The 57,671-nt window shown below is 63.6% G+C and carries 49 protein-coding genes and 1 pseudogene (2 of these 50 cut by a window edge); 19 read left to right on the plus strand and 31 right to left on the minus strand.

Annotated elements, in window-relative coordinates; genetic code table 11:
* On the plus strand, positions 1-197 hold the end of the coding sequence (locus ACPPVP_RS21595) for a hypothetical protein (protein WP_426524192.1). 499 nt of this gene lie to the left of the window's left edge; 197 of the gene's 696 nt are visible here — the last part of the coding sequence; its start codon lies beyond the left edge, outside the window; its stop codon occupies positions 195-197.
* A 338-nt stretch (positions 198-535) separates the two neighbouring features.
* Here the strand turns inward: ACPPVP_RS21595 and ACPPVP_RS21600 are convergent, their stop codons facing one another.
* Positions 536-1,141 carry a glutathione S-transferase family protein gene (locus tag ACPPVP_RS21600; RefSeq protein WP_426524194.1) on the minus strand — a complete coding sequence of 202 codons (606 nt, stop codon included), beginning with the start codon at positions 1,139-1,141 and terminating at the stop codon, positions 536-538.
* Positions 1,142-1,195: 54 nt separating this feature from the next.
* Positions 1,196-1,906, minus strand: a complete 711-nt coding sequence (locus ACPPVP_RS21605; protein WP_426524196.1) for a DJ-1/PfpI family protein — start codon at positions 1,904-1,906, stop codon at positions 1,196-1,198.
* 128 nt (positions 1,907-2,034) lie between these two features.
* Here ACPPVP_RS21605 and ACPPVP_RS21610 point away from each other — a divergent pair, with 128 nt between their 5' ends.
* Complete coding sequence (locus ACPPVP_RS21610) at positions 2,035-2,973, plus strand: GlxA family transcriptional regulator (RefSeq protein ID WP_426524198.1); 939 nt, start codon at positions 2,035-2,037, stop codon at positions 2,971-2,973.
* Positions 2,974-2,990: 17 nt separating this feature from the next.
* On the opposite strand, the gene ACPPVP_RS21615 is transcribed toward ACPPVP_RS21610, so the two are convergent.
* From ACPPVP_RS21615 to ACPPVP_RS21640, 6 genes are all read right to left on the minus strand, one after another.
* Positions 2,991-3,503 carry a hypothetical protein gene (locus tag ACPPVP_RS21615; protein ID WP_426524200.1) on the minus strand — a complete coding sequence of 171 codons (513 nt, stop codon included), beginning with the start codon at positions 3,501-3,503 and terminating at the stop codon, positions 2,991-2,993.
* 181 nt (positions 3,504-3,684) lie between these two features.
* Positions 3,685-4,581: a hypothetical protein gene (locus ACPPVP_RS21620; protein ID WP_426524202.1), complete on the minus strand. Its 897-nt coding sequence runs from the start codon at positions 4,579-4,581 to the stop codon at positions 3,685-3,687.
* Between the two features lie 183 nt (positions 4,582-4,764).
* Positions 4,765-5,049, minus strand: coding sequence for a hypothetical protein (locus tag ACPPVP_RS21625; protein WP_426524204.1), 285 nt, complete (start codon positions 5,047-5,049; stop codon positions 4,765-4,767).
* 181 nt (positions 5,050-5,230) lie between these two features.
* Entirely contained in the window at positions 5,231-6,448 is a 1,218-nt protein-coding gene (locus ACPPVP_RS21630; RefSeq protein WP_426537987.1) for a citrate transporter, read from the minus strand.
* A gap of 46 nt (positions 6,449-6,494) precedes the next feature.
* The gene (locus tag ACPPVP_RS21635; protein WP_426524206.1) at positions 6,495-7,442 is read right to left on the minus strand and encodes an alpha/beta hydrolase; all 948 of its coding nucleotides are present in this window, start codon (positions 7,440-7,442) and stop codon (positions 6,495-6,497) included.
* 32 nt (positions 7,443-7,474) lie between these two features.
* Complete coding sequence (locus ACPPVP_RS21640; RefSeq protein WP_426524208.1) at positions 7,475-8,254, minus strand: SDR family NAD(P)-dependent oxidoreductase; 780 nt, start codon at positions 8,252-8,254, stop codon at positions 7,475-7,477.
* A 292-nt stretch (positions 8,255-8,546) separates the two neighbouring features.
* On the opposite strand from ACPPVP_RS21640, the gene ACPPVP_RS21645 reads away from it, so the two are divergent.
* Positions 8,547-9,557, plus strand: a complete 1,011-nt coding sequence (locus tag ACPPVP_RS21645; protein ID WP_426524210.1) for a DUF2155 domain-containing protein — start codon at positions 8,547-8,549, stop codon at positions 9,555-9,557.
* Between the two features lie 90 nt (positions 9,558-9,647).
* Here the strand turns inward: ACPPVP_RS21645 and aat are convergent, their stop codons facing one another.
* Complete coding sequence (gene aat / locus ACPPVP_RS21650; RefSeq protein WP_426524212.1) at positions 9,648-10,322, minus strand: leucyl/phenylalanyl-tRNA--protein transferase; 675 nt, start codon at positions 10,320-10,322, stop codon at positions 9,648-9,650.
* Positions 10,323-10,419: 97 nt separating this feature from the next.
* Between aat and ACPPVP_RS21655 the strand changes: the two genes are divergently transcribed.
* Positions 10,420-11,862 carry a DASS family sodium-coupled anion symporter gene (locus ACPPVP_RS21655; RefSeq protein WP_426524214.1) on the plus strand — a complete coding sequence of 481 codons (1,443 nt, stop codon included), beginning with the start codon at positions 10,420-10,422 and terminating at the stop codon, positions 11,860-11,862.
* 7 nt (positions 11,863-11,869) lie between these two features.
* On the plus strand, positions 11,870-12,811 hold the full coding sequence (locus tag ACPPVP_RS21660) for an AEC family transporter (protein ID WP_426524216.1): 942 nt from the start codon (positions 11,870-11,872) through the stop codon (positions 12,809-12,811).
* 175 nt (positions 12,812-12,986) lie between these two features.
* Here the strand turns inward: ACPPVP_RS21660 and ACPPVP_RS21665 are convergent, their stop codons facing one another.
* Positions 12,987-13,430, minus strand: a complete 444-nt coding sequence (locus ACPPVP_RS21665; protein ID WP_426524218.1) for a CBS domain-containing protein — start codon at positions 13,428-13,430, stop codon at positions 12,987-12,989.
* 294 nt (positions 13,431-13,724) lie between these two features.
* A complete protein-coding gene (locus ACPPVP_RS21670; RefSeq protein ID WP_426524220.1) occupies positions 13,725-14,900 on the minus strand; it encodes an acyl-CoA dehydrogenase family protein in 1,176 nt (391 codons plus the stop codon).
* A 134-nt stretch (positions 14,901-15,034) separates the two neighbouring features.
* On the opposite strand from ACPPVP_RS21670, the gene ACPPVP_RS21675 reads away from it, so the two are divergent.
* Positions 15,035-15,997 (plus strand): Bug family tripartite tricarboxylate transporter substrate binding protein, encoded by a 963-nt coding sequence (locus ACPPVP_RS21675; protein WP_426524222.1) that lies wholly within the window; start codon positions 15,035-15,037, stop codon positions 15,995-15,997.
* Positions 15,998-16,144: 147 nt separating this feature from the next.
* On the opposite strand, the gene ACPPVP_RS21680 is transcribed toward ACPPVP_RS21675, so the two are convergent.
* The 6 genes from ACPPVP_RS21680 to ACPPVP_RS21705 form a co-directional block, all read right to left on the minus strand.
* Positions 16,145-17,020 carry an amidohydrolase family protein gene (locus tag ACPPVP_RS21680; RefSeq protein ID WP_426524224.1) on the minus strand — a complete coding sequence of 292 codons (876 nt, stop codon included), beginning with the start codon at positions 17,018-17,020 and terminating at the stop codon, positions 16,145-16,147.
* Between the two features lie 24 nt (positions 17,021-17,044).
* On the minus strand, positions 17,045-17,425 hold the full coding sequence (locus tag ACPPVP_RS21685) for a RidA family protein (protein WP_426524226.1): 381 nt from the start codon (positions 17,423-17,425) through the stop codon (positions 17,045-17,047).
* Positions 17,426-17,453: 28 nt separating this feature from the next.
* The gene (gene hpaH, locus ACPPVP_RS21690) at positions 17,454-18,257 is read right to left on the minus strand and encodes a 2-oxo-hept-4-ene-1,7-dioate hydratase (protein WP_426524228.1); all 804 of its coding nucleotides are present in this window, start codon (positions 18,255-18,257) and stop codon (positions 17,454-17,456) included.
* A 3-nt stretch (positions 18,258-18,260) separates the two neighbouring features.
* On the minus strand, positions 18,261-19,121 hold the full coding sequence (locus ACPPVP_RS21695) for a fumarylacetoacetate hydrolase family protein (protein ID WP_426524230.1): 861 nt from the start codon (positions 19,119-19,121) through the stop codon (positions 18,261-18,263).
* 73 nt (positions 19,122-19,194) lie between these two features.
* On the minus strand, positions 19,195-19,812 hold the full coding sequence (locus tag ACPPVP_RS21700; protein ID WP_426524232.1) for a flavin reductase family protein: 618 nt from the start codon (positions 19,810-19,812) through the stop codon (positions 19,195-19,197).
* 3 nt (positions 19,813-19,815) lie between these two features.
* A complete protein-coding gene (locus ACPPVP_RS21705; RefSeq protein ID WP_426524234.1) occupies positions 19,816-20,793 on the minus strand; it encodes a Bug family tripartite tricarboxylate transporter substrate binding protein in 978 nt (325 codons plus the stop codon).
* A 170-nt stretch (positions 20,794-20,963) separates the two neighbouring features.
* Here ACPPVP_RS21705 and ACPPVP_RS21710 point away from each other — a divergent pair, with 170 nt between their 5' ends.
* Entirely contained in the window at positions 20,964-21,758 is a 795-nt protein-coding gene (locus ACPPVP_RS21710; protein WP_426524236.1) for an IclR family transcriptional regulator, read from the plus strand.
* Between the two features lie 58 nt (positions 21,759-21,816).
* Here the strand turns inward: ACPPVP_RS21710 and ACPPVP_RS21715 are convergent, their stop codons facing one another.
* The 9 genes from ACPPVP_RS21715 to ACPPVP_RS21755 all read right to left on the minus strand — a co-directional run bounded on the left by ACPPVP_RS21715 (position 21,817) and on the right by ACPPVP_RS21755 (position 30,882).
* Complete coding sequence (locus ACPPVP_RS21715) at positions 21,817-22,908, minus strand: sensor histidine kinase (RefSeq protein WP_426524238.1); 1,092 nt, start codon at positions 22,906-22,908, stop codon at positions 21,817-21,819.
* Positions 22,905-23,345 (minus strand): response regulator, encoded by a 441-nt coding sequence (locus ACPPVP_RS21720; RefSeq protein WP_426524240.1) that lies wholly within the window; start codon positions 23,343-23,345, stop codon positions 22,905-22,907. The genes ACPPVP_RS21715 and ACPPVP_RS21720 overlap by 4 nt, the downstream gene beginning before the upstream one ends.
* Positions 23,342-24,874 carry a sensor histidine kinase gene (locus ACPPVP_RS21725; RefSeq protein ID WP_426524242.1) on the minus strand — a complete coding sequence of 511 codons (1,533 nt, stop codon included), beginning with the start codon at positions 24,872-24,874 and terminating at the stop codon, positions 23,342-23,344. Before ACPPVP_RS21725 ends, ACPPVP_RS21720 begins: the two co-directional genes overlap by 4 nt.
* Before the next feature lie 96 nt (positions 24,875-24,970).
* A complete protein-coding gene (gene accC, locus ACPPVP_RS21730; protein ID WP_426524244.1) occupies positions 24,971-26,332 on the minus strand; it encodes an acetyl-CoA carboxylase biotin carboxylase subunit in 1,362 nt (453 codons plus the stop codon).
* A 23-nt stretch (positions 26,333-26,355) separates the two neighbouring features.
* Positions 26,356-26,841 carry an acetyl-CoA carboxylase biotin carboxyl carrier protein gene (gene accB, locus ACPPVP_RS21735; RefSeq protein ID WP_426524246.1) on the minus strand — a complete coding sequence of 162 codons (486 nt, stop codon included), beginning with the start codon at positions 26,839-26,841 and terminating at the stop codon, positions 26,356-26,358.
* A gap of 77 nt (positions 26,842-26,918) precedes the next feature.
* A complete protein-coding gene (gene aroQ / locus ACPPVP_RS21740; RefSeq protein WP_426524248.1) occupies positions 26,919-27,398 on the minus strand; it encodes a type II 3-dehydroquinate dehydratase in 480 nt (159 codons plus the stop codon).
* 237 nt (positions 27,399-27,635) lie between these two features.
* A complete protein-coding gene (locus ACPPVP_RS21745) occupies positions 27,636-28,385 on the minus strand; it encodes a DUF1236 domain-containing protein (protein ID WP_426524250.1) in 750 nt (249 codons plus the stop codon).
* A 196-nt stretch (positions 28,386-28,581) separates the two neighbouring features.
* Positions 28,582-29,349 carry a DsbA family protein gene (locus ACPPVP_RS21750; protein WP_426524252.1) on the minus strand — a complete coding sequence of 256 codons (768 nt, stop codon included), beginning with the start codon at positions 29,347-29,349 and terminating at the stop codon, positions 28,582-28,584.
* 126 nt (positions 29,350-29,475) lie between these two features.
* Entirely contained in the window at positions 29,476-30,882 is a 1,407-nt protein-coding gene (locus tag ACPPVP_RS21755; protein WP_426524254.1) for a M48 family metalloprotease, read from the minus strand.
* 258 nt (positions 30,883-31,140) lie between these two features.
* On the opposite strand from ACPPVP_RS21755, the gene ACPPVP_RS21760 reads away from it, so the two are divergent.
* The 3 genes and pseudogenes from ACPPVP_RS21760 (at position 31,141) to ACPPVP_RS21770 (ending at position 34,445) form a co-directional block, all read left to right on the plus strand.
* Positions 31,141-32,328, plus strand: a complete 1,188-nt coding sequence (locus ACPPVP_RS21760; protein WP_426524256.1) for a pyridoxal phosphate-dependent aminotransferase — start codon at positions 31,141-31,143, stop codon at positions 32,326-32,328.
* A 73-nt stretch (positions 32,329-32,401) separates the two neighbouring features.
* Positions 32,402-33,002: pseudogene (locus ACPPVP_RS21765) on the plus strand (biotin transporter BioY).
* 114 nt (positions 33,003-33,116) lie between these two features.
* Positions 33,117-34,445 (plus strand): dicarboxylate/amino acid:cation symporter, encoded by a 1,329-nt coding sequence (locus tag ACPPVP_RS21770; protein WP_426524258.1) that lies wholly within the window; start codon positions 33,117-33,119, stop codon positions 34,443-34,445.
* 67 nt (positions 34,446-34,512) lie between these two features.
* On the opposite strand, the gene ACPPVP_RS21775 is transcribed toward ACPPVP_RS21770, so the two are convergent.
* Positions 34,513-36,933, minus strand: a complete 2,421-nt coding sequence (locus ACPPVP_RS21775; RefSeq protein WP_426524260.1) for an Rne/Rng family ribonuclease — start codon at positions 36,931-36,933, stop codon at positions 34,513-34,515.
* Here ACPPVP_RS21775 and ACPPVP_RS21780 point away from each other — a divergent pair.
* From ACPPVP_RS21780 to ACPPVP_RS21810, 7 genes are all read left to right on the plus strand, one after another.
* Positions 36,868-37,734: a hypothetical protein gene (locus ACPPVP_RS21780; protein WP_426524262.1), complete on the plus strand. Its 867-nt coding sequence runs from the start codon at positions 36,868-36,870 to the stop codon at positions 37,732-37,734. The two genes, ACPPVP_RS21775 and ACPPVP_RS21780, sit on opposite strands and share 66 nt — an antisense overlap.
* A 632-nt stretch (positions 37,735-38,366) precedes the next feature.
* Positions 38,367-39,719 carry an N-acetylmuramoyl-L-alanine amidase gene (locus ACPPVP_RS21785; protein WP_426524264.1) on the plus strand — a complete coding sequence of 451 codons (1,353 nt, stop codon included), beginning with the start codon at positions 38,367-38,369 and terminating at the stop codon, positions 39,717-39,719.
* 240 nt (positions 39,720-39,959) lie between these two features.
* Complete coding sequence (locus ACPPVP_RS21790) at positions 39,960-42,473, plus strand: penicillin-binding protein 1A (RefSeq protein ID WP_426524266.1); 2,514 nt, start codon at positions 39,960-39,962, stop codon at positions 42,471-42,473.
* Between the two features lie 163 nt (positions 42,474-42,636).
* Positions 42,637-45,159, plus strand: coding sequence for a penicillin-binding protein 1A (locus ACPPVP_RS21795; RefSeq protein ID WP_426524268.1), 2,523 nt, complete (start codon positions 42,637-42,639; stop codon positions 45,157-45,159).
* Between the two features lie 86 nt (positions 45,160-45,245).
* A protein-coding gene (gene prfB / locus ACPPVP_RS21800; RefSeq protein ID WP_426524270.1) for a peptide chain release factor 2 occupies positions 45,246-46,377 on the plus strand; the annotation gives its coding sequence in 2 pieces (ribosomal slippage) (positions 45,246-45,314 and positions 45,316-46,377; 1,131 coding nt in all).
* Positions 46,378-46,380: 3 nt separating this feature from the next.
* Positions 46,381-47,253, plus strand: coding sequence for an NAD(P)-dependent oxidoreductase (locus ACPPVP_RS21805; protein ID WP_426524272.1), 873 nt, complete (start codon positions 46,381-46,383; stop codon positions 47,251-47,253).
* Positions 47,254-47,336: 83 nt separating this feature from the next.
* Positions 47,337-48,242, plus strand: a complete 906-nt coding sequence (locus tag ACPPVP_RS21810) for a DMT family transporter (protein ID WP_426524274.1) — start codon at positions 47,337-47,339, stop codon at positions 48,240-48,242.
* Here ACPPVP_RS21810 and ACPPVP_RS21815 read toward each other — a convergent pair.
* Positions 48,233-50,395, minus strand: a complete 2,163-nt coding sequence (locus tag ACPPVP_RS21815; protein ID WP_426524276.1) for a carbamoyltransferase C-terminal domain-containing protein — start codon at positions 50,393-50,395, stop codon at positions 48,233-48,235. The genes ACPPVP_RS21810 and ACPPVP_RS21815 overlap by 10 nt on opposite strands.
* Positions 50,396-50,569: 174 nt before the next feature.
* On the opposite strand from ACPPVP_RS21815, the gene ACPPVP_RS21820 reads away from it, so the two are divergent.
* On the plus strand, positions 50,570-51,793 hold the full coding sequence (locus tag ACPPVP_RS21820; protein WP_426524278.1) for an ABC transporter substrate-binding protein: 1,224 nt from the start codon (positions 50,570-50,572) through the stop codon (positions 51,791-51,793).
* Between the two features lie 115 nt (positions 51,794-51,908).
* On the opposite strand, the gene ACPPVP_RS21825 is transcribed toward ACPPVP_RS21820, so the two are convergent.
* The 3 genes from ACPPVP_RS21825 to ACPPVP_RS21835 form a co-directional block, all read right to left on the minus strand.
* The gene (locus ACPPVP_RS21825) at positions 51,909-52,358 is read right to left on the minus strand and encodes an SRPBCC family protein (RefSeq protein WP_426524280.1); all 450 of its coding nucleotides are present in this window, start codon (positions 52,356-52,358) and stop codon (positions 51,909-51,911) included.
* 232 nt (positions 52,359-52,590) lie between these two features.
* On the minus strand, positions 52,591-53,946 hold the full coding sequence (locus ACPPVP_RS21830) for a M23 family metallopeptidase (RefSeq protein ID WP_426524282.1): 1,356 nt from the start codon (positions 53,944-53,946) through the stop codon (positions 52,591-52,593).
* 100 nt (positions 53,947-54,046) lie between these two features.
* Entirely contained in the window at positions 54,047-54,817 is a 771-nt protein-coding gene (locus tag ACPPVP_RS21835) for a peroxiredoxin (protein ID WP_426524284.1), read from the minus strand.
* 216 nt (positions 54,818-55,033) lie between these two features.
* Between ACPPVP_RS21835 and ACPPVP_RS21840 the strand changes: the two genes are divergently transcribed.
* A protein-coding gene (locus ACPPVP_RS21840) for a DUF3971 domain-containing protein (protein ID WP_426524286.1) crosses the window boundary here: on the plus strand, positions 55,034-57,671 show its 5' portion. The gene runs 1,034 nt beyond the window's last position; 2,638 of the gene's 3,672 nt are visible here — the first part of the coding sequence; the start codon lies at positions 55,034-55,036; its stop codon lies beyond the right edge, outside the window.

The following is a 57,671-nucleotide window of genomic DNA, read 5'->3' on the forward strand; positions in this document are numbered from 1 at the left end:
TCGTGGCCGCGCTTGCCTTCGGAATTATCTCCGCCAACGGCTCGCCGCTGCAGATCATTCACGCCGGGCAAGGTTCGGAAGCGGTGCAGATGCTGCCCTGGTCGCTGATTCCGACCGTGTTGGTGCCGATATATCTGATCGTGCATGGCGTCATTTTCGCGCAACTGGCCCGCGCCAGCAGGAAGCGCGACAGCTGAGAAATTTCTCGGATCTCGTTCTATCCTTACCCCCTGTGAATAACGGGATCAGCGGGGACGGCGGTCAGCGCTTGCTTGTGCTCAACCCGATTTCGCGGCTCAATAGGGACATCTTACGGAGATGGGAAACCATCGCGTCGGTGTCGGGCTCCAGTTCGCGACTGCCCCGACGAGCAGCGGCACCCGATCAGAATACGGCTGGGAGATAGGCCCCCGGTGCAGAGGTTCTGAAATCGCCCGTCAATGTGGTGCTGTCGTGAGACAGGAAAGGTCGTCTGGGAAACCAGGCGGCCTTTTTCTTGTGTGACGCCCTGCGCAGGCGCTCAGCGATTTAGGCATCAGGGTTGGGTCGATCGAAAAGCCGGCTCGTTGGCGAGCTTCTTCGTCAAGGCGCTCAGGCGAGGCATCGCCTTGTCCGTATCTATCCCCAGTCCGCGCGCGAGCCGTTCGGCTACAAATGCCGTCACGTCTGCCTGCGTCAGGCGACCGAGCAGCAAATAGGGCCTCTCCGATACGATCATCGCATCGACTGCGATCAGCGCGTTCGTGACCTGCGCCATGCAGTCGTCGATCCAGGGCTGGTGCAGCTTCTCCGGTGGGTGGTGGTTGCGCTCATAGGCGGCCTGAAGGCCTTTGTCGCATGCGCCCATCATGATCGCCGCCACCTTCAAGACGGCCCGCCGGTCCGGTCCAGCCGCTGGTGTCAGCGCGCGGTCGCGACCGAATGCCTCATCGAGATGGTCGATGATGGCACCGCTATCGACCAGGACTTCGCCATCGTCGAGTATCAGTGCCGGAATACGACCCAGCGGATTGGAGGCGCGCACCTCGGCTCGATCGTTGAAGCCGGAAAGCGGCAGCTGCTCGTATGGCATTCCATAAACCGCGAGCGTGATGGCCACGCGGCGCGTGAATGGCGAGCGATTTACGCCAACGAGCATCATTTCAACGACAGTCCTTCAAGCGTCCCAAGCCGACCGGCGGAGGCCCGTGCCCAGTCAGGCCTCCATCATCCGCGCAGCGGCGCGGTTGATCATCTCGCCGCGGCGGATTTGCGCCGGTGCAATCCTGTCCTTCATGAAGGCGAGGACTTCCGGCGGCGCGGTGTCGGGCGAGCCGGAATTGAACGGCGGCGCGGGATTGTATTCGAGGCGGAGCTGGATCGCCTCCGCCGTCTTCTGGTCGTGCAGCAGCGACACCAGCGTCAGCGCGAAATCGATGCCTGCGGTGACGCCGCCGCCGGTGACGCGGTTGCGGTCGACGCAGACCCGCGTCTTGGTCGGGATCGCGCCGAACGCGCTCAGAAAATCCATCGCCGTCCAGTGCGTTGCTGCGCGGTAGCCCTTGAGCAGGCCGGCGGCGCCGAGCACCAGCGAACCCGTGCAGACCGAGGTGACGTACTTCGCGCCGGGCGCCTGCTTGCGCAGGAAGGCCAGCATCTCCTCGTCATTGATCATGTCGTCGGTGCCAAACCCGCCGGGCACGCAGATGACGTCGAGCTGCGGGCAGTCCGCAAAGCTCGTGGTCGGCGTCAGCATCAGCACGGAATCGCTCGTGACCGGCTCGATCCGCTTCCAGATCAAATGCACCTTGGCGCTGGGCAGGCTGGAGAACACCTGCAACGGACCGGTGAAATCGAGCTGGGTGACTTTGGGGAACAGCACGAGACCGATTTGCAGCGGCGTTGGCGTGGGAGACGGCGCGGACATCGTGACCTCCGAAAAATTTGGCTCGACGCAAAATTGGCTTGACGGGAGGCATCCTGACATGGTCGCTTCATGTCCGAAATGGTATTTTTCCCTCATTTCAGGACATCGGCCAACAAGCGAGCTGCAATATGATCGGCATTCTCGTGTTTCCGGATTTCCAGTTGCTCGACGCCGCCGGCCCGATTTCGGTGTTCGAGATCGGGGCGCGCTTCGCCGAAAACGCCCCTGCGATCAGGGTTGTGGCGGTGACGCCGGGACCGGTGCGCTCATCCTCGGGCGTCGAGATGCTCGCGCGCGGGCTAAAGCCATCGGGCGCGATCACCACCCTGATCGTGGCGGGAGGCGAAGGCGTTCGGCAGGCGGCGACTTGCGAGCAAACGCTCAATTTCGTGCGCACCATTGCCAAGCGTGGTGTCCGCATCGCGAGCGTCTGCTCCGGCGCCTATATCCTCGCCGAGGCCGGCCTGCTCGACGGCCGCCGCGCCACCACGCATTGGCAGCGCACGCGGCATTTTGTGAAGGCCTATCCGCAGGTGAGGCTGGAGCCCGATCGCATCTTCGTGCGCGATGGCGACGTCTGGACCTCGGCCGGGATATCGGCCGGCATCGACCTGTCGCTGGCGATGATCGCGGAAGATTACGGCGACGAGATCGCGCAGAAGACCGCCAAGCAACTGGTGCTCTATCACCGCCGCAGCGGCGGCCAGTCGCAGTTCTCCTCGCTCTTGGAATTGAAGGCGCCGAATGGCCGGTTCGGGCCGCTGCTGGCCTGGGCGCGCGAGCATCTCGATGCGCCGCTCACCGTCGAGGATCTCGCCGAGCAGGCCGGCATGAGCTCGCGGCATTTCACCCGCGCCTTCATGGCGGAGACCGGCACCACGCCGTCAAAGGCGGTGGAACGGCTGCGCATCGAGGTGGCGCGGCAGCGCGTGCAGTCCTCCAGCGAGGCGATCGAGCGCGTTGCGCAGACCACCGGTTTCCGCGATCCGGAGCGGATGCGCCGCGCCTTCATCCGCGCCTTCGGCCAGCCGCCGCAATCGCTGCGCCGCGCGGCGAGGGCGGGGTAGGCGCACTGGAAAGGCCGTCACCTGCGGAAATCGACCCGGCCCAGCGAAAAGTAGCCGTCTATTCGCTGATCGCTCACCACCAGGCCGACCCAGGGGACTGATATCTCCGGGTTGTTCAGGTTGATGTACTTGCCTACCAGCCGGCGCCGACCTTCGCGCCTGGCGTCGATCAGTCCCCTGCGCTTGCCGGAGTCCCAATCGAATAACAGGTACACGCGGTCTCCGACGATTCTCGCTTCGCCCCGGCCCTGTTTCCATTTATCGGGGGTGTCGCCCGGAATGGTGGGATCCGCTGCACCGTTCCAGCGGCTCGACCACTCGCCTTCGAGCGTGCCGTGCGGGTCGCTTGCATCTCCAGCGCTCCACGGTTTTGCATTCTCGTCGGTGGCGGATTCTTCCGGCATCGTGTTGCGGGCAAACTGCGTCACGTCATCGTCGTTGGGATTTGGAACGTCCATGACGCCGAATGGATTTCGGGTCGCCGGATCGTTGTCGGATACGACGCTTCGCGTTGCGATTTCGGATGTCATTGGTGTCTCCAACTGCAATGGCCTGCTTCGCTCCGAACGGCATGGCCGGATTCGTGAGCGTTGCGATCGCAGAATGGATGCGTGGCGGCCACTCGATTTCCGGGAGAACCCTGCTGGCTATCTCGAACCTCTCCGGCGCCCGATGATCAGGCGTCGTCCGAAAGGCTTACGTAACGTCGGCTCAGGCAACGTCGGCTTGCGCGCTCGGCGTTTCCTCTCCGAGCAACGCATCGAGATCGACGAGCTGCGGATCGTCAGCCGCGGGTTCGCCGAGCCCTGCGCTGCCATGAAGATGCATCAGGGTCTGCACGCGCCGGGCGTTGAGATGATCCACATGCTGATGCTGCAGCGCTACCGGCAGCAGCGCCTTGGGCAGCCCGATCAGTGCAAAGGCCGGAACCCTGCGCACCTCGTCGCCCTCGCGCCAGAGCAGGGGATGGAGGGTGTAGATCAATTGCCGATTGACCTCTGCCGATGGCAGTTGCTCCGATTCGGATAGCGTGAGGCTGGCGAGGTTGGCGTTGCCCGCGCGTGTGCGTACCGCTGCGGATCGCAGCTCCCAGCATATCAAGTCTGCGGCTGCGAGAACCTCGCGGCGCACGGCATCCACGTTGCTCGAGAACCTGGTCGCTTCCGGTATCGACATGACGGCTTTGGTGACGGCTTCGACCAGCGCTGTGGCGCCGCCGTCAAATCCCGGCGCAGCCTGCTCGATCGCCGCAGCCATCGCCTCGATCTGGTCGGCCATCGTGTCGCGGTCGCGCTGTGCCTTGGCATCAGCCAGCGCGCGTTCTGCTGAAGCGACCTGCTCGTCGAATTCCAGCAGTTCGGCACGCATTGTCTTGGTGCGATCATCGACAGCGCGCATGGCGGCTTCGGCGCGATCGAGCCGGGCATTGGCGGCTCCGGCCACCGCCAGCCGTTCGGCGGCGGTGCGTTTCTCTCCGAGTTCCGCTTCAGCGACGCTCAACCGCTCGGCCAGCTTCTGCCGCGCCGCCAACTTTTCCTTCAGCGCGTTCTCGAAGCGCTCGATCGGGCCGAGCTCGCGCTTAAAAAGTTCGCGCTTAAAAAATGCCATGGCAATACCCCCGCGCGTCACGATCGTCGGCCGAATCAGCGGGCCGATTCGCTAGATGCAAAAACTAGCCTGAAACTTGGATGACATTGCGGCTTAAGTCTGTTGGGCGAAACCAGCCGGTGGATGATGGCCGGCGAGGGGCCGGCCATCACCCTCGGTGTGCGGATTGAAGCGCGCCTTCGCTCAGTTATGCTTCTTCAGGAAGATACGCGCGCTCTGGATATTTTGTGCGGCGTGGATGCGGGCGCGTTCGAGCGGTGTGACGACACCGTTCGCCTTCAGGTTCTGCACCCGCCCCTGGCCCTTCAGCAGCTTCTGGGTTTCGGGGAAGCTCAGGTCGCCATCCTGGACACCCTTGAAGATGCGGTGCTGCTGGGCGTTCTGGCGCGCGTCGATCAGGGGCGTGCCGGCGAAGCTGGTGGCCGACGTAACGGCCAGAACGAGCGAAGCAAGAATAAAAGTCCTCATCACAATTCTCCTTTCCGTTGCCGTCGCTGATGTGACGACCCTATGTCGGCACTTGGCCGGCGAACACGCACAGGATGCGTGATGCGCGGCCCGGAGGAATGTGCGCGCTGTCACGAAATTGCTTGAGATTACAAGCGTTTAACGGCCTAAAAGATGAATGGATTGTCAGAATTGAAAGCCGCTAAGGCGGCGCATCGGGACGCCATCCGAGCACCGCCAGCATCACAAAAAATCCGACCACATAGGCTGCAACCACCGGCCAGCCATGGCTGACCCAGCGGCCGACGGATTTGGCTTCCGGATACATGTTCGACAACGCGACGCCCGCCGACGAGCCGAACCAGATCATCGATCCGCCGAAGCCGACGGCATAGGCCAGATAGCCCCAGTCGTAGCCGCCCTGTTTCAGCGCGAGCGCCGTGAGGGGAATGTTGTCGAACACAGCGGAGACGAAACCCAGACCCAGCGCGGTCGGCCACGACGCGGCGGGCAGTTTCTCCACCGGCATCATCGAGGCGGCAGTCACCAGTGCGAGGAGGAATATCGTACCATTGAAGGTCTCGGGCATCACCTTCCAATCCGGTGCGCGCAGACCTGCCGTCAGCAGGATCACCGCCCACACCGCGACGCCGAGAACCGGGACGGCATCGAGCAGGGCAGGGAATTTCAGATTGGCGGTGACGTTCGCGGCCAGCGCGGCAATCAGAATGGTGGCGACGATGAAGACCCGCGCGGGGTCGATGTTCTGGCCCAGCGACGGATCCTTCTGGATCGGCGAGTAGCGCTGTTGCTGAATGGAGGCCGGCACCGCAAAGATCAGCATGGCAACGACGGCCGCGACATAGGCTTTCACCACGGCGAGCGGGCTGACGCCGGCGATCCACATCATGGTTGTTGTCGTGTCGCCGACGACGCTGCCGGATCCGCCGGCATTGGAGGCCGCGACGATCGCGGCAAGATAGCCGATGTGCACCTTGCCCTGGAACACGTGCCGCGCCACGGTGCCGCCGATCAGCGCGGCGGCGATATTGTCGAGGAAGCTCGAGAGCACGAACACCAGCACGAGCAGCACGACGCCACCCTTCCAGTCGTCCGGCAACAGCGCCGGCATCTTGTCCGGAACGCGGCTTTCCTCGAAATGCCGCGACAGCAGCGCAAACCCCATCAAGAGCAGGAACAGATTGGCGAGCGTGACCCACTCATGCGCCATATGATGGCCGAGGCCGACGAGGCCCGCACCGTGCTTGAATCCCGTGAACACCAGCTTGTAGACGATGATCGCGGCAAGGCCGCCAAGTGCGACCTGAAGCGTCTTGTGGTGGAACAGCGCGACCCCAAGCAGCGTCAGCGCGAACAGGATGAAGTCGACGGGTATTCCGAACACAAGAACAGGCTCGATCACCCTGACCTCGGCGACGCTTGATGGATGTGGCTTCTACTCTGCGTTATTTCAGCGCCTTCAACCAGCCGGCGATTTCACTGACGGCGACGTTGGCCTGCTGCAACAGCTTGCCCATGGTGAAGAAGCCGTGGAACTGGCCCGGGAAGTGGCGGTAGGTCGTGGGCACGCCGGCTTCTTTCAGGCGCGCGGCATATTCGGCGCCCTCATCGCGCAAGGGATCGGCGCCCGCCGTCAGCACATAGGAAGGCGGCAGCCCTGCGAGCGTTTTCGCGCGCGCGGGCGAGGCCTTCCAATGGTCGATGTCGGCTGCGCCGTTGAGATAATGATTGCAGAACCATTTGATCACGGAGTGCGTCAGCAAGACGCTGGTCTCGGGCTCGCTGTGCGAGGGATGCTTCATCGCAAAGTCGGTGGCGGGATAGATCAATACCTGGCCTGCGAGCTTTGGGCCGTCGCCGTCGCGCGCGGCGAGTGCCACGACGGCAGCGAGATTGCCGCCGGCGCTGTCGCCGCCGACCAGCAGGTGGCCGGCGTCGATGCCGAGTTGTTTGGCGTTGTCCGCAACCCATTTTGTAGCGGTGATGGCGTCATCGGCAGCGGCGGGGAATTTGTGTTCGGGCGCCAGCCGGTAATCGATGGAGATGACGATCAGCTCGCCCTCATGGGCGAGCTTCTGGCAGACCACTTCATGGGTATCGAGATCGCCGATCACCCAGCCGCCGCCGTGAAAGAACACCAGGCATGGTGCAAGGCCGTTGTTCTCGCGCAGCGTCTTCGGCGTGTAGATGCGCGCGGCAATCGCGCCGTGCGGCGCGGGGATCGACAGCGGTTTGTTCGATTCGAGCGCGGGCGGCTCGGGGTTCATGACGACGCGGGCATTCCGATAATACTCGCGCGCTTCCGGCGCGGTCAGCGTTTCATAGGCCGGGCGGCCGGCTTCCTGGAATACCTGGTAGATGGCGGCGGCATCGGGATCGAGCGTGACGGGCATGGTGGCAAAGACCTCGTGCGTTGATCGAAAGCTCAGGCGGCGGTGCGGCCGCCGTCGACGGTGTAGGCGGAGCCTGAGACGTAGCTCGCTTCGTCGGAGGCGAGGAACGCCACGATGGAGGCGACTTCCGACGCCTGTCCGAGCCGCCGCGCCGGAATCCGGTCGACGATCTTCTCGTTCGGCGGTGGCTCGTTGCCGGGATTGCGGCCCTGCAGGATCGTGCTCAGCATCCGGCTGTCGATCAGGCCGGGGCAGACGCAGTTGACCCGCACGCCGGTGCCGGTGCATTCCCAGGCGGCGCTCTTGGTCAGCCCGATCACGGCGTGCTTGCTGGCGCTGTAGACCGCGATCATCGGCGATCCCATCAGGCCGGCGATGGAAGCGGTATTGATGATGCTGCCCTTGTTTTGTTTGAGCATCACCGGCAGTACTTGCTTCATGCCGAGAAAGACGCCGACGACATTGACGTCGAGCACGCGCCGAAAACTCTCCAGCGAATATTCCGGAATCGCCTTGATGTCGCCCTCGATGCCGGCGTTGTTGTAGAACGCATCGATCGTGCCGAACCTGTCGACGGTAGCGCGGACATAGTCCGCGACCTCGTCCTCGCTTGTGACATCAGCTGTGACCGCGAGCGCTTCGGCAGAGGCGGGCAGGTCCTTGATCGCGGCCTTGAGGTCGTCTTCCCTGCGGTCGACGGCGACGATACGGGCGCCGCGTTCAGCCAACAGGTGGATGGTCGCGGTTCCAATGACGCCGGCCGCGCCAGTCACGACGGCGACCCGGCCATCGAGGCGAATTCGATCGGGCATGTGGGGTTTCCTCTCGCTCCTCCGGTTATCCCGGATTTTGGTGGTTTTCGCGCCAAGAGCGGGGCGCCCTCACGCGAACGGAAGCGACTATTTCATCTGAAACGGAGCGTGACTAGATCACGGCGCGGCCAGCCCAACCCGATTTCTGCCTTCCCAGGCCAGGATCGAGTGCGGCGGCAAGGGGGCAAGCCGCCCTTTCCGCGCCGTATTCGGCGTGTTAACCGGGTGAGACGCGAGCGGCGGATAAGTCTGTACTATGTCGCGAGCCCGATTCGCCTGTAAAAGCCGCGAGATGCTTCGAACCATTGCCCTGACCGGTCTTGCGGCCCTGATCGCCGCCACCATGACGTCGCTTGTGCCCCCGGCGCAGGCGCAGATCGGTAATATCTTTTCCGATCCGCCGCTGCGGCCGCCGGGCGCCATTCCCCGCGGCAATCAGCAGCAGCAACAAATCCCCGAGGACGACGAGGAAGTGCCGGAACTGCCGCGCGGTCGCCTGTTGCCGACCCCGAACCGTCCGCCGCCGGGGCAGGGCGCGCCGCTGCCGGGAAACTTCCAGTCGCAGCCTTTGCCACCGCCGCCTGGAACGACGGTCGCTCCCCAGGGTACCCAGCCGGGCGTCGCGGTCCAGCCGCCGCAGCCGGGACAGCCGGGCGTCGCCAACGCGCCCCCGGGTGCTCCGCTGCAGGGATTGCCGCCGGGGCAGCGTCAACCCAAGGGCGTGCCGCAATCGCCGGCGACGTTGCAGCCGGGCGACGAGGTCGTATCCGAGCCGCCGGCCACCAAGATCACCAACAAGAAGGCGAGCTTCTCCGGCCTCGACAAGATCACCGGCCGCATCATTAATTTCGACGAGGATATCGGCGAGACCGTGCAGTTCGGCGCGCTGCGCGTGAAGACCAGTGCCTGCTACACGCGGCCGTCGACGGAAGCCGCCAACACCGACGCCTTTGTCGAGGTCGACGAGATCACGCTGCAGGGCGAGGTGAAGCGGATCTTTTCGGGCTGGATGTACGCGGCGAGCCCCGGCCTGCATGGCGTCGAGCACCCGGTCTACGACATCTGGCTGACTGACTGCAAAGGCCCCGACCAGACCATCGTCAGCGCACAGCCAGATCCGCCGAAGACGGCCGCGCCGCCGCCGGCCGCAAAGCGTCCGCCGCAGCCGAAGCAGGCCGCGCCGCGCCCGCCGGGAGCGCCGCCGCAGCCGCAATTCCAGCAGCAGCCGCAACAGGCTCCGCCGCCACCGCCTCCGCCGCAGCAGCGGCCGGGTGGACTGTTTGGCGGATTGTTCGGGAATTAGGCGCGATCGAGAGCGTAGCCCGGATGAGCGAAGCGATATCCGGGGCTTTCCTCGCCGCGCGATTCCCGGATGTCGCTTCGCTCATCCGGGCTACGGGCTCCGTGCGATAATCGCGAGTGCTTCCTCGCCGCCGATGCTGGCTGGTAACCGCATAAACTCCGCAGGTTCGCCCATGATCGCCTTGTCGAGCAACATGCGATAGCGGCGCCTCGGGATTTCGACCGCGCCGAAGCTGCGTAGATGCTCGGTGACATATTGGGTGTCGAGCAGCTCGAAGCCGCCCGCGATCAACCGCGCCACCAGATGAACCAGCGCCACTTTCGACGCGTCGCGGGCGCGATGGAACATGCTCTCGCCGAAGAAGGCCCGCCCGAGGCTCACCCCATAAAGGCCGCCTGCGAGGTCGCCGTCCTGCCAGACCTCGACGCTGTGGCAGTGCCCGAGCTCGTAGAGCCCGACATAGAGATCCCTGATGCGCTTGTTGATCCAGGTGTCGTCGCGACCCGGCTGCGGCGCGGCGCAGCCGGCGATGACCGCCTTGAAGGCGGTATCGACGGTCACCCTGAAGGTATCCGAGCGCACGGTGCGGGCCAGCCGCGAGGCGATGCGAAAGTCCGGAAGCGGAATCACGCCGCGCATTTCCGGCTCGACCCAGAATAGCGTCGGGTCACCGGCGCTCTCGGCCATCGGGAAGATGCCGCAGGCATAGGCCCGCAGCAGCACTTCAGGGGTGATTTCGGAAACGGCTGACTCGCGCGATGTCATGCGCGACAGAATAGCAGGACGGCGCGGGCCTATGCTACGCTTCCGAAAAAACGGCGGCCCGAACAGCGGCGAGCGCCGGGAGCAGGAGAGGGGACGCGTGAAAATCACCTGGAAGACCGTAGCGCCGCTATTGATCTGGCTGGTGCTCTATCTCGTGCCGGTTCCGGCCGGCCTCAACGCCAATCAATGGCACTATTTTGCGATCTTTGCCGCCGTGATCGCCGGCCTCATCCTGGAATCGATGCCGGTGGGCGCCGTCGGCATCATCGGCCTGACATTCGCGGGGATCTCGGGATATGTCGAGCAGGATCCCAACAAGGCGCTGCGCTGGATGCTGGGCGGCTTTTCCGAAAGCACGGTGTGGCTGATCGTCGGCGCCTTCGTGTTCTCGATCGGCTACCGCAAGAGCGGGCTCGGCCGAAGGCTCGCGCTTTTGCTGGTCCGCAGCCTCGGCCGCCGCACCATCGGGCTCGGCTATGCGGTCGCCTTCTCCGATCTCGTGCTGGCGCCGGCGACGCCATCCAACACCGCGCGCAGCGGCGGCACCGTCTATCCGGTCGTCAGCAACATCCCTCGCATCTATGGTTCCGAACCGGGACCAACGGCCGGCAGGATCGGCACCTACGTGATGTGGACGGCGTTTGCGACCACCGCGGTGACGAGTTCGCTGTTCCTGACCGCGCTGGCGCCGAATGCGGCTGCGCTCTCCATCGCCAAGAAGATCTCAGGCGTCGAAGTCAGCTGGTCGCAATGGTTCGTAGGCTTCGCGCCGCTCGGCATCCTCCTGTTGATCCTGGTGCCGCTGCTGAGCTACGTGATCTGCCGGCCGGAGGTGAAGGAAAGCCCCGAAATCGTCGAATGGAGTTCGACCGAACTCAAGACGATGGGGCCGCTGTCGCGTAACGAATGGATCATGGCCGCCCTGGTGCTGCTGGCGATGTTCCTGTGGATCTGCGGTTCCAATCCCACGATCAGCCTGCCGCTATTGGGATCGAACTTCATAAACCCGACCATGGTGGTCTTTGTGGTGATCTCGCTGATGCTGCTGACCGGCGTGATCGAGTTCGAGGACATCGTGCGCGAAAAGAGCGCGTGGGAAGTGTTCTTCTATTTCACCTCGCTGCTGACGCTGTCATCGGGCCTCAACGAAATCGGCTTCATCAAATGGGTGACCGAGGGCTACGCCAAGGAACTGGCGGGCCTGGGGCCGACGGTGGGACTGATCCTGCTGGTCTCGTTCTTCTTCTGGGTCCACTATTTCTTTTCCAGCATCACCTCGCATGCGGCCGCGGTGTTGCCGGTGGTGCTTGCGGTCGGCCACAGCATTCCCGGATTGCCGATTCCGACGCTGACGCTGCTCTGCGTCTACTCGCTCGGCCTGATGGGCGTGATCTCGCCCTACGCGACCGGGCCGGCGCCGATGTATTACGGCAGTGGCTACATCGGGAAGGGCGATTTCTGGAAGTTCGGGCTGATCTTCGGCGTGATCTATTTTGCCGGCCTGCTGCTGATCGTGATGCCGTGGCTGGGGATGATCTGACCGCAACATGAGCACAGTGTTGATCGTCGTACCGGTCTTCGCCTTGATCGCGGCCGGCTATGCGGCGGTAGCGCTGCGTTTCATTTCGCCGACGGCGCACAAGGGCATTTCCGAGTTCGCCTTCAGCATCGCGATTCCCGCGCTGCTGTTCCGGATCGTGGTCGTCGCTGAATTTCCCGCCGTCAACGCGTTAGCAGTGTGGAGCGCCTATTATGGGGCAACGGCGGCGACATGGATCGTCGCGCTCCTGGCGTCATCCGTTCTTCGGCAATCCCGGGCCGACGGCGTGGTGCTCGCGATCGGCTCGATCTACGGCAACATCGTGATGCTCGGCCTTCCCTTGACCTTGTCGGCCCTGGGAAGTCAGGCCGCCGGTTCGATGGCATTGATCCTGTCGGTCAACACGCCGCTGCTCTGGCTTTGCGGCACGCTGCAGATGGCATGGGCTGAGCGGAAGTCTTCCGAGAGCGCACCGCTCCTTGTCTTGCGGGCCGTTCGCGAGATCGCGCGCAATCCGATCATGCTCGCTCTCGGCTTCGGCTTTCTCTGGCGCTTGACCGGATTGGGCCTGCATCCCGTTGCGGACAAGACGCTGGAACTGCTGGCGCAGGCCGGCTCGCCCACGGCGCTGATCGCGCTCGGCATCAATCTGTTCGGGTTCAGGATCAAGGGCCAGGCGCTCGCGATGGCCGTCATGTGCGCGCTCAAGCTGCTGGCGATGCCGGCCATCGCCGCGGTCCTTGCGTTCTACGTCCTGGCGCTGCCGCCGATTTCCGCGGCCGTGGTTGTGCTGTTTGCCGCGATGCCGACCGGCGCCAATGCCTACATCTTCTCGGCCCAGTACGGACGGCTGAACGAAGCCGTCTCCGGCGCCGTGGCGCTCGGGACGGTCCTGGCCGCGGTGACGTTGCCCGTCATCGTCGCATTCTTGACGGTAGGGCTGCGTTAGGCCCTCGGCCCGCTGCTGATCGTGATGTCGTGGCTGTGGGTGGTGTGATCGAGCGCCCAGGGGCGCTTACTGGCAGATCAAGCTTGATGGATGCGCGTCAATCGATGTCCGCTATGCAACAAAATCTGCCACAAGCAGACATACGCGGGGGGACGACGGCACCGCGGTTCGTCTTTCAGCCCCCGGGGCCGTCCTTCATGATGTATCCCATCAGGTCGTCCACGTTGTGCTCCAAATCCCGGATGATGTCCTTGACGACGTCTCCGATCGAGATCACGCCCACGACCTTGCCCGCGTTCAGCACTGGCAGGTGGCGAAAACCGCGCGCAGCCATCATTGCCATGCAACCTTCCAGCCGATCGTCCGGCTTGACCGTCACCGGGTTGCCCGTCATCACTTGGCCCACCGGCGTCTGCTTCGCATCGAGCCCGGGCAGCAGCACTTTGATGGCGCAGTCACCTTGGGTCACGATACCGACCAGCACGTCGTCGTCGATTACCAGCACCGCCCGGACCCGGTTTTCGTGCATCTGGCGCAAGGCTTCGACGACCATGTCGCCGGAACGAACATGGATCAGGGCGCCACTCTTCCGGGCCAGAGCGCTTTTTACTGTACTCATCGATCTCCTCCTGCAGCGGTCGCGGATGAGTTGTTATTCTGCGACATAGAATAGCACCGCAATTAGGAGCGCAATGGGCAACGCTGCCCCGAATACCACCGCGAATATATTGAATGCAGTGTCTTTGCTCATCCCCTCAGAATGCACGCAGCCCCATTTTGTTTCTGCGCGTGTTGTCGCAGCTCGGCGCGTGACTTACGGCTCGGGTCATTCGCCCCGTGAAGCTAGAAGCAGACATAACCGAAACTGCGAGATAGCAGCAGATTGGCCTCCGGGTATTGGCTCTCACCGCAATCAGCCGCCGTTCATCATGTCATAGGCCAGCAGTTCGGCGCCTGCATCCGCCGCGTCCATGATCCGCTTGCCGATCAAATCGCGTAGTGTTTCGGTGGTGCCGCCTCCCAGCGTGCCGTAGCGCGCGCCGCGATAGAGGCGCGACACCGCGTACTCATCCGTGAAACCGAAACCGCCATGCAACTGGATCGCCTCGCTGGTGACGCGGTTGGACATCTCGTTGCACGTGATCTTGGCCACCGCCGCCATCAGGGGATCTGGAAACGGACTGGCGGTGATACAGGCGCGATAGAGGATGCTCCGGGCCGTCTCGATCTCGCGGTACATCTCGGCGAGCTTCCACCGTACGCCTTGATAGTCGGCGATCGGCTTTCCGAACACGGTCCGGTCCCGGACATAGTTACGGGCTTCCTCGAAAGCGCCTTCGGCGAGCCCAAGCGATATGCTCGGATTGAGACAGCGTTGTGTATTGAAGGCGGTCAGCAGCTTTCGAAAGCCGTCATCGCGAATGACGAGATTCTCCAGCGGCAATTCGCAATCGTTGAACTGGATCTCGTGGAGGTTTTCGCCGCCCATCGTGTGGTAGGTTCCGGTCACCTCGAAACCCTGGGTGTCAGGCTCCAGCAGAACGCAGCCGATGCCCTCGCGGCCAGGTTCGCCGTCGATCCGCGTGAAGATGACGAACATGCCGGCCTCCCTGGCCCGGCTGATCAGCGTCTTCGTCCCGTTGAGAATGACGCGGTCGCCCCTGATGACGGCGTTTGTCCGGTAGTTCGCGACGTCGGTGCCGGCGTGCGGTTCGGTCATGCAAACGGCCAGGATGCAATCTCCGGAGATGACTTTCGGGAGGATGCGCGCGCGGATGGCATCGGGAGCGTAGGTCGCGATGACGCGGGTCTGAACGCCGGCCTCGCCGAGCGTCGCCATCGCGGTGACATAGCAAGTCTTCGCAATCTCCTCGAGCACCAACGCCGTATCGAACACCGGCAAGCCAAGGCCGCCATATTCTTCGGGGACCGACATGCCGAGCACACCGATCTCGGCAAGCTTCTTCATGTTGGCCCAGGGAAACGTCCCGTCCATGTACTTTTGCGCGTTGGCCTTGAACTCCCCTTGAGCAAGCTCGCGTACCGCGGCCACCATCCGTCGCTGTTGTTCAGTGAGCTGGAAGTCCATCGTTTGTCCCTTGCGCTTGTCCCTTGCAGTGAAATCGGCTGTGACGGCTGAAAATATCGGTCGCGGGCGGCACAATTATAGGTCATTCTCGGCCGCGCGCGTGGGGTAACATCATGCGCCGGGAGACGCCTGCCATGATCAAGGCTGCAGCAATGTTGGCCGCAACGCTTGTCCTCGCAGGCCCGGCAGCACGCGCGCAAACCTATCCGTCCAGACAAATCACCCTGATCATTCCCTTCACGCCCGGCGGCTCGAACGATCTGGTCGGGCGCGCCATCGGCAAGAAGCTTTCCGAGGCGTGGGGGCAGCCGGTGGTGGTCGAAAACCGCGGTGGCGGCGGCACCCTGATCGGCAGCGCTGCCGTCGCCAAAGCGACACCCGATGGCTACACGCTGCTCCTGGTGTCTCCGACGTTCACCATCAACCCGGCGACCAGGAGGACCATGCCGTTCGACACGGCGAGGGATTTCACGCCGATTGCCTTCATGGGCCGCGCGCCGCTTCTGGTCACAACATCGAACAAGCTGCCTGTGCAGTCCGCCGGCGAGCTATTTGCCCTGGCCAAGAGCAAGCCTGGCCAGATCACCTACGCCTCCGCAGGTCTTGGCAGCATCAACCAGATTTCAACCGAAGTGATCGCGCTGGCGGCAGGCGTGAAGCTCGCGCATGTTCCCTACAAGGGCGGCGCACCGGCGCTCAACGATCTCGCCGGCGGCCATGTCGACATCTACGTATCCAGTATTCCGCAGGCACTCCAGCTCGTCCGAGGCGGCCAAATCAAGCCGCTTGCGGTGACGAGCAGCCGGCGAACGGCGCTGTTGCCCGACGTGCCCACGCTTGCGGAGTGCGGGACACCGGGCGCCGATGCGGAAACGTGGTGGGGCATCGTTGGCCCGGCCGGGATGCCTGCGGATGTCGTTCATGCGCTGAACGCGGAGATCAACAAGATCCTGATATCGCCCGAGCTCGTCACGTTTCTCACCAATGAGGGCGCCGAAGCCGAGCCCATGGCTCCACAACAGTTCGGAGACATGATCCGCCGCGAGATCGCGCGCTGGACCAAGGTCGCGCACGAGGCCAATGTTTCGATCGACTAGCGTCAAGGCGACATGCCTCTCTTCCCCGACCACGTCCGGTTTGGGACATTCGCGATCGGGTCGAGCCAGCAGCAATGCAGGCCATGGCCGCTATGCCGCCGAAAGCGCAAGCCATCTCGTATCCGGCTGCGCGCTTATCAACGCCACTTAATCCTTGAAGCCGAACAGCCCGGCCGGATTTGTCACCAAAATCTTCCGCAACTCCGCCTCGTCCGCGACGTAGCTGTAGAGCAGTTCGAGCAGATCGGCGTCGTTGGGCGGCTGCACCACCGAAACCGGATGCGGCCAGTCGCTGGCCCAGACGCAGCGGTCGGGGGCGGCTTCGATGTAGGCGCGCGCGATCGGGATGACGTCGTCCCACGGCTTGCCCTTTTTCGAGGTCTTTTCGCCGAGCGACAGCATCACCCAGAAATTGCCCTTCGACAGCAGCTCCAGCATCTTCTGCAAGTTCGGATCTTCCTTGCCGCGTGCGGGGTCAGGGCGGGCCATGTGGTCGATCAGCACGGGCAGGTCGAGGTTTTCGTATTTGGCGGCGCTGGAGACGATGCCGTCCTTCTCCGGCTGGATCTTTGCGTACCAGCCGAGTTCGCGCATTCGTGCGATCGCTCGGGCAAAATCCTTGTCCGAGAGCACCGCGCCGAGTTCCTGTCGGAAGCTGAAACGCGCGCCGCGCACGCCGGCGTCGTTGAGCTTGGCAAGATACGTATCGCTGGCTTCGGCAAACACTAGCGCATTGGCGCAAGCGCGATAGTTCGGCCCCATCGCCGCGAGCGCGTCGAGCACCACGGAATGATCGGCGCCGTAAGTCGTGGTCTGCACGATGATGCCGCGCTCGATGCCGAGCGCCTTGTGGACGCGCAGAGCGGCCTCCCAGGTCGCGGTCGGCATCTGGTAGGCGGCGCCCGGCCGCACCGGGTATTTCTCCAGCGGCCCCAGCACGTGAAACTGGCTGTCGATGGTCTTCGGCGGCGGTAGCTTTGAGGGGCGGCGCGGGTTCGGATCGAAGGGGAGATAGGTCGGCATGTCGGGTTCCTTGTTCGAGCGCGGTCAGCCGATCACGGCGGTGAAATCGCATTGCACGAGCGCGCCGTTCTCCATGTCCATCTGCAGCGCATGACGGGCAGGGCGCGAATGCTCGTCGGGAAACATCTTCAGCCATTCGACATTCACCGGTGCGCGCTGGGTGCGATCCTGCAGCCACACCGTCATCTTGATGATGTCGGAGGTCGTCCCGCCGCCGGCTTGCACGATCGCCTTCATGTGGCCGAACATGTTGGCGCACTGGTCTTCGATCTTTTCCGGCATCTTGCCAGCGGCGTCGCGGCCAAGGATGACGCCCGACATCAGGAGATTGCCGATGCGGCAGGCGTTCGGAATGGGATTGGCGTGCTTGAACTCGCCGATATGAATGCTCTTGCGCCTTGTCATCGCTGCTCTCCCTGGGACGCTTTCTTGTTCAGGCGAACTGGCAGGACACCGATCCGAACTGGCCGTAATCGGCGTGAAACGTGTCGCCCTTGAGGATGTCGACCGGCCGGGTAAACGATCCGGCCAGCACCACTTCACCGGCTTCGAGATGCTCGCCCTGGGCGGCCAGCCGGTCGGCGAGCCAGGCCACGCCGTTGGCGGGATGGTTGAGAACGCCGGCGGCGATGCCGGTCTCCTCGATCTGGCCATTGCGAAACAACAGCGCGCCGATCCAGCGCAGGTCGAAATCGAGCGGCCGAATGGGCCGGCCGCCGACAACCAGCGCGGCATTCGCGGCATTGTCGGAGATCGTGTCCATCACCTTGCGCGGCGCCTTGGTCTCGGGATCGACGCGGTGCATCCGGGTCTCCAGGATTTCGAGCGCCGGCGTGACGTATTCGGTGGCATTGAGCACGTCGAACAGCGTGCAATTGGGTCCCTTCAAGGGCGCCTTCAGCACGAATGCCAGTTCGACCTCGATACGCGGCGCGTGGAAACGGGCGAACGGGATCGGCGATGCGTCCGGATAGAACATGTCCGCGAACAGCACGCCGTAATCCGGCTCCGAAATGCCGACGGCGTTTTGCATCGCTTTCGATGTCAGGCCGATCTTGTGCCCCCTGACGACTCGGCCGCGGGAGAGTTGCAGCTTGGTCCAGGCACGCTGGATGGCGTAGGCGTCCTCGATCGTGAGATCGGGATATTCACGCGTGAACGCTGGGATCAGCGACTTGCTGCGTTCGGCGTCATCCAGGCGCTGCGCCAGCCGTTCGACGGTTGGTTGATCGAGCATCGGCTACTGCTCCTCCGCCACGGTGTTGCGGAGGATGCCAATCCTAGCGGATTCCACCTCGACGACGTCGCCGGGCTTGAGCCAGCGCGGCGGCGTGAAGCGGGCGCCGGCCCCGGTCGGGGTGCCGGTCGCGATCATGTCGCCGGGTTTGAGGGTGGCAAAGGTGGAGAGGTAGGCGATCAGGAAATCGAACGGGAACATCAGCCGTTCGGTGGAATCGTTCTGGCGCACCTCGCCATTGACGCGGGTAACAATGTCATGAGGCCCGCGCGGATCGCATTCGTCCGAGGTGACGATCCACGGCCCGATGCTGCCCGAGCGGTCGAAATTCTTGCCTTGCGTAACGTTGAACTTGCCGTGGTGCAGCCAGTCGCGCACGCTGCCCTCGTTGCACAGCGTCATGCCGAAGATGTGCTCAAAGGCGCGCTCGCGAGGAATGTGCCGGCCTTCCTTGCCGATCACGATCACGAGCTCGCCCTCATAGTCGAGCTGTTCGGAGATCTTTGGCTTTTCGATCGGCTGGTTGGAGCCGACGACCGAGGAGGGATTGCGGACAAACAGGCTCGGATATTTCGGCAGGTCCGAATTGTCCTTGTACTCGGCGTTGCGATCCCTGTAGTTGACGCCGATGCACCAGAGTTTTTCCGGATAGGGGATCGGCGGCAGCAGGACGAGATCGTCGAGTGCATGGGTCGGCTTGAGGCTGGCGACCATCTGGCGCGCAACTTCCAGACCGTCCCTGGCGATCAGGCTCCGAAGGTCCGGACATTTCGGTCCGAGCCGTTGGGTGAGGTCAACCACGCCGCCGGGTACGGCCGCGCCGTAGCGCGGCTCTCCTTCCACCAGATAGCTCACCAGTCGCATTGTCGTCCTCTTCGAGAATTCTGCTTCGATCTGCGTCCGACGTCAGCAAGCTCGCTACGGATTGCCGCCGCCGCTAATCGGTCGATTTCGGGGTTTGGAAGACGCCGCCTAGCGTCACGATCTCGCCGAGCCGGGCGTAGCGGGGCCCACCGATGCGGGCGATCGGGTCGAGCGCTTCGGTCTCGACCTTGCCGTTGTTCACGAGACCGTCGCGGATGTGGAACATCACCACCTCGCCGACGATGAGCCGGCTGCGCGCCTCGCCGAATTCGAGACATTGCCGAAACACGCATTCCATCGCGACCGGCGCGGCGGCAAGCCGGGGCACCTTGACGCGCTCGCTGGGACGCGTTTCTAGTTTGAGCTCTTCGACCTCGCTGACTTCGGGCGGATGCTCGACCGAACTGTCATGCACCGCACCCATCAGCGGCATGTCGGCGATGTGGATGACGTACTCCTCGGTGTCGAGGATGTTGTGCGCCGTATCCTTGTAGTCGGGGCCCTTGCGACCGACGCTGATGGCCAGCATCGGCGGCTTCTGCGAGACGAAGGTGAAGGCGCTGAACGGGGCGAGGTTGAGCACGCCCTTGCGCGACAGGCTCGTCACCCAGGCGATCGGACGCGGCACCACGATGCCGGTCATCAGCCGGTAGATCCGCTCCGCGCCGAGGTCGCCGGGATCGATCTGCATGGATCAGTCAGCCTTGATGTTGGCTTTGCGGACCACGGGAATCCACTTGGCATCCTCGCGTTCGAGGTAGCTCGTGAAATCCGCTGGCGTCATCGATACCGCCTCGGCGCCGAGGGCGTAGAACTTCTCGACGATGGCCGGATCTTTCAGGATCTCCGCGAGAGTCTCGTTCAACTTGGTCACGATCTCGGCCGGCGTGCCTGCTGGCGCGAACAGGCCGGTGAAGGTCTGGCCGTCAAATTCCTTGTAGCCGAGTTCGGTGAAGGTCGGCACGTCAGGAAGCCAGGAGGCGCGGTGGCCGCCGGTGACGGCGAGCGGGCGCAGCATGCCGCTCTTGATGGAAGGCAATCCGACCGAGATCTGGTCCAGCGCGAATTGCACCTGTCCGCCGATCAGGTCGTTGAGGGCAGGCGCGTTGCCGCGGTAGTGCACCGTCAGCCATTCCAGGCCCAGCTCCGACTGCATCAGCTCGCTGAGCAGATGGTTGGTGGTGCCCTGGCCGGGAGACGCCATCGTCAGCTTGCCGGGATCGCGGCGCGCAAGTTCGATGAATTCCTTCAGATCCTGGGCCGGCACCGAGGGATGCACTTCGAGTACCAGCGGCGTCATCGTGATCGAGGTGATCGGGATGAAATCCCGCTTCCAGTTATAGGCGTCGCGCTTGGCGATCTCTGGTGCGAACAGCACGGGGCCGTTGGCGCCGACGAACAAGGCGTAGCCGTCGGGTTTCATTTTCGCGAACGCCTCACCGGCGATCAGGCCGCCGGCGCCGGCCTTGTTCTCGACGATGAACGGCTGGCCGAGCTTCGCCTGCAGCCTGTCGGCGATGACGCGCGCCGCGCTGTCGACATTTCCGCCGGCCGGATAGGGCACGATCAGGCGGACCTGCCGCGCGGGCCATTGCTGGGCGTCGGCCGGTGTGTTCAACGCCACCGTGAACAGTGCCGATACAGCGATGCCTGCGATCGCGAAAAATTTCATCGCATTCTCCCGAAAAGCGACACATCTGCCGCTTACATTTTGTTTTGCGCTTAGCCCCGTCCCAGCGGCATGCGCATGTCTTGTTCCGCGCCGCGATGTTGCGCGCGGCCCTTCCGCTGTCGACCAAATTGTGGTGTTTTTGTCCACATTGTGGACAGCGGACAACGCTTATGACAAACGGTCGGTTAAAGGCGCGCGGGCGAGCGCCGCGGCAGGGCGGGCAGGCGATCCGCCGCGCGTTGACCGTGCTGCGGACGCTCGCGATGGGCGGGGAAAAAGGCGTACCATTGGCTGAGATCGTGCAGGCGACATCGCTTGCGCGCCCTACCGTCCATCGCATCGTGCATGTGCTGATCGAGGAGGGGATCGTCGAGCGCAGCGAGCGGACGGGAAATTACGTTGTCGGCCGCCAGGTGCCCGAACTGGCGCTGGCGCGTCCATCGCGTTCACCCCTGATGGTTGCAGCCGAGCCGTATCTCGCGGACGCGTCGGCGCAGCTCGGCGATACCCTGTTCTTCACGGTGCGCACCGGGCTCGACACGCTATGCGTGGCCCGCCGCATCGGCGGCTATCCGATCCAGGTGTTGTCGATCGAGGTCGGCGTGCGGCGTCCGCTGGGCGTCAGCAGCGCTGGCGTAGCGATACTTGCCGCGATGCCCGCTGCGGAGGCACGCAAGATCGTGCTCGCCAATGAAACACGATTTGGCGCGTATCGGACCGATACCGCCACCGTGCTCGGGCAGATCCAGCTCGCGCGCCGCCGGGGCTATAATCTGCGCGATGTCGGCCTGGTGCAGGGAACGAAGTCGCTTTCGGCCTGGATCCGGACACCGGACGGCGAGCCGGCCGCGGCGATTACGCTCTCGGCCATCCGAAGCAGGTTGAGCCCGCGCCGCGCGATCGAGGTGGCGGACGTCCTCCTGGCTGCTGCGCGTGCGATCGAGGCGGCGACGCCGCGCGACTAGATTTTTATGGGACGCGTTTTCTCGACGCGAACCGGTATCAACTGCGCTTGAAGACGCTCTAGCCTGCCGCCGCGTTGGTCGATTTCGGCGCCACTGCCGGGACGCGGCGGAAGCGCAGCATGATCCTGGTGCCGTGATGGTTGGGATCGCGCTCGGCATTGGCATCCAGCTTGGCGGCCATTGCGCTCACGATGCGTTGTCCCATGCCGGTGGAGCGCGGATCGGTCTTGACGTTGAGGCCGACGCCGTCGTCCGCAATCGCGACCACGAGGTCGTCGCCGTCAGCCTTCAGCTCGACGTGAATCGGACCGGCGCCGTCGGGATAGGCGTATTTGACGGCGTTCATCACCAGCTCGTTGACGATGATGCCGATCGCCACCGCGCGGTCCGGGTCGATCTCGATCGGTTCGGCCTTGAGCGTCAGCCGCGACATCTTGTTGCCCTCGGCCGAACGCCGGAGGTCTTCCAGCAGGGCTTCGAGATACTGGTTCAGCAACACGCTCTTGAGATCGTGCGAGGTGTAGAGGCGGCGATGGACCTGGGCGACGGCGGCGACGCGGCCCATCGCGTTGGTCAGCGCCGCCTTGACGTCGTCCTGGGTGGTCGAATTGGCCTGTAAATGCAGCAGCGAGGCGATGATCTGCAAGGAGTTGCCGACACGGTGGTTGACTTCGCGCAGCAGCACCTCGCGTTCGGCGGCGAGCGCCGCATAGCGGTCGCGCGAGCGGTGAACTTCGGCTTCCGCCTCGTCGCGAGCCCGCTGAAGCTCGGCCTGCCGCAGCGCGCCGTTGACGGCGACCTGAAGCAGCGGAATGAAATCGCCCTGCGTATCCTTGACCAGGTAGTCGGCGGCGCCGGCTTTCAGCGCCGTGACGGCGATTGCCGAATCCTGCGAGGCCGTGACAAACACCACGGGCGGCGCGCCGGCTATCGCCATGATCCGTTCCAGTGTTTCGAGACCGTCGAGGCCCGGCATGTACTGGTCGAGCGCAACCGCATCGATGCCGCCTTGCGCCAGCCGGGCCAGCCCTTGCTCGCCGCCCGCCGCGTGAATGACGTTGAAGCCTGCGCGCGTCAGGCCGCGGTCGACCAGCCGGGCGAGGCCAGCGTCATCGTCGATATACAGCAGTGTCGGCGTCGCAGGTTTCATGTGGCGGCAGGGGGCACCTGGATGACGGAAAAGAACAGGCCGAGCTGGCGAATCGCGTTGGCGAAGCTTTCGTAGTTCACGGGCTTGGTAATGTAGACGTTGCAACCGAGTTCGTAGCAGCGCTTGATCTCGTGGGAATCGTCGGTCGTGGTCAGGACCACCACCGGCGTGGCCTTGAGATATTTGTTTTCCTTGACCCGCTTCAGAATGTCGATGCCGGTCGTGTCGGGCAAATTGAGATCGAGCAGGATCAGGAGCGCGTTGCCTTTGTGGTCGAGGCCCGTTCCATCCTTGCCAAACAGATAGTCCAGCGCGGCTGTACCGTTGGTGAACGGGATTATCTCATTGTTGACACCGGATCGTCGGATATTTCGCTCGATCAGGCGGGCATGGCCCTCATCGTCCTCGATCATGATGATAGTGACTGGATTGGTCATGTCCGTGTGTTCCGATTACCCGCAGGCCAGTTAATAGGCAGCGTGATCGTGAACGTGCTGCCCTGGTGAAGTTCCGACGCGACCGACATGGTACCTCCGAGGCGACGCACAAGGGCGCGGACATGGGCAAGGCCGATGCCCTGTCCCGGCTTGTCCTGGGTTCCCGCCCGGCGGAACAGCTCGAAAATGCGCTGATGGTCCTTGGGATCGATACCACGCCCATTGTCCGATAACTCGAAAATCGCAAAACCGAGCTTGGTGCGGCCGCGCACCTTGATTTCGCCGGGCACCCCGGTCTTGAGGTATTTGAGCGCATTGTCGATCAGATTGGAGAAGATCTGCTCCAGCGCAAGGCGATCGCTGACGATATTCGGCAGCGCGTCGATCCGGATTTCGGCCTGCGCTTCCGCGGCCTGATGCGCCATGGTCATCACGACACCCTCGATCAGCTCCTTGGTGTCGATCCAGGCCGGCTCGAACTCGCGCCGGCCCTCGCGGGTGAGGCTGAGGATCGCCGATATCAGCCGGTCCATCTTGCCGATCGATGACTTGATGAAGCTGAGCGCCTCGGAAAAATCTTCCGAGAGCTGCTTGTCGGAGCCTTCGAGCGCGGGCTCGGCGGTATCGGTGGCGTTTTCGGGGGTGGGCGGTGCGGCCGACTGCTCGCGCGACAGCGTTGCGATTCGCCTGAAGATGTCGCTGCGCAATTCCTCCAGCTCGCTGGTGAAGCCCATGATGTTCACCAGCGGTGAACGCAGGTCGTGGCTGACGATGTAGGCGAACCGTTGGATCTCGTCATTGGCTTCGCGCAGGTCCGCGGTGCGCTCGTCGATCGTGGCCTCGAGGTTGAGGTTGTTGTCGCGCAAGCTGGCTTCGGCCTCGTCGCGCGCACGCGACGAGCGCCGCACCAGGAAGATCGAGAAGCCGGCCAGTGCGATCACGAGACCGGAGCCGGCGATCGTGACCGAGGAGGCAAGTACCTGCGTTCGATCAGCGTCCACGGTCCGCATGGCGAACAAACGATCTTCCTCGGCGCGCATATCGCGCCCCGCCTCGGTGATGGCCTGCACGGCGCCGGTCGAGGTGCCGTTGCGCAAGACCGTAACGCTGGTGGCGACGTCGTTGTTCTTGATGCGATCGATGCCGCGCGCGAATTCGGTCAGACGCTGCTCGACCGCCCGGCGCAGCTTGGTGTAGTTTTCGACCTGAACCGGGTTGTCGCTGGTAATTCTCGCCAGTTCATCGGCAGCAGGCAGGATGTTGCCGGCCGCGGTTTCGTATTCGGCAAGGAATTGGGGCGCCGATGTCAGGAGATAGGCGCGCGTGGCGCTTTCGGCGCGACGGATCTCGAGCAAGAGGTTGGCCAGTTGGCTTTCGGCCTCCACCGTATGCACGACGAGGCCACTGGCATCGCGAGCCTTGTTGACCAGGACGACGGAGGTGACGCTGATGGCGACCAGCACCAGCAGTCCCGCTGACAGCAGCAGGATTTGCCACACAGCGCGCCGACGCTGAGCTTCAGCCGTCACGACGATCTCGCGTCATGCAAATGGAACCGCCCCCAGAGGACCCCAACTTCCGATAATACCGCAGGGCTCGATTGGTTCCATCCCGGGGAGATTTCGCTAGCGCGCCTGGCCGTCCGCCGGCTGGCCGGCGAGGTACTGCTCAAGCCAGTGGATGTGGTAGTCGCCGTTGATGATGTCGGCCTCCCGGACCAGCGCCCGGAACAGCGGCAGGGTGGTTTCGATGCCGTCAACCACCATCTCGTCGAGCGCCCGGCGCAGCCGCATCAGGCATTCGGCGCGGGTCTTGCCGTGCACGATCAGCTTGCCGACCAGCGAGTCATAGTAAGGCGGAATGACGTAGCCCTGATAAACGGCGGAATCGATCCGAACGCCGAGCCCGCCGGGCGGGTGGAATTGCGTGATCCGGCCGGGCGACGGGCGGAAGGTCAGCGGGTTCTCCGCATTGACGCGGCATTCGATGGCATGGCCGATGATGGTGATCTCTTCCTGCCTGGCGGGCAGGTCGCCGCCAGCGGCGATGCGGATTTGCTCCAGCACGAGGTCGATGTCGGTGATGCTCTCGGTGACGGGATGCTCGACCTGGATGCGGGTGTTCATCTCGATGAAGTAGAACTCGCCATCCTCGTAGAGAAATTCGATGGTGCCGACGCCGAGATATTTCATGTCCCGCATCGCCTTGGCGCAGGTCTCGCCGATCCTGGCGCGGGCGGCGGCGGAGAGAACCGGCGAGGGGCCTTCTTCCCAGACCTTCTGGTGGCGGCGCTGCAGCGAGCAGTCGCGCTCGCCGAGATGGATCGCGCCGCCGCGGCCGTCGCCGAGAATCTGGATCTCGATGTGGCGCGGCTTCTGCAGGTATTTTTCGAGATAGACCGAGGCGTCGCCGAAGGCCGACTTGGCCTCGTTGGACGCGGTCGACAGCGCCATCATCAGATCTTCGGCGGTGTGTGCCACCTTCATGCCGCGTCCGCCGCCGCCAGCGGCCGCCTTCACCAGCACGGGGAAGCCGATCGCCTTGCCGATCGCGAGGGCGTCGTCGTCGGGCGTGACCGCGCCATCGGAGCCGGGCACCACCGGGATGCCGAGCCGCTTGGCGGTCCTCTTGGCCTCGATCTTGTCGCCCATCAGGCGGATGTGCTCGGCCTTCGGGCCGATGAAATGCAGATTATGTTCGGCGAGGATTTCGGCGAAGCGGGCGTTCTCCGACAGGAAGCCGTAACCGGGATGCACGGCGTCCGCGCCGGTGATCTCGCAGGCCGCGAGCAGCGCCGGGATGTTGAGATAAGAATCCTTTGACGGCGGCGGCCCGATGCAGACGCTTTCGTCGGCGAGCCGCACATGCATGGCGTCGGCATCGGCAGTGGAGTGCACGGCGACGGTATTGATGCCGAGCTCCTTGCACGCACGCAGCACGCGGAGCGCGATCTCGCCGCGATTGGCTATCAAAATCTTATCGAACATCGCAGCGCCTGACGTTGACGAACTTATTCAATGATCACGAGCGGCTCGCCGAATTCGACCGGCTGGCCGTCCTCGACGAGAATTTGCGTCACCGTGCCGGCGCGCGGCGACGGGATCTGGTTCATCGTCTTCATCGCTTCGATGATCAGCAGCGTTTGCCCGGCCGATACCTTGCTGCCGACGTCGATGAACGGCTTGGCGCCGGGCTCGGGCGACCAGTAGGCGGTGCCGACCATCGGCGAGGGGACCACGCCCGGGTGCTTGGCCAGATCGGCGCCCGCGGGGACGGCTGCCGCAGCAACCGGCGCCGGCTGGAAGCTCGCCGGCATCGCCGCCGACACGGTGATGTTGCGCGCGACCCGCACCCGCAGGCCTGAACGCTCGATCTCGATCTCGGTCAGGCTGGTCTCATCCAGCAACAGCGCGAGTTCGCGAATGAGCGCGCTGTCATCGCTCTTCAGGTTTGCGGCTGATTTGTCCGCTGACTTGTTGTCGGGCTGGCGGGCCATGCTCTTGATCCGGAATTCTCGATGTGGGTGACGGCTGAAGCGTCAGGCTTGATGTCGTTCGACGTCAGATTTGGATGTCAGGTTTTGGCCTTGGCGCCGAGTTTGGCGGCAAGGCCATTGATTGCGAGCCGGTAGCCATCGATGCCGAAGCCGCAAAGCGACGCAAAGGCGGCCATGGCGGTGTAGGAGTGATGACGGAAGCTCTCCCGGGCGTGGATGTTGCTGATATGCACTTCCACCGTCGGGATTTTCACTGCGACCAGCGCATCGTGCAATGCGATCGAGGTGTGCGAATAGCCGCCGGCGTTGATGACGATGCCGACCACTTTTCTGGCGTGCGCCTCGTGGATGAAGTCGATCAATTCGCCTTCGCGGTTGGACTGACGGCATTCGGCCTTCAGGCCGAATTGCGCCGCGGTTTCTACGCACAGTTTTTCGACATCGGCGAGCGACGCATGGCCATACTTTTCCGGTTCCCGTATCCCCAGCATGTTGAGGTTCGGGCCGTTGAGGACATAGATCGTCGCGGCAGAGGCTTGTGCGCTTCCTTGGGCCATCCGGATTCCAGCAAAGAGGGGCGGGGCAGGTCGCGGGGTTATAGGTAACAACGCGGCCTAGGGGAAGCCTTCCCGCCTGCCGGAATGCCGCCCAAATGCCTCATCCAATTCGTAAAAAGCCGGCGGAACCTACGGAAATCATTCGTTAACCAATTTTTGGAAGACGGCCCAAGAAAAAGGGGTGGGCATCTCTGCCCACCCCCGATTGCTTCTCAGCGAAGCTGCGACCCGAACGCGTTAGCCTTCGATGATGTAAACGATCTCGCGGGTCTGCGGACGGACGATGACGTAACGGCCGCCGACCAGGATCACGTCATAGCCACGCCACTCCGGATAAATCTCGACGATCCGGGCCGGAATCGGGTGGAAATGGACCGACGCCGGGATCGCGGCGCCGACCGAGATATTGAAGTTCACGTTGGTCGTTTCCTGGATCTTTTCCGACCGGAAGGCGGTGTTGATCTGGGCGCGCTTTTCGGCCGGCGGAGCAGCCGTCGCCGAAGTGGCGGCGTTGCCCGTCGTGGTCGGCGACTTGGTCTCGCTTGCAGCCGTGCCCGACTTGGTGTCGGTCGCGCCCTTGGTCTGGGCGTTATTCATGTCGCCGCTCTTGCTGTCGCGGCCTTCGGCCTTCATGTCCTTGCCGCCCTTGGCCGAGTCGGTCTCGGAGTGCATGCTCTTCGACTTCTCGCCCTGCATCCTATTGCTGTCCTGGGCGCTCTTGCTCGGGGCCATCTTGTCGGTCGATTCAGAGGCCTTCGTGCTGGGCTCCTTCGTAGTACCGGTCTCAGCGCCCTTCATGCCGGACGGGCCGCTGTCGCGTTGCATTGCGCCGCCCGACGAGGCACCGCCAGAAGGAGGCGCGCTCTGCTGCGCCGTGGAACCGGCTGACCCTGCGTCGCGGCCCGGTGCGGTGCCCTGCGCGTTCGCAAAGCCAGTTCCGGCGATCAGGGCCGCCGTGGCGACCGAAATCAAAAAGCGATTAGTCATTAGAAAGTCTCCTCACGTGTTTCTGCATTGCCCGACCGACAACGAAAGGAATTGCGCGATGTTCCGGAACATTGGCGGTTCCGCCGACTTTGTTTTGTGAACGCGGGGTGAACCGTCGCGCCAGAGAAAGCCTCAAATAAAAAGGCCGGCAGTCACGCCGGCCTTTCGTCTCGTTCGTTGAAGCGTCGGCGCTATTTCAGCACGTCGCCTTGCCGCAACGGGCGTTGCTGATCTTCTCCCGCAAGCTTTCGACGCCGACCGCGCCGATCACGACCTGCTTGCCGATCACGTAGCTCGGCGTGCCGTTCATGCCCATCGCTTCGGCGAGCTTGAAATTCTCCTCCAGCGTGTTGCGCACTTCGGCGCTCGCAAGGTCCTTCTCCAGCTTCGCCATGTCGAGGCCGACTTCCTTGGCAACGGCCATCGCGCGGGCCTTGTCGGCGGCGCCGCGGCCGGTGAGCAGCTTCTGGTGGAAGTCGAGATATTTCTTGCCGGTCGGATCCTGCATGCGCACGGCGACGCCGACCTGGGCGGCTTCGACCGAGCCCGCGCTCAGCACCGGAAATTCCTTGAGCACGACCTTCAGCTTCGGATCGGCCTTCATCAGATCCATCATGTCGGTCATGGCGCGCTTGCAGTAGCCGCAATTGTAATCGAAGAACTCGACGAAGGTGACGTCGCCGTCCTTGTTGCCGAGCGTGACGTTGCGCGGCGAGTTGAAGATCGCGTCCGCATTCTTGGAGACGCCCGCTTCGTGCTTGGCGGCTTCCGCCGCGGTCTGACGCTTGCTGAGTTCGGCCATCGCCTCTTCGAGCACTTCGGGATGCGCAATCAGGTAATTCCGGACGATGGTCTCGATGTCGCCGCGCTGGGTGTCGTTGAAGCTCTGCGCGGAAGCGGACATCGGCGCGCCGCAGAGCGCGAGAGCGAACAATGCGGAAGTGAGAAGACGGAACGAGGGCATCGGTAAATCCTTATGCGGCGGGTTCCCGGGCAATTCTGCTGAAGGCCGGCTCCTGGAGAATATCCTGGTCGCTGGTGACCAAGTCGTTGGTGATCAGGTTCGATTATAGCCGAACGCGGCTGATTTCTAGTTGCTCTTCTGGCCCGGCATCGGCTTGGCGCTCACAATGTCGTCAGCCTTGACCCATCCCGGCGTTCCGATCGCGAAGCGCGTTTTGGCGCGCGAGGCAAGATCGCGCGCCGTCTTGCTGTCGCCGCGAAGGTAGGCGGCTTGGGCCGACGCCAGATCGGCCTGTGCATAGTCGCCCTTGCGGCCATAGGCCATCGCGAGCTGGGTGTAGCCGATCGGCGCTTCGCTCTCGCGGGCCACGGCTGCGCGCAGGATGGCGATTGCCTCGTCGGTATAGGCGTTGTTGGCGGTTGCCACGAGGGCCTGCCCAAGCAGCATCTCGATGAGCGGCGCGTTGTTGGAGAGCGCGACCGCCTTTCGCAGCGGCGCAATCGCCTCCTGCGGCTTGCCGCCCTCCAGCATCGCCTGGCCGCGTACCTCGTAGAAATAGGGATTGTTGGGCTGCTGCTGGATCAGGGTGTCAATCTGGGCGAGCGCGCTGCGCAGGTCGCCGTGCAGATAAGTCGAGATCGCGTGGGCATAGCGCGCGGGCAGGCTGTTGTTCGACAGCGGATAGCGCCGGTACACGGTCTCCTGCCGCTCCATGAAGGCCGAGATCTTGGCGCGCGCCATGTCGTGGCGCAGCTGCAGGGCAGGGTCATCCTTCTTGTCCCAATACGGGCTAGAGCGCGCCAGTTCTTCCAGCGCGGTGACGCGCTGGGCCGGCATCGGATGCGACTGAACGTAGGGGTCCGAACCGCGCGAGGCGAACAGGCTTTCGTCCGTGAAGCGCTTGAAGGTCTCATACATGCCGCGGGCGGACTGGCCGGTGGCGGTCAGAAATTTCACGCCGGCCTTGTCGGCGTTTTCCTCCTGCTGGCGCACGTAGGAGAGCAGGTTGCGTCGGATCACCTCTCCCTGCGCGGAGAACACCGCTGCGCCGGCATTGGTCAATCCGCCGCCGCTGCCGCCGGTCTTCGCGCCCGCCACCATCGCGCCGGCGCCAAGCAGCATGGCGATGATCATCTGCGTCTGGGCCTGCGCCATCTGCTCGCGCATCTTGGCGAGATGGCCGCCGGCAAGATGGCCGGTTTCGTGCGCCATCACGCCGATGATCTGGTTCGGCGTCTCCGACTGCATGATCGCGCCGTAGTTCACGAAGATGCGGCGGCCGTCGGCAACGAAGGCGTTGAACACACCCTGGTTGATGATCACCATCTGGATGTTCTGTTTTTCCAGACCGGCGGCGCGGAGGATCGGCCTGGTATATTCGCGCAGCAATTGCTCCGTCTCGGTGTCGCGGATCACCGGCGGGCCCTTGTTTTCCTGCGCCACGGCTGCCATCGGCCCAACGGCAAGCGCTGTGGCCGTCATCAGCGCGGTCAACTTCAGTCGGTTTTTGCGTAAGGCGATGCGGAGCAGCATGAGCGATCTTTGGCGATTGGCGATGTGTCTAGATTGTCCGGACGCCGGTTCGGTTTCCGATTAGATCAGAAACGGGTCTCAGTTCGTTGTTTCAGCGCGTTTCTTTCACCCGAGCACCCGAGCCGGGGTATCAGTACGCGAACCCGGTATCACTTCGCTGGAAAAAGCTATAACAAGCCACCGAATACGGCCAGTCTGGGGCGCTAACCGGTTCGGGAACCTGAATTCGGCAACGGCCCGTGCAAATAGCAGATATCGATGCTGGAATCGACACTTAGAGACCGCGCCACGGCGCTACTGACCCCTTCGGCGCGGAGCGACGTTCCACCCTTCATGGTGATGGACGTGATGGCGGCCGCAGCCCGCATCGAGGCCGCCGGCGGCCATGTCATTCATATGGAAGTGGGGCAGCCGGCGGCGCCGGCACCCAGGGTCGCGATCGCGGCCGCGCATGCCGCGCTCGATGCCGTGCGGATCGATTACACGTCCGCGCTCGGCATTCCCACGCTGCGCACGCGGATCGCAAAACACTACCGCGATACTTACGGCTGTGCGGTTGATCCCGAACGCGTCGTGATCACGACCGGCTCGTCCGGCGGTTTCATTCTGGCGTTCCTGTCGATGTTCGAGCCGGGCGACCGGGTAGCGGTCACGGTGCCGGGCTATCCGCCATACCGCCACATCCTGACCGCGCTCGGCTGCGAGCCGGTGCTGATCGAGACCTCCAGCGCGACGCGTCATGCATTGACAGGCGAGGCCTTGCTGGCCGCGCATTGCAAGATGCCGCTGAAAGGCGTGCTGGTCGGCAGCCCCGCCAATCCGACGGGAACAATGATGTCGCGCGACGCGCTCATCGGCCTGATAAATGCGGCGGAAGGCGCCGGCATCCGCTTTATTTCCGACGAGATCTATCATGGCCTCGACTATGCGTTTCCGGCGGTGACGGCGGCGGAGCTTTCGCCGCATGCGCTCGTGATCAACTCGTTCTCGAAATATTTCTGCATGACCGGCTGGCGGGTCGGCTGGATGGTGGTGCCGGAGCCTTTGGTGCGGCCGATCGAACGGCTGCAGCAGAACCTGTCGATCTCGGTGCCGACGCTGTCGCAGATCGCGGCCGAGGCGGCTTTCGAAGGCCGCGAAGAGATGGAGGCGATCAAGCGCGGCTATCAGGAGAATCGCCGCATCCTGATCGAGGGACTGCCGAAGGCCGGTCTCACCAAGTTCCTGCCGGCGGACGGCGCCTTTTACCTTTACGCCGACGTATCGGATTTTACCGCCGACAGTTTCGAATTTGCTGGCCGCATGCTGGAGAAGGCGCATGTGGCGGCGACGCCGGGCGTCGATTTCGATCCGATCCACGGCCGCAACTTCATTCGCTTCTCCTACGCGCGCTCGGCCAACGAGATGCGTGAAGCGGTAACGCGCATCGCGCGCTGGCTGCGATAGCCGCCTATCCGTCCGTCCTCCACATCATTCTTGCCTGCAATCAACCGGGGAGCCATCCGTGTCCGCCAGAACCATGCCTGAAACCGTTGCGCCGTCGCATTTCCCGCTCGCCGCCGTGCTGTGGCCGCATCGTGCCGATGGATCGTCGGGTCTGTTGCGTAGCGTAATCCTGGTCGCGCTGGGGACGGCGCTGCTGACCTTGTCGGCCAAGGTCAATCTCCCGTTGCCCTATGTGCCGATGACGCTGCAGACCTTGGTCGTACTGTTGATCGGCGCGGCCTATGGCTGGCGGCTCGGCAGCGTTACGATCCTGGCCTATCTGGCCGAGGGCGCCATTGGATTTCCGGTCTTCGCAGGCCCGGTCGGTGGCCTTGCGCCGCTCGTCGGTCCGACGGCCGGATATCTCTTCGGCTTCGTGGCGGCGGCCTTGGTGACGGGATGGCTGAGCGAACGCGGTTGGGACCGTTCAGTGTTCCGGCTGTTCGTCGCGATGGCGTTCGGACACTTTCTCATTCTCGCCGCCGGATTTGGTTGGCTTGCGTTCGGCATGAAACTTGGCGTCGAAAAGGCGTGGCTGGTCGGCATTGCGCCATTCATCGCGGCGTCCTTGATCAAGAATGCGCTCGGCCGCTCTTGTGCGGGCGATCCGGCGGATGTTCGACCCGAACCGCTAAGCGATCACATTCCGCCAACACCATTGACTCCGCTCGCTCAAAGTATTTTTGCTGTGTGCGACGGATTGGCACATGCGCGACCAGTCCGCGCGGCCTCTGAGGGGAGTTAACGTCATGGCGGCAACGATTGCGGTTGAAGCACCGGTGCGTGCGGCAAAGCCCTGGTACAAGGTACTTTACGTTCAGGTCCTGATCGCCATCGTCGTCGGCGCGCTGTTCGGCTGGCTGTGGCCTGCGCTTGCGACCAACGACTGGATCAAGGCCCTTGGCGACGGCTTCATCAAGCTGATCAAGATGGTGATTGCGCCGATCATCTTCTGCACCGTGGTATCCGGCATCTCGCATATACAAGATGCCAAGAAGGTCGGCCGCATCGGTGTCAAGGCGCTGGTTTATTTTGAAGTCGTCTCCACCTTCGCGCTGGTGATCGGTCTTATCGTCGGCAATGTGGTCAGGCCCGGCGCGGGTTTCGGCGGCGCCATGGCGAACGCGCAGGCGGTCGCCGGTTACGCCAAGCAGGCCGAGGCGCAGAAGAGCGTCGATTTCTTCCTGCATATCATTCCTGATACCGTCGTCGGCGCCTTCGCGCAGGGCGAAATCCTCCAGGTCTTGCTGTTTTCGATCCTGTTTGGCTTCGCGCTGATGGGTCTCGGCGAGCGCGGCCATACGCTGCGCGCTTTCATCGACGACGCTGCGCATGGCGTTTTCGGCGTCATCGCCATCGTGATGAAGGCGGCCCCGATCGGCGCGTTCGGCGCGATGGCATTCACGATCGGCAAGTTCGGAACCGGCGCGATCCTGAACCTGATGGGGCTGATCGCGACTTTCTACCTCACCGCCGCGCTGTTCGTGTTCGTGGTGCTCGGCGTGATCGCGCGGATGGTCGGCTTCTCGATCTTCAAGTTCCTGGCCTACATCAAGGACGAACTCCTGATCGTGCTCGGCACGTCGTCCTCGGAAAGCGCGCTGCCGTCCTTGATGGAAAAGCTCGAGCGGCTCGGCTGCTCCAAGTCCGTGGTCGGCCTCGTGGTGCCGACCGGCTACTCGTTCAACCTCGACGGCACCAATATCTACATGACGTTGGCGACCCTGTTCATCGCGCAGGCACTTGGCTTCGATCTGACGTTCGGCCAGCAACTAACCATCCTGCTGGTCGCGATGCTGACCTCGAAGGGGGCTTCCGGGATTACCGGGGCCGGCTTCATCACGCTGGCCGCGACGCTCGCCGTGGTCGATCCGCGGCTGGTGCCGGGCATGGCCATCGTTCTCGGTATCGACAAGTTCATGAGCGAGTGCCGTGCGCTGACCAATCTGTGCGGCAACGGCGTCGCCTGCGTGGTGGTGTCGTGGTGGGAAGGCGAACTCGATCACGAAAAGCTGCGCGCCAACCTGAACAAGCAGATCGATCCGACCGACGTGGAGACCGCGCTCACGACGGGCTGAGAGTTGCCGGAACCCAATAAAAAACCGCCCGGTTTTTAGCCGGGCGGTTTTCTTTTTGGTTTGATCCTTACTCGCCGCTGCCGAAGCGCCGCGACCACCAGCCCGCCTTGCGGGGCGCGGTTTCGTCCGATGTGGCCGGCTCGGGGGCAGGCGCGGGAGACTCGACCGGCTCCGGCGCGCTGTGGCTGATGGAGGGCGCCGGCTCGGCCGGAGCGCTGGTCACGAAGCTGACTTTCTCGCGCACGGTCGAACGCCGCCGCGCCGCGGCCCGCTCGGCCTCTTGCCCGGTTTCTTCAGCTGACGGCGCGGGCGCGCTCTCGACCGGCTCGGGCCGGGCGTAGGCCGCCGGCTGCATCTCCGCCGGCTGCGAGACCGGATCGGAATGAACGTCGGCCTGCACCAGCGATGGCGCGGGTTCGGACGCGCCGCCGTCGAAATCGGCCACCGCGCCGGTCACTTCGGAAGCAGGCGTCGGCCCGAGTTCGTCCGTGATCGATCCGACAAGCCCGTCTTCCAGCTCGGCCCCACGCCGGCGGCGTCCGCCGCGACGGCCGCGACGGCGCGGGCGCCGCTCGCCATTGGCCGGCTGATCGCCGCGGGCCATGCCGGGCTGTTCGTCGCCTTCGTCCTCGTCGGCTTCGCCGTCCTCGGCGATTGCACCTTCGATGGCCTCGCCCGCGACGCGCATGGGCTCACCGTCCTCGCGCGGGGCGGCGCCATCACGGGGCTCGCCACGGCCGCGCCGGCGTCGGCGCCGCTTGCGGCGGTGGCCGTCTCCGTCGCCTTCGCCGGCTGCCGCTTCGGCGCCATCGTCGGTCAGTCCCTCGGTCTCCTCGGTTTCGACCTCGGATTCGGTTTCGGCGTCGAACGGCTCGTCGTCGTCATAGGCTTCCTCGACCTGCGCCGGGAAGGCGGCAGCCTGCGCCACCAGCAGCGCCTTGGCGGCTTCCAGCGTGTGCACCTGTTCGCCGCGGTCGATGACGAACGACTGCTGGCCGGCGACGGTTGGATCGGCGCTCACGGCGAGCGACACCTTGAAGGCGTTTTCGAGATCGCGCAGATGGCCGCGCTTGTGATTGAGGACGTAGAGCGCGACGTCGGTGCGGGTGCGCACCACCAGATTGTGGGTCGCGCCCTTCATCAGGATTTCCTCGATGCCGCGCAGCAATTGCAGCGCGACCGACGAGACCGAGCGCACATGACCGCTGCCGCCGCATACCGCGCAGGCATCGGTCGAACTCTCCAGCACGCTGGCACGGATGCGCTGGCGCGACATTTCCAGAAGGCCGAAATGCGAGATGCGCCCGACCTGAATGCGCGCGCGATCCTGCCGCAGGCAGTCGGAGAGCTTGCGCTCGACCGCGCGGTTGTTGCGCTTCTCGTCCATGTCGATGAAGTCGATGACGATCAGGCCTGCGAGATCGCGCAGGCGCAGTTGCCGCGCCACTTCCTCGGACGCCTCGAGATTGGTCTTGAGCGCGGTGTCCTCGATATGGTGCTCGCGGGTCGAGCGGCCGGAGTTGACGTCGATCGAGACCAGCGCCTCGGTCTGGTTGATGACGATGTAGCCGCCGGAGCGCAGCTGCACGGTCGGCGAGAACATCGCGTCCAACTGGCTCTCGACGCCCATCCGCGAGAATAGCGGCTGGCCGTCGCGATATTGCCTGACCGCCCGCACGTTCGAGGGCATCAGCATCTTCATGAAGTCGCGCGCTTCCTGGTAGCCGGCTTCTCCGGCGACCTGGATTTCGTCGATTTCCTTGTTGTAGAGGTCGCGCAGCGAGCGCTTGATCAACGAACCTTCCTCGTAGACGAGGGTGGGGGCCTGCGACTTCAGCGTCATGTCGCGGACGGTTTCCCACATCCGGATCAGATATTCGAAGTCGCGCTTGATCTCGGGCTTGGTCCGCGAGGCGCCGGCGGTGCGCAGGATGATTCCCATGCCCTCGGGCACGTCGAGATCCTGCACCACTTCCTTCAGCCGCGAACGATCCTGGGCCGAGGTGATCTTCCGGCTGATGCCGCCGCCGCGGGCGGTGTTGGGCATCAGCACGGCATAGCGGCCGGCCAGCGACAGATAGGTCGTCAGCGCCGCACCCTTGTTGCCGCGCTCTTCCTTGACGACCTGAACCAGCATCACCTGGCGGCGCTTGATGACTTCCTGAATCTTGTACTGGCGGCGCGGGCGGAACGCGCGTTCCGGCACTTCCTCCAGCACGTCATCGCCACCGACGGATTCGACGACTTCCTCTTCGGCGTCCTCGCCATCGTCCTCATCGTCGTGGTCGTCGTCGCCTTCGGGAGCGCGGGCGAGTTCGTCGGACGAAGCAACCGCGTAGCCTTCACCGGCGTGCTCGATATGCGGCGCGTCCTCGGCATGGGCGGCGTTTTCGCGTGCGTGCTCATCGTCATGATGCTCATCATGCGCGTGTTCGTCATGAGTGTGTTCGGTCGTCGCCGCGGGGGCGGGCGCCTCGACCGGCGCCACGGCGGGCGCGCCGGATTCCAATTCCGCGACCGGGGCTTCGCTTGCGGCATCTGCCCGTTCGTCACGACCTTGCGCATCGTGATCGTGGTGATGATCGTGGTCGTGGTCGTGGTGATCATGCGAATGATCATGATCGTGACCGTGCGCCTCATGATCGTGATGGGCCGTATCCTCGTGATGTCCGGCATCATTCTCATGATGCTCAGCGTCGTGCGGATGCACTTCGCCGGCATACGTGCCTTCGTGCTGATGCGCCTCGCCTTCATAGGGCTGGGCGGCCTGCGCGGGATCCTGGCCGGCATTCTCGACGACGCCACTCTGGACGCGGTCGCCATGACCGCGGCGGCGCGCATTGCGGTGGCGCGAGCGGCCACGGTGGCGGCTGGAGGAGCGGTTCTCGCTTTCTTCCTCGGCCTCGCGGTGGGCGCGCTCGTCGGCTTCGATCAGCGCCTGACGGTCGGCGACCGGGATCTGATAGTAGTCCGGGTGGATTTCGCTGAACGCCAGGAAGCCGTGGCGGTTGCCGCCATATTCGATGAACGCCGCTTGCAGCGACGGTTCTACGCGCGTGACCTTGGCGAGATAGATATTGCCGCGGAGCTGCTTGCGCTGGGCGGTCTCGAAATCAAATTCTTCGACGCGGTTGCCGCGGACCACAACGACCCGGGTCTCTTCCGGGTGGGTGGCGTCGATCAACATCTTGTTGGGCATTTTGGAACTCTTGACGGCGGCGGGCGCGGTGCATGGCGCGCGCAAATTGCGCGGCCCGGTGACGCGACGGTCCACCTGATTCGGGGGTGAGGGGAAGGCCAAAACGCACTTCTTGGCGCCGCGCCGAACGGGGAGCCACCAGAGCGAGGCGACGTGCGAAGCTTTCGCTTCGCGTCGGCGCGATCGTTCCGTGGATCCTGGTCGGCAACACAGTCTGGCGCATCAAGCGTCGGCCCGTCTAAACATGTTGGCGGAAAGGATACCGCCGTATCTATCGCTGAAGGCCCGGTTCGGCGCCTAGACGCCCTCCGGCCATCGCATATCGGACCGTTTGGGGTCCGGATAATCAGTTTTGCCGTGTCTCAAACCGTCCCTGGAAAAGGTACCTGGGACCGGACGCCGCCCGGGCTCGAAACCGTCCCTCCTTGTCAGCCGCGCGCGGCGCTGGCTGTGGAGGGATCGGGAAAGACGCAGGTTCCTCCGGCTTCGAAGGTTCCGGCGCTGCACCGGGAGGCTGAACGCGACACAACCGGGAGTATTAGCCGTCAGCACCTCGTACATACGTGGATTGGGCGCTGCGTGCAAGGGAAGGGCAAGGGAACCAGATTTTGAGCGTCGCAGGGCGGCAACACCCGCTTCTATTCACAGATTTGCCGTGAAGGTCTAATTAACCCTGCGGTCCTAATGCGGTAAGAGAAGGCTCCTCCAAAGGCACCGAATCGTTGGCGAGCCGCACAAATCACCTTGTTTTGCTCGGTTGTGGCGCATTGTGCGCCGCAGCATTGCTGTGCACCCGGGTGATTGGCCCCAGCGTGGCCCAGGCGCCGGCTTACCAGGCGCCACCCGCCTATCAAACACCGCTTTATCAGGGGCCGGCCGCCATCCCCACTCCGGGGGCGGCATCGAATTTCCCGACCGCGTCTGATGCTCGCCTGGCCGGCGATGCCAGACAGACCCGCTTCATCCTCGATCTCGACAAGCCGGTCCAGTTTCGGGCCTTTACCCTGGCGGACCCCTATCGCGTGATCGTCGACCTTGCCCAGGTCAATTTCCAGCTTCCGGCCGGAGCTGGTCTCGCAGGAAGGGGACTGGTCAAGGCGTTCCGCTACGGTCTCGTCATGCCGGGCGGATCGCGGATCGTGTTCGACCTGACGGGGCCGGCCAAGATCGCCAAATCTTATGTCCTGGAGGCGGCCAACGGCCAGCCGCCGCGGCTGGTGCTCGAATTCGACGAGATAGACCGTACCGCCTTCGTGCAGTCGCTGGCGCCCGAAAACCGGCCCGAGTTGCGCCCCGGCATCGCGGAGGCCAACGCAGCCGTCGCGAAGGCAGATGCGCCGGCCGCGCCGGCGTCGCCACCGGACAAACGGCCGGTGGTCGTGATCGATCCCGGCCATGGCGGCGTCGACAACGGCACCCAGGCCGGCGGCAACGACATCATGGAGAAGAACCTGGTGCTCAGTTTCGGGCTGGCGCTGCGCGACCGGCTCGAGAAGTCGGGCAAGTATCGCGTCGTCATGACCCGGACGGACGACACCTTCATTGCGCTCGCTGACCGCGTGAAGATCGCGCGCAACGAGTCGGCGGCACTGTTCGTCTCGATCCATGCCGACGCCCTGAAGCGCGGCGAGGGCGACGCCCAGGGGGCCACCATCTATACGTTGTCCGACAAGGCCTCCGATTCCGAGGCCGAGCGGCTGGCGGACACGGAAAACAAATCGGACGCGATCGGCGGGGTCAGCCTCGCCGACGAGCCGACCGAAGTCGCCGACATCCTGATCGATCTGGTGCAGCGGGAGACCAAAACCTTCTCGAACCGGTTCGCACGGATGCTGATGGGCGAAATGAAGAACACGGTGCGGATGCACAAGCATCCGCTGAAATCCGCCGGTTTCCGGGTCCTGAAGGCCCCCGACGTGCCCTCGGTCCTGGTCGAACTCGGCTATGTCTCGAACAAGGGCGACCTCGAACATCTGGTGTCGGAAAGCTGGCGGAACCGGACCGTCGGATCGATAGCGCAGGCAATTGATACGTTTTTAGCCAAACGGCTGGCAACTGCCGGGCCGGGCAAGTGAAAAGTCCAGTGCCCATTGCGTAGGCGCAGGCGGAAAAGCGTGCCGCCAGGTGGCCCAAGCCCTAGTTTGGCCACAGCGGCAACGGTATAAAAAATCGGTTGTTGGTCTTCGGAATCGGTCAATATTGTCCGCCGGACCTTTTATTGTTCGACCGCGTGGCGGCACCTCGTTCGACGGGGTTGCCGCGTTAGGATAGACGCCTCAGATTTCGGCGCACAGGGTTGGAACGGAACTTCGATAATGCGCTTGCTGGTCCGGTTTTTGGGTTTCCTGTTCGCGGCCGGGACCGTCGTGTTCCTGGTCGGCGTGGCCGGCGTCGCGGGCGCGATCTGGCATTTCTCCAAGGACCTGCCCGACTACTCGCAGCTTCAGGATTATGAACCGCCGGTGATGACGCGCGTGCACGCCTCCGACGGCGCGCTGCTCGGCGAATATTCCAAGGAGCGCCGCCTCTATCTACCGATCCAGGCGGTGCCAAAGCTCGTCATCAACGCGTTCCTCGCGGCCGAGGACAAGAACTTCTACGAGCATGGCGGCATCGACTTCACCGGCATGGCGCGCGCGGCGGTGGTGTATGCGCAGAACTTCGGCTCCAACCGCCGGCCGCAGGGTGCTTCGACGATCACCCAGCAGGTCGCAAAGAACTTCCTTCTGACCAACGAAGTGTCGTTCACGCGCAAGATCAAGGAAGCCTTGCTGGCGATGCGCATCGAGCGCGCCTATTCGAAGGACCGCATCCTCGAACTCTATCTCAACGAAATCTATCTCGGTCTTGGCGCCTACGGCATCGCAGCCGCATCGCTGGTCTATTTCGACAAGTCGGTGAACGAACTCACGATCGCGGAAGCCTCCTATCTGGCGGCGTTGCCCAAGGCGCCCGCGGTGCTGCACCCGGTTCGCAACCGCGATCGCGCGGTCGAGCGGCGCAATTACGTGGTCGATCGCCTGCTGGAAAACGGCTGGATCAAGCAGGCCGACGCCGACAAGGCCCGCAAGGAAGCGCTCAACGTCACCAGCCGCGGCAACGGCGCACATATCTTCGCCGGCGAGTATTTCGCCGAGGAAGTCCGGCGCGACATTTTCGAGCGCTACGGCGAAAAGAAACTCTATGAAGGCGGATTGTCCGTCCGGGCCACGCTTGACCCGAAGATGCAGGTCATGGCGCGCAAGGCCATGGTCGCCGGTCTCGTCAAATATGACGAGGCGAGCGGCTGGCGCGGCGCGCCGTCCAAGCTGGACATTTCCGGCGACTGGGGCGTGAAGCTCACCGACGTCAAGGCGCTCGGTGATATCTCGCCGTGGCGAATGGCGGTGGTGCTGGAGACATCCGACCAGTCGGCCCGAATTGGATTCCAGCCGGGCCGCGAACTCGGCGGCGCCGTCAGCAAGCAGCGGCAGACCGGCATCATCACACTCGACGGCGTGCGTTGGGCGAAGCCCACGTCGGGACCGGCAAAGGGCAGGACACCGACCTCGGTGGCGCAAGTCCTGGCGGCCGGCGACGTGATCTATGCTGACCCGCTGTTCGACAAGGACAGCAAGCCGGTCGAAGGCCAGTATCGGCTGCGTCAGTTGCCGGAGGTTTCCGGTGCGATGGTCGCGATGGACCCCTGGACCGGCCGCGTGCTCGCGATGGTCGGTGGCTTCTCGTTCGACCAGAGCCAGTTCAACCGCGCCACGCAAGCGTATCGGCAGCCGGGTTCGTCGTTCAAGCCGCTGGTCTATTCGGCGGCGATGGACAATGGCTACACCCCGTCGACCGTCGTGGTCGACGCGCCCATCGAAATCGATCAGGGGCAGGGCGGTGGCGTCTGGCGTCCGGAAAACTATTCGTCGGGAAAATACCAGGGACCGGTCACGCTACGCAACGCGCTGAAGAATTCGCTGAACACCGTGACGGTGCGGCTGGCGCAGGACATCGGCATGCCTCTGATCGGCGAATATTCAAAGCGCTTCGGCGTCTATGACGATCTGCCGAACTATCTGTCCTATGCGCTCGGCGCCGGCGAAACCACCGTCATGCGGATGGTGACGGCCTATTCGATGTTCGCCAATGGCGGCCGCCGCGTGAAGCCGACGCTGATCGATCGTATTCAGGACCGCTACGGCCACACCATCTTCAAGCACGATGCCCGCGAATGCCGCGGCTGCGACGCGCCCGGCGGCTGGAAGAATCAGAACGAGCCGCAGCTCGTCGATCGCCGCGAGCAGGTGCTCGATCCGATGACGGCCTACCAGATCACCTCGATGATGGAATATGTGGTGCAGGCCGGCACTGCGACGGTGGTCAAGGAAGTCGGCAAGCCGATCGCCGGCAAGACCGGCACCACCAACGATGAAAAGGACGCCTGGTTTATCGGCTTCTCGCCGGACCTCGTGGTCGGCATCTATGTTGGTTTCGACAAGCCGCGCAATCTCGGCCGCGGCATGACCGGCGGTCATCTGGCCGCGCCGATCGCCAAGGATTTTCTGAAACTCGCGCTCGCCGACAAGCCCGCGATTCCCTTCAAGGTGCCCGCCGGCATCAAGCTCGTCCGCGTCGACCCCAAGAGCGGCATGCGCGCCGGGCCGGGCAGTGGCGGCCTTCTAGAAGCTTTCAAGCCGGGCACCGCGCCACCGGATAACTACTCGGTCATCGGCGTCGCCGATGCGGACGGCCGGACGCCGCAACAGGGATACCCGCAAGGGTATCAGCAGGGGTATCAGCCTGATGGCGGCAACATCATGCGCCCAGGAACCGGCGGGCTGTATTGATCCGTAAAAAGCATTCACAGCCTCAAGGCGCACCTCCGAACATTGCATAATTAAGTGTTGAACCCGGCGGATTCGAGCGATCCGTTCGGGAGAGAAAATGTCCGATGGACGCGGGAACAAGCGCTGGCCGTTACGGCGCAAGGGTTGGAATGGAAGTTCGGTAATGCGCTTTGTGGTCCGATTTTTGGGTTTCCTGTTTACTGCCGGAACGATCGTGTTCCTGGTCGGCGTTGCAGGTGTCGCGGGCGGGATCTGGTACTTCTCCAGGGATCTGCCCGACTATTCGCAGCTTCAGGATTACGAGCCGCCGGTGATGACGCGCGTGCACGCCTCCGACGGCGCGCTGCTCGGCGAATATTCCAAGGAGCGGCGCCTCTATCTGCCGATCCAGGCGATGCCAAAGCTCGTCACCAACGCGTTCCTCGCCGCCGAGGACAAGAATTTTTACGAGCACGGCGGCATCGACTTCACCGGCATGGCGCGCGCGGCTGTCGTGTATGCGCAGAACTTTGGCTCCAACCGCCGGCCACAGGGCGCATCGACGATCACCCAGCAGGTCGCGAAGAACTTCCTTTTGACTAACGAGGTCTCCTTCGCCCGCAAGATCAAGGAAGCCTTGCTGGCGATGCGCATCGAGCGCGCCTATTCGAAGGACCGCATCCTCGAACTCTATCTCAATGAAATCTATCTCGGACTCGGCGCCTACGGCATTGCGGCCGCATCGCTGGTCTATTTCGACAAGTCGGTGAACGAACTCACGATCGCGGAAGCGGCGTATCTGGCCGCGCTTCCGAAGGCGCCGGGCACGTTGCATCCGGTACGCAACCGCGACCGGTCGACCGAGCGGCGCAATTACGTGATCGACCGCCTGCTGGAAAACGGCTGGATCAAGCAGGCCGATGCCGACAAGGCCCGCAAGGAGCCGCTGGTCGTGGCCAGCCGCGGCAACGGTGCGCATACCTTTGCCGGCGAGTACTTTGCCGAGGAAGTCCGGCGCGATATCTTCGAGCGCTACGGTGAAAAGAAACTGTATGAGGGCGGGCTGTCGGTCCGCACCACCCTCGATCCCAAGCTTCAGGTGATGGCGCGCAAGACCGTGGCCGCCGGCCTCGTGAATTTTGACGAGGCCCAGGGCTGGCGCGGAGCCATGAGCAAGCTCGACATATCAGGCGATTGGGGCGTGAAACTCGCCGAGATCAAATCGCTCAGCGACATCTCGCCCTGGCGGATGGCCGTAGTGCTGGAGACATCCGAGCAGTCGGCGCGGATCGGTTTCCAGCCCGGCCGCGAGTTGGGCGGCGCGATCTCCAAGGACCGGCAAACCGGCCTCATCACGCTGGACGGCGTCCGATGGGCGAAGCCGGCTGCCGCTGCGGCGCGCGGCAAATCGCCGACCTCGGTCTCGCAAATTCTGTCGCCGGGCGACGTGATCTACGCCGACCCGCTGTTCGGCAAGGACGGCAACCCGATCGAAGGCCAGTATCGCCTGCGGCAATTGCCCGAAGTGTCCGGCGCGATGGTCGCGATGGACCCCTGGACCGGCCGCGTGGTTGCGATGGTGGGCGGTTTCTCGTTCGACCAGAGCCAGTTCAACCGCGCCACGCAAGCCTATCGACAGCCGGGATCGACGTTCAAGCCGCTGGTCTATTCGGCGGCGATGGACAATGGCTACACCCCGGCGACCATCATGATCGACGGGCCGATCGAGATCGATCAGGGGCAGGGCGCCGGCGTCTGGCGGCCGGAGAACTTTTCGGTGGGCAGCTACCGTGGCCCCATTACGCTGCGCGAAGCCCTCAAATGGTCGATCAACACCGTGACGGTGCGGCTGGCGCAGGATGTCGGCATGCCCTTGATCGGTGAATATGCCAAGCGCTTCGGCGTCTATGAGGAATTGCCGAACTATCTTTCCTATTCGCTCGGCGCCGGCGAAACCACTGTCATGCGGATGGTCACGGCGTATTCGATGTTCGCCAATGGCGGCCGGCGGGTGAAGCCGACCCTGATCGACCGTATCCAGGACCGCTACGGACGCACGATTTTCAAGCACGATGCACGCGAGTGCCGTGGCTGCGATGCGCCGGGCGGCTGGAAGAATCAGCCGGAGCCACAGCTCGTCGACCGCCGGGAGCAGGTGCTCGATTCGTTGACGGCCTATCAGATCACCTCGATGCTGGAAGGGGTGGTGCAGGGCGGCACCGCGTCGATCCTGCGCGAGGTCGGCAAGCCGATCGCCGGCAAGACCGGCACCACCAGTGACGGAAAAGACGTCTGGTTCATCGGCTTCTCGTCGGATCTCGTCGTCGGTCTTTATCTCGGCTATGACAAGCCGCGCAGCCTGGGCCGGGCCGCACAGGGCGGCCATACCGCAGCACCCATCGTCAAGGACTTCATGAAGCTTGCGCTCGCCGACAAGCCGGCGATCCCGTTCAAGGTGCCTCCCGGGATCAGGCTGGTTCGCATCGATGCCAAGAGCGGCATGCGCCCCGCTCCGGGCGAGGGCGGCCGCACCATTCTGGAAGCGTTCAAGCCGGGCACCGCGCCGGCGGAGAATTACGTTCCCGTCGGCGTCGCCGATGGGGAGGGACGCATGCCGCAGCCAATCCCGCCCGACGCCGGCAATCTGCAGGGAATCTCGCCGGAGGCCGGCAATATCATGCGTCCAGGAACCGGCAGGCTTTACTAGCGGATTGCGCTTTGCGGCGTCCGCAGCTACATCCGGCCATCTAACCATCCATCCAGTAGCGGTTCCGACCGCAGACAGAAGAGACCATGCGCGCCGAAGTCGAACGCCTCGTAGAAGAGATCAAGCAGTCAGTCGGGCTGCTGAGGAGGCATCTTTGACGTCGAGACATCCACGGCTCGTCTCGCCGAGCTGAACAAGCTCGCCGAAGATCCCAATCTCTGGAACGATCCCCAGAAGGCCCAGAAGCTGATGCAGGAGCGCACCTCGCTGGTGGACGCGCTCGAGGGCATCGGCAAGGTCGAGCGCGAGCTCGACGACAATGTCGAGATGATCGCGCTCGGCGAGGCCGAAAACGATGACGGCGTGGTGGTCGAGGCCGAGAACGCGCTAAAAGCCCTGAAGAAGGAAGTTGCCCGCCGCGAGCTGGAAGCGCTGCTGTCGGGCGAGGCCGACAAGTTTGATTCCTATCTCGAAGTGCATGCCGGCGCCGGCGGCACCGAAAGCCAGGACTGGGCGTCGATGCTGCTGCGCATGTATACGCGCTGGGCCGAGGAGCACGGCTTCAAGATCGAGTATCTCGAAGAGACCCCGGGCGAAGAGGCCGGCATCAAATCCGCCACCGTCCAGATCAGCGGACACAATGCCTATGGCTGGCTGAAGACCGAGGCGGGCGTGCACCGTCTGGTGCGGATATCGCCGTTCGATTCCAACGCACGCCGGCACACCTCGTTCTCGTCGGTCGCGATCTTCCCCGTCGTCGATGACTCGATCAAGATCGACATCAAGGAATCCGACGTGCGCACCGACACCATGCGCTCGGGCGGCGCCGGTGGCCAGCACGTCAACAAGACCGAATCCGCGGTGCGGTTGACGCATATTCCGACCGGCGTCGCCGTGGTCTGTCAGGCCGGCCGCTCCCAGCACAAGAACCGTGCGCAAGCCTGGGACATGCTGCGTGCGCGGCTTTACGAAATCGAACTGAAGCGACGCGAGGAGCAGGCCGCCGCCGATCAGGCCGCCAAGACCGACATCGGCTGGGGCCACCAGATCCGCTCTTACGTGCTGCAGCCCTACCAGATGGTGAAGGACCTGCGCACCGGCGTGCAGACCTCGGATACGTCGGGCGTGCTCGACGGCGACCTCGACGAGTTCATGGCGGCAACGTTGGCGCAGCGCGCCTTCGGCACCACGCCCGGTGCGGTCGAGGATGTGGACTAGCGCATGACAAAGGTTGCCTTCATCGGGCTCGGCCGCATGGGCCATGGCATGGCCGGCCGCTATCTCGATGCAGGCTTTTCAGTTGCGGTGTGGAATCGCAGCCAAGCCAAGGCGGATGACCTGATCCCGCGCGGCGCGCGTTGGGCATCGTCGCCGGCGGACGCTGCTGACGGCGCCGATGCGGTCGTGACCATGGTCGCCGACGACGAAGCATCGCGTACCGTCTGGCTTGGTAAGGATGGCGCGGCTGCAGCGATGAAAGCAGGCAGCCTCGCGATCGAATGCTCGACCGTCTCGCATCAGCACGCGCTCGACATGGCGCGCGAACTGCGCGGCCGCGGCCTGATCTATATCGACTGCCCCGTCACCGGCCTGCCGCAAGCGGCGGCAGCCGGGAAATTGACTTTGCTGGTCGGCGCTGAACCCGCCGATCTCGTTTCCGCAAAACCCTTCCTTGCACCGATCGGCGATGTCATCAGACACTTCGGTGCGGTCGGAACCGGGACCGTCTTCAAGCTGATCAACAATCTGATGGGCGCGGTGCAGATCGCGAGCCTCGCCGAAGGCGTCGCCATGGCCGAGCAGGCCGGCCTCGACATGAACCTGGTGGCGGAAGCGCTGGCGACCGGCGCGGTGGCGAGCCCGCAGGTGATCCGACACTCCAAACGTATGGTGGCGCGCGATTTCTCCGGCGCGTCGTTCACGACGGCACTCCGTTACAAGGATGCGGCCTATGCGGTGAAGCTGGCCGAGGGCCTGCTGGCCGACCCGCCACGCGTTGGGCACGCAGCGGTTGAGGCCTATGCGCAGGCAAAAGCCGAGATACCCGACGACGACGAAGGCCGGATGATCGAGATCGTCTCGCGGCCGAAGTAGCCGCCGCGAGTCCATATCCGGAAATCGGGTGGGAAAGCCCTGCGCAGCGGAATAAATCTGCGGAATCGCAGATATGAGCTGCTATGACCGCCAAAGACACTTCGATCGACGCCCGCGATTGGTCGCTGCTTGGCCTGCTCTCGATTTTGTGGGGCGGGTCGTTCTTCTTCAACGGTGTGGTGCTGAAGGAATTGCCGCCGCTTACGGTGGTGTTCCTGCGTGTGACGCTCGCCGCCGTTATGCTGCTGCCGCTGCTGTGGCTCTACCGCATCCGTTTCCCGAAGGGCCTGTCGGGCTGGCGGCCGTTTATCGCCATCGGGTTTCTCAACAACGTGCTGCCGTTCTCGCTGATCGTGGTCGGACAGACCTACATCCCGGGCGGGCTGGCCTCGATCCTCAATGCGACGACGCCGCTGTTTACGGTAATCGTGATGGCATTCGCCGGCGAGGAAAAGCTGTCCGCACGGCGGATCGCGGGCGTCGTCGCAGGGCTGGCCGGCGTGATCGTTCTTCAGGGCGGCCGGTTTGGATTGCAGGGCGGGCAGGGCCTCGGCATCCTCCTCTGCCTTGCAGCCGCCTTCTCTTATGGACTGTCGGCGCTGGTGGCGCGACGGCTGCTGTCGAACTCCCCGCCGCTCGGCACCGCGACGTTCCAGATGATCGTCTCGGCCGCGATGATGACAATTGTCGCCGGGCTCGTCGAGCGTCCCTGGCTATTGCCGATGCCGGGCGCGACGACATGGCTCGCCGTGATCGGGCTCGCCGCGCTGTCGACTGCGCTGGCCTATATCGTGTTCTTCCAGATCCTGCGGCGCTCCGGCGCCACCAATGTCATGCTGGTGACGTTGCTGATTCCGGTGACCGCGATCCTGCTCGGCTATCTCGTGCTCGGCGAGAAAATCTCGTTGCGCGAAATTGCCGGCGCGCTGGTGATCGGCAGCGCATTATTGCTGATCGACGGGCGCGTGTTGAAATTCTTTCAGCGCTGAGCGACCTGCGCCCGGCTTTTCCATTTGCCATACCAGCCGGTAAATCGGCCGCTGTCCCGCTCGCCGCCATGCCAGGCCGCATGGACTTCGCCGTCGCTTGCCACCAGCAACACGACGTCGAGCCCCTTGGAGCGGCGCAGCGTATCGATCGCCTGCTGTGGGGTCTGCGCAATCGGTCCCGCAACATTGAAGGAGGTGTTGACCGACAGCTCGACGCCGATATGGCGGCCAAGCGCCTTGAGATAGGCGAAGGTGAGGGGATCGTCTTCGGCACGCACGATCTGGATGCGGCCGGTACCGTCGGCGTGGATGACCGCCGGGATTTTGCCCCGTGCGTGCGGCTTCGAATGCGCCGTCAGCACCATGTAATTGTAGGCGTTGTAATCGGCATCCGAGGCGCCGGGCAGCAGTTCGAAATATTCCTTTGCGGCTTCCAGCGTCGCCATCGGCGCCAGCGGACGAATGGCCTCGCGGTATTTGACACGCTCGTTGAGCCGCTCGCGCGCTTGCGCGTCGCAGGGGTTCGCGAGGATCGAGCGATGGCCAAGCGCGCGGGGGCCGGTTTCGGCCGCGCCTTGATAGAGTGCGATGACGCCGCTTTGCGCCACCATGAATGCCATCAGGTCGGCAATCGCGTCGAGGCCTTCAGTCGTCGAGATATCGCCGATCCGTTGCGAGGCGATGTCATCGACCTCGAGCGCGCTGACGATAGCGTGCTGCGAGGGTGGGGTGCCGCAATAGAAAGCGTGCGTCATCGGCGCGCCGCGTGGGGCGCCGGCGAGATGCGCGAACAGCCAGGCGGCGCCGATGGTGACGCCGGGATCGCCGGGAACAGGCGGCACCCACAGATGCAGGCGCGCGTTGCGCTGCCGGGTCTTGGCGAACCAGGCTTCATTGAAATGTTCGAGCAATCGCATGTTGCCGACCGCGTTCAGCGCCACGCCGCCGGTCAGCACCAGCCGACTGGCGCCTGTGGTGCGCAACAGATGATCGACGACATGGATCATCGCGTCCTCGAACACCAGTTGGGTCGCGGCGGCCTTGTCGAGGCGGTCTTGGGTATCGGGGCGGTGATGGATGTCCTCGACACGCAGCACCGCATCCGGATTCCAGAGCTGGTCCGGCCTGAGCGGTTCGCCGAGTATCTCGATCAGTGCCTGCTTGTAGGGATGGTCGAAGGGGTCGCAATACCAGTTGGCCATCGTGCGGTTGAGGCGGACTTCGCCGTCGCTGCCGAAACGCAGAACGTCCTTGAGCCGCGCATAATAGGGATTGCTGGCGCGGTCCATGTCGCCCCACGCGGCGGCGCCCATGTAGCGGCCCTCGCTGGACAACCAGGTCCAGCCGCCCTGCGTCGACGAAATCACGCTGTAGAACGCGCCCAGCGAATCGAACATGCTATCGTTGCAATAGAGCCGGCGCATCGCGCCGTTCTCGATGACGTAAAGCGAGATCGAGCCCTGATCGCCGGTGCCGTCGAGCACCGCAATTGCCGTCGGCTCACCGTCGTCGGCGAATGGCGAGGCGGCATAAGAGAACCAGGCGTGATTGTCGTGATGCGGCAGGCAGATCAGCGGCACGCGGTCGGGAAGGCCGAGCTGGCGGGCGAGGATCTTTGGCGTCCGCGTCATCTGGTCGAGGCGGCGGCCGTCGAAGCCGGCGGCCTCCGTGGTGCGCACGAGCTTGAAACTCTGCGGCAGTTCCTCGACCACCGAGCGTGCCAGCGTGCCGGCGAGTGTCGGATAGTCCCAGCTCGTGAGCCAAGCATCGATATCGCCGATATCGCGGCCCAACTCCCGCAGCGTCGCCACGACAGCGTCGACCGACAGTTTTGGATATTCGGTCGTGTGCTTGTTGCCGGAAAAGCGCTCTTCCTCGTTGTTGACGATCAGGCGCGGTCCGTGCGCCTGCGTCACCTCGACCAGCGCCAGACCTGAATTATGCGTTCCGGGCGCGCCGAGGCCGGCGAGATAGACCGTCTCGCCGCGCGCGAGCTTGTCGCGGACATGCGCGATTCGCGCATCGGCGAATTCCGAGCCGAGTTGGTGAAATCCCGCAAGCCCCATGGTTTTCGCGGCCAGCCAGCGCGCGAAGCGGAAGCCGATGGCGGCGAGCCTGGGATGCCGCGGACCAATTCGTATGTCTGGTTTCAACCTGTCCAACCTCTAGGCCTTGCACGCATGGTCATGACGCGAACCTGCATCAATCACAATTGCCGCCGGGCAACAATGCCGTTTCGTCATACGGAATAAGCACATGCTTGCAAGCGCTGATGCGACTTGCGAGACTTGGCCGCAACAAGACTGAAAAAACAAAGGGAGAAGACAATGCCGGTTCGCATGCAAAACCTGGTGGCCCTGACGGCGCTCGCCATTGGCGCCATGGTTGCCACCACGGCCTACGGGCAGAAGAAATACGATCCCGGCGCCAGCGACACCGAAATCAAGATCGGCAATATCATGCCCTATAGCGGCCCGGCCTCGTCTTACGGCGTGATCGGCAAGACCGAAGAAGCCTTTTTCAAGATGATCAATGCCGAGGGCGGCGTTAACGGCCGCAAGATCAATTTCATCACCTACGACGACGCCTACAGTCCGCCGAAGGCGATCGAGCAGGCGCGCAAGCTGGTGGAGAGTGATGAGGTCCTGTTGATCTTCCAGCCGCTCGGCACGCCGTCCAATTCGGCGATCATGAAGTACATGAACGCCAAGAAAGTGCCGCAGCTGTTCGTCGCCTCCGGCGGAACCAAGTTCGGCGATCCCAAGAACTTCCCCTGGACCATGGGTTTTCAGCCCAACTACCAGAGCGAGGGACGGATCTACGCCAAATACATCAGGGATAATTTTCCGAACAGCAAGATCGCGGTGCTCTGGCAGAACGACGACGCCGGAAAGGACCAGTTCAAGGGCCTCAAGGACGGCCTCGGCGACAAGCTCGGCATGATCATCGCCGACAAGTCTTACGAAGTCAGCGATCCCAGCATCGATTCGCAGATCGTGGCGCTGCAGGGTTCCGGCGCTGACATCTTCTTCTCCTGGGCCGCGCCCAAGGGATCGGCACAGGCGATCCGCAAGGTGGGCGAATTGAACTGGAAGCCGAAATTCTTCCTGGCCAACACCGCAACGTCGGTGGCTTCCGTGCTCAAGCCGGCCGGTCTCCAATATTCCAAAGACATCATTTCGACGTCCTACCTGAAGGACCCGACCGATCCGACCTGGGATAACGATCCGGCTGTCGTGAAGTGGCGGGCGTTCATGGACAAATATTACCCCGACGGCGACAAGACCAACGCCAACAATCTCTATGGCTACGTGCAGTCTGAGGCGATGGTGCAGGTTCTCAAGCAGTGCGGCGACAATCTCACCCGGGAGAATGTCATGAAACAGGCCGCCAATCTGAAGAACTTCCACTCCGACCTGATGCTGCCCGGAATCATGGTCAATACTTCACCGGATGACTATTTTCCGATCGAGCAGATGCAGTTGATGAAGTTCAACGGCGAGGCGTGGGAGCTGTTTGGTGACGTCATCACCGGGGAAGTCGGGCACTGAATCAACGCGCAGTCTCGTAGGATGGGTTGAGCTCTCGCGAAACCCATCAAATTCTTGCGCGGGAGGTGATGGGTTTCGCAAGAGCTCAACCCATCCTACAAGAGCGGCGGCGGCGCTATCCCGGAATGTCTGGCTCGACGAGCAGCGCGAGCTGCGCGAGCGACTGTTGCCAGCCGAGATAGCAGGCTTCGACCGGAATCACCGTCGGCAGGTTCGCCTGCTCGATGTTGATTTCAGTTCCGACCGAAACCGCTTTCAGTGTGACGGTGACTTCGATGACGCCAGGCAAATTGGGATCGTCGAAACGGTCGGTGTAGCGGATACGCTCGTTGGGCACGATCTCCAGATATTCTCCACCGAACGAATGGCCCGTGTTCGTGGTGAAATTCGAAAACGACATCCTGAATGTGCCACCAACCTTCGGTTCGAAATGATGAACCTTGCAGGTGAAGCCATAGGGCGGCAGCCACTTGGCCATGGCTTCCGCATCGAGGAAGGCACGAAAAACCTTTTCCGGCTTGGTCGCGAGAACACGATGCAGGCGAACGGTATTGCCTTGGGGCATGACGCTGGTTTCTCCATTACTGAGCGGAGTATATCGCAGGATTTGCTTGGGTTGGCTCAGTCTCTGCCACAAGGACGCCTGGCCTGAAGGCGAGCCGACACGGGACCAAAAAAATTTCACGGACGCGGCGCAAGCCGGTTCCGCTTCCGGTGACGATGGAACGGCGAAGGTAGACTGGGGAGTATTCCGCGCGCGATCGACGAGCGAGCAGGCCAGTTCTGACGGCGCGATGCTAACCCGAACTGAGTCTGACGCCTGCGCGCAAAAACTTCTGCGGGTCGACGGCATCGCCGTCGATCCGTGTTTCATAGTGCAGATGCGGGCCGGTGGAGCGTCCGGTGGACCCGACCGCGCCGATCACCTGTCCGATCTTGATGACGTCGCCGACCCTGACGTGGATTTCAGAGAGATGGCCGTAACGGGTCGACAGGCCGTTGCCGTGGTCGATCTCCACCATGCGGCCATAGCCGCCCATCCATCCCGATGACAGCACCTTGCCGTTGGCGGTGGCGCGGACGGGATCGCCGGTGGCGGCGCGGAAATCCAGACCGGTATGCATGGCGGGGCGGCCGAGGAAGGGATCGCTGCGGACGCCGAAGCCCGAGGTGAATTCGACCTCGCCGACGACCGGTTTGCGATAGGGCACCAGCGCCAGCGTCGCGTTGAGACGCTGCATCTGGGTACGGGTGAGGCTGATCCGGTAGAGCTGGCGTTCGAACGCGCCGGCATCGGCCGTAAGCTTCACCGGCACGAACGGCCCGCCAATGGCCGAGCGCGGCGTCGCCGCCTCGAGCTGCGCCATGTCGAGGCCGAGATCGTTGAACACGCCGCGCATCCGGCGGAGGCGCGATTCTATGCCGTCCTCGACGGAACTCAGTGCCGCCATTTGTCGCCGCTCGACCGAATCGAGCGAGGTCTGCAATCGGACCAGCACGTTGTCGACGCCCTGAACCTTGGCGAATTGATTTGGCTGCGGCTTGACCACGCTGGGCGCGCGCGATTCCAGCCGCGCTTCGCGATCCGGTGGCGCCACGAAGATCACGGTGTCGCTGATCGGGGAGGGTTTTGGGGCACCGGAAGCTGGCGTCTCCACGGCCGCGCCGCGAGGGGGAAGCCTGATCGAACCGGTGGCCGCGCTATCCGGGATCGTGCCGAGGGCCGTGGCGCGCGATTCGAGCGCGGTCTGGCGGCGCATGATCTGGTCGAGCTTCTGGTCGAACTGTTCCTGATCGAGCAACTGGCGGCTGGTGGTGCGGTCGACCTTGGAACGCAGTTCCGCGATGCGGTCTTCATAGGCGTATTGCATCTCGGCCTGACGGGCGATCAGCCGGGTCAGAACGTCGTCGCGAAACGCGAAATAGGTGGCGGTCGCCGCTGACCACATGCCAAGCAGTACGATGGTGCCGACAACGATCCAGAATACGACAGGGCCGAGCCGGACCTGCTTGCCGGCGTGCACGATGGTGTAGCCTTCACCGTCTATCGCAGCCGCCTTTGCTGTATAATTGGTGGGGCGGCGGGGTGGCGTCCGGCCATGATCGTGAGGATGGTGGTGATCGGAATAATGATGACCGGAACGGTACGACATCGGCACTCCCGCGCCGGTCGGAGATGAGTTCCGTACGGCTTAATTTGCCTGCCGATTTGACCCTTTCATGGTTAATTTTTGGGAAATGATGCATCCCAAATCATAGCGCGCGGGCGGCGGCCAGCACGTCGTCGGCATGGCCGTCGACCCGCACGTTGCGCCAGATCTTGGCGATCCGCCCATCGGCGCCAATCAGAACCGTGGTTCGAATGATTCCCATGAAGTTCCTGCCATACATCGATTTTTCGCCCCAAGCGCCATAGGCCTCCAGCATCTCATGTTGTTCATCCGAGATCAGAGGAACCGAAAGCTGGTGCTTGGCGCGGAACGACTCCTGGGCTTTTACGGTGTCTGCGGAGATGCCGAGTACGATGGCGCCCTCGTCGGCGAACGCGCCCTCGAGCCGTGTGAAATCGATCGCTTCCCGGGTGCAGCCGGGGGTGTCGGCGCGGGGGTAGAAGAACAGCACCAGTTTCTTGCCCGCATAATCCGCCAGCGAGACATTGCCGCCGCCATCGCGGGGCAGACTGAACGAGGGAGCTATCGCGCCCTCGACCAGTTCGGCTCCCGGAACCGGTTTGGGCGGGGCCGATAGATTGGATTTTAACGGTTTCGATGGCGGCTTGTGCGACGCTTTGTTCGAAGCGGTTTTGGCCGTCTTGTCCGGTGTTTTGACGGCCGGCTTGACGACCCTCTTGGCGGCGGACGTGGGCGGCTTGCTGGCTGCCTTGGCGGCAGGCTTTTTGGCCGATGTCGTGTCGCTGCGGCGAGTGGCCTTGCGAGCGGTCTTGGCCGCGGGTGGTTTTCGGGCGGGCGTCTTGCGGCTTTTGGGGGCTGGCTTGGAGGATTTCTTGCGCGTTTTCTTGGACATACGCCTTCCTTTCGTCGCTTTCCGCAGATCAACCATTGGGGTATTGCCGGTCTCGCCCCTGACCGTCGGATTCGCTCCGGCCGCTGGGCAAGTTTGATGACCCGGGAGTATGGTTACAAGGGATTCGACGCTACCTCCGTCCGCTCGTCGATGGGATCACCCAATCAATCCTTGGGCCCGACCACGAGTAACAGTATTAATCGAGGATTGGCAGCGATGCCGGCACAGGAGCGTTCGATAACGATCGAAGAGCGCGCCCTTGGCGGCGATCAACCTCAGCGCCGGCACCGAGAGGCAATGGCTAGGAATACTTCGCCCAAGGGGTCGAATCCGCGTGCCGAGGCCCACACCTCTCAGTGGGATGATGCGGCCGGCTGGGATCAAGAGACTGACGAGGCGGCGCGCCATCGGACAAAGCGGCTGTTGTCGCGTTCCAATTCCAGATTTCACCGGTTCGGCGACAAATTCGCAGCGCTACAGCTATGGATAAGCGGCGGCCGATGGGTCAAGCGCGTGGCGATCGTGATCGCCGTGCTGGCGGTCATCTTCACCACTTGTTTCGGCGGTCTGTGGTTGCGGCTCGGCGCCGGCCCCATCAATCTCGATGTAGCAACGCCGTGGCTGGCGGCCGCCATTGAAGACAATATCGGCCACGGCAATACCGTCGAGGTCGGCGGTACGCAGATCGAGCGGGCCGGACGGATTCGTATCGCGGTGCGAATCCGCGACATCGTGGTGCGCGACCGTGACCAGGTCGTCGTCGCCACCGCGCCGAAAGCCGAGGTGAAACTGTCGGGCACGGCGCTCCTGATGGGACGGCTGCGTGCCGAAAGCCTCAATCTGGTCGATGCGGAACTCGCGGTACGAATCACGGCGGACGGCCAGGTGACGGTGTCTGCCGGCGATACCGCCAAACCGCTGGCGACCGGCGTTGCCTCCAAGCGCGATGCCGGCATAGCGCCGACATTCCCCCGTTCAGCGCCTGCGTCCGCCCAGGGCGCGACAGCGCCCGACACGACGCCGAACGGATTGCTGGCCGGCCTCGATTGGCTCGATAGCCTCAGCCTGACCGGACTCGATGGGCAGAACCTGAACGAGATCGGCCTCAAGAACGGCAATCTCGTCGTCGACGACCAGCAGCGCGGCAACAAATGGACATTCGAAAATATCAGCCTCAGCATGCGCCGGCCGCGCGGCGGCGGGGTCGCGGTCAGCCTTGGCGAGGAGGGCGCGCGCCCGTGGTCGCTCAAGGTCGTGATCGGGCCGCCGCAGAACGGCGTCCGGTCGGTCGATCTTCGCGCCGACAAGGTGCCTGCTGCCAACATCCTGCTGGCGATGCGGGTCAAGGATCTCACCTATAGCGCCGAGCTGCCGCTTTCCGGCGAGCTGAAAGGCGAATTGGGCCGCGACGGCCTGCCGACCTACTTCCGCGGCAAGGTCACGGCAGGCGCCGGGAATCTGATCGACAGCGATACGCCTGATTATCCGATGCCGATCGATTCGGCGGAGATGAGCGTCGAATGGGATGCCGGACGGCGCGTGCTGGTCGCGCCCTTCAAGGTCGTTTCCGGCGCGAACCGGATTACGCTGCTCGGCCATCTCGAACCGCCGAACGGCGCCACCACCGAATGGCAGGCTGGCCTGAGCGGTGGCACGATCCTGCTCGCCGGCACCGACAACGAACCGCCGCTGATCTTCAACCGGATCGCGATCGGGATGAAGTTCGACACCGACCGGAAGCGGGTGGTGCTCACCCAGGCCGATATCAGCAACGGCGAGATCGGCATCGCCGGCACCGGCAGCATCGACTATGCAAACGAGGCCCGCCTCCAGCTCGGTTTCGCAGGCACGCCGATGTCGGCATCGGCGCTGAAGCGGATATGGCCGATCCTGATCGTGCCCGAAGTGCGCGAATGGGTGATCGAGCGGATCGAGAAGGGTACGCTTCAGCGCATCGAGGTCGGCGTCAATTCGCCGGTGCGTAACCTGCCGCGCAAGGGGCCGCCGATTCCGGATGATGGTCTCGCCGTCAACATCGTTGCGTCGGGCGTCACGGTTCGCCCGGTCAACGGCATGCCCGCGGTCCGCGATGCGGATTTGAAGGCGCGGGTTACCGGGCGAACGGCAACGGTGACGATCGGGCAGGGAATTGCCGACACGCCCGCCGGGCGCAAGATCAACATTTCCGATTTCTCGTTCGAGGTGCCGGACATGGCGCCGAAGCCGTCGCCCTCGAAGGTGAAGTTCAGGGTGGATTGCCCGGTGCCGGCGGCGGCCGAGATCCTGGCTTCGGACCGCATCAGCGATCTCTCCGGCACGCTGATCGATCCGAACGCCAGCAAGGGGACGGTTGCCGCCACCATCACGCTCGCCATGCCCGTCACGGGCTCGATGACCAAGGCCGACACCACCTACACAGTCATGGCCGATCTGGCAGGGTTTGCCGCCGACAAGCTGGTGATGAACCAGAAACTGGAATCCAATACGCTGAAGCTGGTCGCCAACAACGCCGGCTACCAGGTCAAGGGCGACGTCAAGATCAACGGTCAGCCGGCCTCGCTTGACTATCGCAAGGCGAACGAGGGTGACGCCGACATCAGGCTGCAAGCAACGCTCGATGACGCCAGCCGCCAACGGCTCGGGATCGATCTCGGATCCGCCGTCAGCGGTGCCATTCCGATCAAGGTGATCGGCAAGATCGGCGATACCGAGAGCCGCGTCGGCATCGAGGCCGACCTGACTTCGCTGCGTCTCGACAACATCCTGCCGGGCTGGGTGAAGGTGCCCGGCAAGTCAGGCAAGGCGACGTTCAACGTCGTGAAGAAGGAACAATCGACGCTGTTCCAGGACATCG

It is taken from the genome of Bradyrhizobium sp. McL0615, from assembly GCF_049993905.1.
GTDB lineage: Bacteria > Pseudomonadota > Alphaproteobacteria > Rhizobiales > Xanthobacteraceae > Bradyrhizobium.

Excerpts from the sequence above, each read along its gene's own strand:
- ACPPVP_RS21600 (WP_426524194.1), bottom strand. The coding sequence starts at position 1,141 with ATGATGCTCGTTGGCGTAAATCGCTCGCCATTCACGCGCCGCGTGGCC.
- ACPPVP_RS21605 (WP_426524196.1), bottom strand. The coding sequence starts at position 1,906 with ATGTCCGCGCCGTCTCCCACGCCAACGCCGCTGCAAATCGGTCTCGTG.
- ACPPVP_RS21610 (WP_426524198.1), top strand. The coding sequence starts at position 2,035 with ATGATCGGCATTCTCGTGTTTCCGGATTTCCAGTTGCTCGACGCCGCC.
- ACPPVP_RS21615 (WP_426524200.1), bottom strand. The coding sequence starts at position 3,503 with ATGACATCCGAAATCGCAACGCGAAGCGTCGTATCCGACAACGATCCG.
- ACPPVP_RS21620 (WP_426524202.1), bottom strand. The coding sequence starts at position 4,581 with ATGGCATTTTTTAAGCGCGAACTTTTTAAGCGCGAGCTCGGCCCGATC.
- ACPPVP_RS21625 (WP_426524204.1), bottom strand. The coding sequence starts at position 5,049 with ATGAGGACTTTTATTCTTGCTTCGCTCGTTCTGGCCGTTACGTCGGCC.
- ACPPVP_RS21635 (WP_426524206.1), bottom strand. The coding sequence starts at position 7,442 with ATGCCCGTCACGCTCGATCCCGATGCCGCCGCCATCTACCAGGTATTC.
- ACPPVP_RS21640 (WP_426524208.1), bottom strand. The coding sequence starts at position 8,254 with ATGCCCGATCGAATTCGCCTCGATGGCCGGGTCGCCGTCGTGACTGGC.
- ACPPVP_RS21645 (WP_426524210.1), top strand. The coding sequence starts at position 8,547 with ATGCTTCGAACCATTGCCCTGACCGGTCTTGCGGCCCTGATCGCCGCC.
- aat (WP_426524212.1), bottom strand. The coding sequence starts at position 10,322 with ATGACATCGCGCGAGTCAGCCGTTTCCGAAATCACCCCTGAAGTGCTG.
- ACPPVP_RS21660 (WP_426524216.1), top strand. The coding sequence starts at position 11,870 with ATGAGCACAGTGTTGATCGTCGTACCGGTCTTCGCCTTGATCGCGGCC.
- ACPPVP_RS21665 (WP_426524218.1), bottom strand. The coding sequence starts at position 13,430 with ATGAGTACAGTAAAAAGCGCTCTGGCCCGGAAGAGTGGCGCCCTGATC.
- ACPPVP_RS21670 (WP_426524220.1), bottom strand. The coding sequence starts at position 14,900 with ATGGACTTCCAGCTCACTGAACAACAGCGACGGATGGTGGCCGCGGTA.
- ACPPVP_RS21675 (WP_426524222.1), top strand. The coding sequence starts at position 15,035 with ATGATCAAGGCTGCAGCAATGTTGGCCGCAACGCTTGTCCTCGCAGGC.
- ACPPVP_RS21680 (WP_426524224.1), bottom strand. The coding sequence starts at position 17,020 with ATGCCGACCTATCTCCCCTTCGATCCGAACCCGCGCCGCCCCTCAAAG.
- ACPPVP_RS21685 (WP_426524226.1), bottom strand. The coding sequence starts at position 17,425 with ATGACAAGGCGCAAGAGCATTCATATCGGCGAGTTCAAGCACGCCAAT.
- hpaH (WP_426524228.1), bottom strand. The coding sequence starts at position 18,257 with ATGCTCGATCAACCAACCGTCGAACGGCTGGCGCAGCGCCTGGATGAC.
- ACPPVP_RS21695 (WP_426524230.1), bottom strand. The coding sequence starts at position 19,121 with ATGCGACTGGTGAGCTATCTGGTGGAAGGAGAGCCGCGCTACGGCGCG.
- ACPPVP_RS21700 (WP_426524232.1), bottom strand. The coding sequence starts at position 19,812 with ATGCAGATCGATCCCGGCGACCTCGGCGCGGAGCGGATCTACCGGCTG.
- ACPPVP_RS21705 (WP_426524234.1), bottom strand. The coding sequence starts at position 20,793 with ATGAAATTTTTCGCGATCGCAGGCATCGCTGTATCGGCACTGTTCACG.
- ACPPVP_RS21710 (WP_426524236.1), top strand. The coding sequence starts at position 20,964 with ATGACAAACGGTCGGTTAAAGGCGCGCGGGCGAGCGCCGCGGCAGGGC.
- ACPPVP_RS21715 (WP_426524238.1), bottom strand. The coding sequence starts at position 22,908 with ATGAAACCTGCGACGCCGACACTGCTGTATATCGACGATGACGCTGGC.
- ACPPVP_RS21720 (WP_426524240.1), bottom strand. The coding sequence starts at position 23,345 with ATGACCAATCCAGTCACTATCATCATGATCGAGGACGATGAGGGCCAT.
- accC (WP_426524244.1), bottom strand. The coding sequence starts at position 26,332 with ATGTTCGATAAGATTTTGATAGCCAATCGCGGCGAGATCGCGCTCCGC.
- accB (WP_426524246.1), bottom strand. The coding sequence starts at position 26,841 with ATGGCCCGCCAGCCCGACAACAAGTCAGCGGACAAATCAGCCGCAAAC.
- aroQ (WP_426524248.1), bottom strand. The coding sequence starts at position 27,398 with ATGGCCCAAGGAAGCGCACAAGCCTCTGCCGCGACGATCTATGTCCTC.
- ACPPVP_RS21745 (WP_426524250.1), bottom strand. The coding sequence starts at position 28,385 with ATGACTAATCGCTTTTTGATTTCGGTCGCCACGGCGGCCCTGATCGCC.
- ACPPVP_RS21750 (WP_426524252.1), bottom strand. The coding sequence starts at position 29,349 with ATGCCCTCGTTCCGTCTTCTCACTTCCGCATTGTTCGCTCTCGCGCTC.
- ACPPVP_RS21755 (WP_426524254.1), bottom strand. The coding sequence starts at position 30,882 with ATGCTGCTCCGCATCGCCTTACGCAAAAACCGACTGAAGTTGACCGCG.
- ACPPVP_RS21760 (WP_426524256.1), top strand. The coding sequence starts at position 31,141 with ATGCTGGAATCGACACTTAGAGACCGCGCCACGGCGCTACTGACCCCT.
- ACPPVP_RS21770 (WP_426524258.1), top strand. The coding sequence starts at position 33,117 with ATGGCGGCAACGATTGCGGTTGAAGCACCGGTGCGTGCGGCAAAGCCC.
- ACPPVP_RS21780 (WP_426524262.1), top strand. The coding sequence starts at position 36,868 with ATGCGCGTGTTCGTCATGAGTGTGTTCGGTCGTCGCCGCGGGGGCGGG.
- ACPPVP_RS21790 (WP_426524266.1), top strand. The coding sequence starts at position 39,960 with ATGCGCTTGCTGGTCCGGTTTTTGGGTTTCCTGTTCGCGGCCGGGACC.
- ACPPVP_RS21795 (WP_426524268.1), top strand. The coding sequence starts at position 42,637 with ATGCGCTTTGTGGTCCGATTTTTGGGTTTCCTGTTTACTGCCGGAACG.
- ACPPVP_RS21805 (WP_426524272.1), top strand. The coding sequence starts at position 46,381 with ATGACAAAGGTTGCCTTCATCGGGCTCGGCCGCATGGGCCATGGCATG.
- ACPPVP_RS21810 (WP_426524274.1), top strand. The coding sequence starts at position 47,337 with ATGACCGCCAAAGACACTTCGATCGACGCCCGCGATTGGTCGCTGCTT.
- ACPPVP_RS21820 (WP_426524278.1), top strand. The coding sequence starts at position 50,570 with ATGCCGGTTCGCATGCAAAACCTGGTGGCCCTGACGGCGCTCGCCATT.
- ACPPVP_RS21825 (WP_426524280.1), bottom strand. The coding sequence starts at position 52,358 with ATGCCCCAAGGCAATACCGTTCGCCTGCATCGTGTTCTCGCGACCAAG.
- ACPPVP_RS21830 (WP_426524282.1), bottom strand. The coding sequence starts at position 53,946 with ATGTCGTACCGTTCCGGTCATCATTATTCCGATCACCACCATCCTCAC.
- ACPPVP_RS21835 (WP_426524284.1), bottom strand. The coding sequence starts at position 54,817 with ATGTCCAAGAAAACGCGCAAGAAATCCTCCAAGCCAGCCCCCAAAAGC.